The 41,313-nt window shown below is 43.3% G+C and carries 33 protein-coding genes and 1 pseudogene; 28 read left to right on the plus strand and 6 right to left on the minus strand.

Annotated elements, in window-relative coordinates; all coding sequences use genetic code 11:
* Positions 1 to 3: 3 nt before the first annotated feature.
* The 20 genes and pseudogenes from ACWNM1_RS23720 (at position 4) to ACWNM1_RS23815 (ending at position 23,447) form a co-directional block, all read left to right on the plus strand.
* The gene (locus ACWNM1_RS23720) at positions 4 to 1,731 is read left to right on the plus strand and encodes an ABC transporter substrate-binding protein (RefSeq protein ID WP_449602886.1); all 1,728 of its coding nucleotides are present in this window, start codon (positions 4 to 6) and stop codon (positions 1,729 to 1,731) included.
* A 55-nt stretch (positions 1,732 to 1,786) separates the two neighbouring features.
* Positions 1,787 to 2,740 (plus strand): ABC transporter permease, encoded by a 954-nt coding sequence (locus ACWNM1_RS23725; protein ID WP_449602865.1) that lies wholly within the window; start codon positions 1,787 to 1,789, stop codon positions 2,738 to 2,740.
* A gap of 16 nt (positions 2,741 to 2,756) precedes the next feature.
* Positions 2,757 to 3,680: an oligopeptide ABC transporter permease gene (gene opp4C, locus ACWNM1_RS23730; protein WP_339242614.1), complete on the plus strand. Its 924-nt coding sequence runs from the start codon at positions 2,757 to 2,759 to the stop codon at positions 3,678 to 3,680.
* 11 nt (positions 3,681 to 3,691) lie between these two features.
* On the plus strand, positions 3,692 to 4,675 hold the full coding sequence (locus tag ACWNM1_RS23735) for an ABC transporter ATP-binding protein (protein WP_449602866.1): 984 nt from the start codon (positions 3,692 to 3,694) through the stop codon (positions 4,673 to 4,675).
* Positions 4,668 to 5,633 (plus strand): ABC transporter ATP-binding protein, encoded by a 966-nt coding sequence (locus ACWNM1_RS23740; RefSeq protein ID WP_076284613.1) that lies wholly within the window; start codon positions 4,668 to 4,670, stop codon positions 5,631 to 5,633. Before ACWNM1_RS23735 ends, ACWNM1_RS23740 begins: the two co-directional genes overlap by 8 nt.
* 210 nt (positions 5,634 to 5,843) lie before the next feature.
* On the plus strand, positions 5,844 to 6,452 hold the full coding sequence (locus ACWNM1_RS23745; protein WP_449602867.1) for a 50S ribosomal protein L25: 609 nt from the start codon (positions 5,844 to 5,846) through the stop codon (positions 6,450 to 6,452).
* 325 nt (positions 6,453 to 6,777) lie between these two features.
* A complete protein-coding gene (locus ACWNM1_RS23750) occupies positions 6,778 to 8,625 on the plus strand; it encodes a fibronectin type III domain-containing protein (protein WP_449602868.1) in 1,848 nt (615 codons plus the stop codon).
* Between the two features lie 253 nt (positions 8,626 to 8,878).
* A pseudogene (locus ACWNM1_RS23755) lies at positions 8,879 to 9,269 on the plus strand (transposase); the annotation flags it as partial.
* A gap of 331 nt (positions 9,270 to 9,600) precedes the next feature.
* Positions 9,601 to 10,146 carry a hypothetical protein gene (locus ACWNM1_RS23760; RefSeq protein ID WP_449602869.1) on the plus strand — a complete coding sequence of 182 codons (546 nt, stop codon included), beginning with the start codon at positions 9,601 to 9,603 and terminating at the stop codon, positions 10,144 to 10,146.
* Between the two features lie 18 nt (positions 10,147 to 10,164).
* On the plus strand, positions 10,165 to 10,596 hold the full coding sequence (locus ACWNM1_RS23765; protein ID WP_449602870.1) for an HIT family protein: 432 nt from the start codon (positions 10,165 to 10,167) through the stop codon (positions 10,594 to 10,596).
* Positions 10,597 to 10,829: 233 nt separating this feature from the next.
* Positions 10,830 to 11,474 (plus strand): YhbD family protein, encoded by a 645-nt coding sequence (locus tag ACWNM1_RS23770; protein ID WP_449602871.1) that lies wholly within the window; start codon positions 10,830 to 10,832, stop codon positions 11,472 to 11,474.
* 11 nt (positions 11,475 to 11,485) lie between these two features.
* Entirely contained in the window at positions 11,486 to 12,169 is a 684-nt protein-coding gene (locus ACWNM1_RS23775; RefSeq protein ID WP_449602872.1) for a hypothetical protein, read from the plus strand.
* Positions 12,166 to 12,822, plus strand: coding sequence for a hypothetical protein (locus tag ACWNM1_RS23780; RefSeq protein ID WP_449602873.1), 657 nt, complete (start codon positions 12,166 to 12,168; stop codon positions 12,820 to 12,822). The genes ACWNM1_RS23775 and ACWNM1_RS23780 overlap by 4 nt, the downstream gene beginning before the upstream one ends.
* A 45-nt stretch (positions 12,823 to 12,867) precedes the next feature.
* Positions 12,868 to 14,406 (plus strand): MDR family MFS transporter, encoded by a 1,539-nt coding sequence (locus ACWNM1_RS23785; RefSeq protein ID WP_449602874.1) that lies wholly within the window; start codon positions 12,868 to 12,870, stop codon positions 14,404 to 14,406.
* Between the two features lie 291 nt (positions 14,407 to 14,697).
* Complete coding sequence (locus ACWNM1_RS23790) at positions 14,698 to 15,657, plus strand: ABC transporter permease (RefSeq protein WP_449602875.1); 960 nt, start codon at positions 14,698 to 14,700, stop codon at positions 15,655 to 15,657.
* A 17-nt stretch (positions 15,658 to 15,674) separates the two neighbouring features.
* Positions 15,675 to 16,571, plus strand: a complete 897-nt coding sequence (locus tag ACWNM1_RS23795; RefSeq protein ID WP_042190000.1) for a carbohydrate ABC transporter permease — start codon at positions 15,675 to 15,677, stop codon at positions 16,569 to 16,571.
* Between the two features lie 92 nt (positions 16,572 to 16,663).
* The gene (locus ACWNM1_RS23800) at positions 16,664 to 18,499 is read left to right on the plus strand and encodes an ABC transporter substrate-binding protein (protein WP_449602876.1); all 1,836 of its coding nucleotides are present in this window, start codon (positions 16,664 to 16,666) and stop codon (positions 18,497 to 18,499) included.
* A 139-nt stretch (positions 18,500 to 18,638) separates the two neighbouring features.
* On the plus strand, positions 18,639 to 20,384 hold the full coding sequence (locus ACWNM1_RS23805) for a sensor histidine kinase (protein ID WP_449602877.1): 1,746 nt from the start codon (positions 18,639 to 18,641) through the stop codon (positions 20,382 to 20,384).
* Positions 20,377 to 21,780 (plus strand): response regulator transcription factor, encoded by a 1,404-nt coding sequence (locus ACWNM1_RS23810; protein WP_449602878.1) that lies wholly within the window; start codon positions 20,377 to 20,379, stop codon positions 21,778 to 21,780. Before ACWNM1_RS23805 ends, ACWNM1_RS23810 begins: the two co-directional genes overlap by 8 nt.
* Entirely contained in the window at positions 21,777 to 23,447 is a 1,671-nt protein-coding gene (locus ACWNM1_RS23815; RefSeq protein WP_341128763.1) for an extracellular solute-binding protein, read from the plus strand. The genes ACWNM1_RS23810 and ACWNM1_RS23815 overlap by 4 nt, the downstream gene beginning before the upstream one ends.
* Positions 23,448 to 23,801: 354 nt before the next feature.
* On the opposite strand, the gene ACWNM1_RS23820 is transcribed toward ACWNM1_RS23815, so the two are convergent.
* On the minus strand, positions 23,802 to 24,221 hold the full coding sequence (locus tag ACWNM1_RS23820) for a MarR family winged helix-turn-helix transcriptional regulator (RefSeq protein ID WP_149646876.1): 420 nt from the start codon (positions 24,219 to 24,221) through the stop codon (positions 23,802 to 23,804).
* A gap of 164 nt (positions 24,222 to 24,385) precedes the next feature.
* On the opposite strand from ACWNM1_RS23820, the gene ACWNM1_RS23825 reads away from it, so the two are divergent.
* Positions 24,386 to 25,849, plus strand: a complete 1,464-nt coding sequence (locus tag ACWNM1_RS23825) for an MFS transporter (RefSeq protein ID WP_449602879.1) — start codon at positions 24,386 to 24,388, stop codon at positions 25,847 to 25,849.
* Positions 25,850 to 25,877: 28 nt separating this feature from the next.
* Here ACWNM1_RS23825 and ACWNM1_RS23830 read toward each other — a convergent pair whose 3' ends face one another.
* Both ACWNM1_RS23830 and ACWNM1_RS23835 read right to left on the minus strand, forming a co-directional pair.
* Positions 25,878 to 26,951 carry a glycosyltransferase WbsX family protein gene (locus tag ACWNM1_RS23830; protein ID WP_449602880.1) on the minus strand — a complete coding sequence of 358 codons (1,074 nt, stop codon included), beginning with the start codon at positions 26,949 to 26,951 and terminating at the stop codon, positions 25,878 to 25,880.
* 13 nt (positions 26,952 to 26,964) lie between these two features.
* Positions 26,965 to 28,002, minus strand: a complete 1,038-nt coding sequence (locus ACWNM1_RS23835) for a glycosyltransferase family protein (RefSeq protein ID WP_449602881.1) — start codon at positions 28,000 to 28,002, stop codon at positions 26,965 to 26,967.
* A 206-nt stretch (positions 28,003 to 28,208) separates the two neighbouring features.
* On the opposite strand from ACWNM1_RS23835, the gene ACWNM1_RS23840 reads away from it, so the two are divergent.
* The gene (locus ACWNM1_RS23840; protein ID WP_256721644.1) at positions 28,209 to 28,619 is read left to right on the plus strand and encodes a hypothetical protein; all 411 of its coding nucleotides are present in this window, start codon (positions 28,209 to 28,211) and stop codon (positions 28,617 to 28,619) included.
* A gap of 90 nt (positions 28,620 to 28,709) precedes the next feature.
* On the opposite strand, the gene ACWNM1_RS23845 is transcribed toward ACWNM1_RS23840, so the two are convergent.
* A complete protein-coding gene (locus tag ACWNM1_RS23845; protein ID WP_449602887.1) occupies positions 28,710 to 30,065 on the minus strand; it encodes a DUF711 family protein in 1,356 nt (451 codons plus the stop codon).
* A 13-nt stretch (positions 30,066 to 30,078) separates the two neighbouring features.
* Positions 30,079 to 30,348 (minus strand): ACT domain-containing protein, encoded by a 270-nt coding sequence (locus ACWNM1_RS23850; RefSeq protein WP_042189980.1) that lies wholly within the window; start codon positions 30,346 to 30,348, stop codon positions 30,079 to 30,081.
* A 217-nt stretch (positions 30,349 to 30,565) separates the two neighbouring features.
* Between ACWNM1_RS23850 and ACWNM1_RS23855 the strand changes: the two genes are divergently transcribed.
* From ACWNM1_RS23855 to map, 6 genes are all read left to right on the plus strand, one after another.
* Positions 30,566 to 32,197, plus strand: coding sequence for a GGDEF domain-containing response regulator (locus ACWNM1_RS23855; protein WP_449602882.1), 1,632 nt, complete (start codon positions 30,566 to 30,568; stop codon positions 32,195 to 32,197).
* Positions 32,198 to 32,218: 21 nt separating this feature from the next.
* On the plus strand, positions 32,219 to 32,593 hold the full coding sequence (locus ACWNM1_RS23860) for a response regulator transcription factor (protein ID WP_149646881.1): 375 nt from the start codon (positions 32,219 to 32,221) through the stop codon (positions 32,591 to 32,593).
* Positions 32,580 to 35,837, plus strand: a complete 3,258-nt coding sequence (locus ACWNM1_RS23865) for an ATP-binding protein (protein WP_449602883.1) — start codon at positions 32,580 to 32,582, stop codon at positions 35,835 to 35,837. The genes ACWNM1_RS23860 and ACWNM1_RS23865 overlap by 14 nt, the downstream gene beginning before the upstream one ends.
* 267 nt (positions 35,838 to 36,104) lie before the next feature.
* Positions 36,105 to 37,967, plus strand: a complete 1,863-nt coding sequence (locus ACWNM1_RS23870; protein ID WP_449602888.1) for an assimilatory sulfite reductase (NADPH) flavoprotein subunit — start codon at positions 36,105 to 36,107, stop codon at positions 37,965 to 37,967.
* A 45-nt stretch (positions 37,968 to 38,012) separates the two neighbouring features.
* A complete protein-coding gene (gene cysI / locus ACWNM1_RS23875; RefSeq protein WP_449602884.1) occupies positions 38,013 to 39,737 on the plus strand; it encodes an assimilatory sulfite reductase (NADPH) hemoprotein subunit in 1,725 nt (574 codons plus the stop codon).
* A gap of 386 nt (positions 39,738 to 40,123) precedes the next feature.
* Positions 40,124 to 40,870: a type I methionyl aminopeptidase gene (gene map, locus ACWNM1_RS23880; protein ID WP_042129378.1), complete on the plus strand. Its 747-nt coding sequence runs from the start codon at positions 40,124 to 40,126 to the stop codon at positions 40,868 to 40,870.
* A gap of 81 nt (positions 40,871 to 40,951) precedes the next feature.
* Here map and ACWNM1_RS23885 read toward each other — a convergent pair whose 3' ends face one another.
* Positions 40,952 to 41,311 carry a CBS domain-containing protein gene (locus ACWNM1_RS23885; protein ID WP_449602885.1) on the minus strand — a complete coding sequence of 120 codons (360 nt, stop codon included), beginning with the start codon at positions 41,309 to 41,311 and terminating at the stop codon, positions 40,952 to 40,954.
* Between the last annotated feature and the right edge of the window lie 2 nt (positions 41,312 to 41,313).

Consider the following 41,313-nt stretch of genomic DNA (forward strand, 5'->3'; position numbering starts at 1 on the left):
GTAATCACTTCATTACTGCTTACGGGTTCACTTTTACTTTCTGCTTGCGCTAACAACAGTAATAACGAATCCTCGTCTGGTAACAACGCGGCTGCAGGGTCCAATTCAACCCATGTGGAAGCAACAACTCCGGCAGAGACTGTTCATGCGGGTGCGCTAAGCGAGCCTTTTACCGCAACCGATTTGTCCAAACTTCCAGCAGTTGCAGAGAAACGTACAGACACCATTATCGTAGGGTTAACGGACCCAAGCGGAGCTTTTACTCCGTATTTTCAGCAAAGTGGTTATGATGGCAATGTATCTTCACTGCTATACGCTTCTCTCGTAACTGTAGACGATAAAGGCGTTCCAACACCGGAGCTTGCAGAGAGCTGGGATGTTTCGGATGATCAGCTTACATACACGTTCCACTTGAGAAAAGATCTAAAATTCAGCGACGGTTCACCATTGACAGCGGATGACGTGGCTTTTACTTGGACGATTCAATACGACAAATCGTATGACGGTAGCTCCCAGCTTCCATCACTAAATGTTAAAGGCGGCAAAGCCTATAAAGATGGTTCTTCTACAGCAATAGAAGGGATTAAAGTGACTGATCCACAGACGATCTCAGTGACGCTTGAGCAACCAAACGCAACAGCGCTGGTACAGCTCGGCTCGAATGTTCTGTCGAAAGCTTACTATGGCAAGGACTATAAATTTGGAGATCTTGAATACATCAAGAAGCTGCATGAGAAGCCACTTGGAGATGGACCTTACAAGCTGGAGAAATTTATTCCGGGGCAAGAAGTACGTTTTGTGGCGAATGAGAATTATTTCAAAGGTAAACCAAAAACGGAACATTTCATTTATAAAACTACGGAAGGCGATGTATGGCAGTTCGTAGAAACGGGTGAGGTAGACTACGCTTCTTTTAGTGCGACAGACGAGAATATCGAGAAGCTGAAAGCACTCGGTTTTGTGAATATTATTCCTTACACTCCAAGTACCTATGGTTATTTGCAAGTCAATCTGAAGCATGAACAGCTCAAGGATAAGCTTGTACGTCAAGCCATTGTGTACGGTCTGGATCGTCAGAGTATTTATGTAGATGCAGCGCAAGGTGCAGGCTCAATTGCCAACATCCCGGCATCCCCTATCTCTTGGTCTTACACGGAGGAAGGGATTAATCCTTACAAATATGATCCGGAAAAAGCAAAACAATTGCTGGATGAAGCAGGCTGGACAGTAGGCGCGGGTGGTATCCGTGAAAAAGATGGCAAACCGCTTACCATTCACTACCTCGGCTCTAAGAGCAAAAATACAGATATTTTTATTGCTGTAGCTAAAGAGAATTTTGAAGCACTGGGTATCGATTTCCAGCCTGAGGTATTCGCAGACTTTAACTCTCTGGTATCTAAGGTAGAAGGTGGGGATTACGACCTCGTATCCTTCTCCACTAGTATGTTGACTGATCCGGCTGACGGGTTCATGCAATTCTTCGATGGAGAAATCACGGATTATGACAATCCGAAATTCCTGGAGCTATACAATAAAGCCTTAGCTACTACTGATATTGAAGCACGCAAAGCGGTATACAAAGAGCTGTATCAGCTCTTCAATGATGAACTGCCTATTATTTTCACAAGTTACAAAAAGACTGTATACGCCTATAACGGACGTATTGAGAATCTATCGGTCAGCCCGTTCATCGGTCTTGCTGGCAGTCTGCCAACTTGGAGCCTGAAATAAATAAAACAGTGTCCCCTGCTCTGATGAGCAGGGGACAAATCATAAGGAGTCTGTCATGAGCGCTTATTTATCGAAAAGACTGTTGTACATGGTCATTATCTTATTTGCGGCATCATTATTGATCTTCTGCCTGTATGCTTCAACTCCCGGGGACTTCATAACCGGAAATATCAAATTGACTGCAGAACGTAAAGCTGAGCTGCGAGAGATTTACGGCTTAAACAAGCCGATGCTTGAGCGGTATGGAATCTGGATGAAGAATGCGCTGCATGGCGATTTCGGTTATTCCTTAGCCCAACAGAAGCCTGTGCTGCAGCTTTTTAATGATTATATGTGGAATTCCTTTCTACTGGCTGCCGTTTCCACGTTTCTGACGTGGGTGATTGCAGTTATTATTGGTGTGATTTCAGCCTATAAGCAATATTCATGGTTCGATACACTCGTGATGATCGCTATTTTCGCAGCAATGTCGCTGCCGTCATTTTTTATAGGCTTATTCCTGATCAAAATTCTGGCCGTCGATCTGAAGTGGCTCCCTCCGGGTGGAATAATCACGACAGGTAGTAATGCTACAGGTCTGGCGTATTTTAAGGAGATTGTAACGCATATGACCCTTCCGGTTGTTGTTATGACCCTCCTTGGATTGGGCTCACTCACCCGTTATTTCCGCAGTAATATGATCGATGTCTTAAAACAGGATTATATCCGCACCGCCCGTGCTAAAGGCCTAAGGGACCGTAAGGTGCTCTTTACACATGCCCTGCGAAATGCTTTATTGCCTGCGATTACCCTGGTTGGCTTCGAGCTTCCAGCACTATTCGGCGGGTCACTTATTATTGAAAAAATATTCAATTGGCCTGGGATTGGCCAGCTGTATATGCAGTCCTTTGGACTTAGGGATTATCCTTTGCTGATGGGCTTTACGATGTTTATTGCCATACTTACCGTCATAGGAACGTTGCTTTCGGATGTTTTGTACCGGATTGCCGATCCTAGAGTTCGGCTATAGAGAGGAGGAAGCTGACGTGGCAGTTCAAAGCAATGTAGCGGGGATCTCGAAACCCCAGACCACCAAAGGAAAATCCTCTTTATTCCGGCAATCCCTTCGGAGGTTGCTGAAGAACAAGCTGGCGGTATCCGGGTTTGTGGTAGTGATCTTTATGTTTGCGCTTTGTTTTCTTGGTCCTCTGTTCTCACCCTATACGGATAACAAAATTAATATGGCACTGATGAACAAGGCACCTAATATGAAGCATTGGCTTGGCACTGACGCGCTGGGCAGAGATATTTTGACCCGGGTGATGCAGGCAGGACGCATTTCACTAACAGTAGGACTGGCATCAATGGTTCTTTCGGTGTTTATCGGGGCTCTTTTGGGAGCCATAGCTGGGTATTACCGCGGAATCGCCGATCAAATCATAATGCGGATTGCGGATCTTCTATTGACGGTTCCGAGTTTGCCACTGCTCTTTATTTTTGGAGCGTTATTATCGGAGTGGAAGATTCCAACGGACTACCGGATGTATATCGTTATGCTTATGCTCAGCATTGTGAGCTGGCCAGGTATGGCGCGTATGGTACGGGGGCAAATGCTTAGTCTGCGAGAACGTGAGTTTATGCAAGCAGCTGTAGTATTAGGCCTTCGGGATCGGCGTAAATTATTTAACCATTTGCTGCCGAACATTATCCCGCTGCTGATCGTTATGGCAACGCTCAACATCGGTGGCGCTATTCTGAGTGAATCGGTTCTTAGCTTTTTTGGACTAGGTGTTATGCCGCCAACGCCAACCTGGGGCAATATGATTGACGCAGCGAATAATATGATCGACTTCAAGGATCGGCCGTGGCTGTGGATTCCGCCTGGGCTATCCATCTTCGCGACAGTAATCGCGATCAATATTTTTGGTGACGGACTCCGGGACGTACTTGATCCTAAACAGAAGAGGTAGGTGATCCTCACATGAGTGATTTAATGAATATAGACGGTCTAAGTACATACTTCTTCACGGAAGAAGGAAAAGTGAAAGCCGTTGATGATGTAAGCTTCCGTGTCCGTGAAGGAGAGACGGTCTGTATCGTCGGAGAATCGGGCTGCGGCAAAAGTGTAACTGCGATGTCCATCATGGGTCTTGTTGAAGAGCCAGGGGGCAAGGTTGCCCATGGCAAAATTGATTTTCAGGGTGAAGATTTGTTGCAAATGGACAAAAACACACTGCGAGCCATCCGTGGCAACGAGATCGCGATGATCTTCCAGGAACCCATGTCCTCTCTTAATCCTGTAATCAAGATCGGTGAACAAATTATGGAGCCGTTGATCGTGCATTTGAAGATGAATAAGAAGCAGGCGCGTATCCGGGCGATTGAACTAATAAAACAGGTAGGCATATCACGACCTGAGCAAATTGCTGATAGTTATCCACATGAATTAAGTGGAGGGATGCTGCAGCGGATTATGATCGCTATTGCTATCGCCTGCAGTCCAAAACTATTGATTGCAGATGAACCCACAACGGCGCTGGATGTAACGATTCAAGCACAAATTCTGGATATGCTTCGTGAAATTAAAGACAGCTCCGGCATGTCTATTCTATTAATCACCCATGACCTGGGTGTAGTCGCGGAGATGGCTGATTACGTGATTGTTATGTACTCCGGAAATATTGTGGAGGAGGGGGAGGTTGTTGAATTGTTCAACAATCCCAAACACCCTTATACGAAAGGGCTGCTCAAATCGAAGCCAGTTATCAATCAGCGGCAGGATGAGCTGTATTCCATACCAGGCCAAGTGCCAAATCCGCTTGAGCTGGTACCTTCTTGCTATTTTCATGACCGCTGTGAGCATTGCATGCCTGTTTGTGTCAGCCAGCAGCCCCAGCTTAAAGAAGTGGCCAGCAGACAAAAGGTAGCTTGCTGGTTGTATGAGGAGGCGGTTGTTCATGCCTGAGGCATTGCTTGAGGTCAATCATCTGAAGAAATATTTCCCTGTCACTAAGGGATTGCTTAACCGAACGGTTGGGCATGTAAAGGCTGTTGATGATATTAGCATCACGCTTCAGCCAGGGGAGACGTTTGGGCTTGTAGGAGAATCCGGGAGCGGAAAGAGTACGGTCGGACGGACGATTTTACGGCTAACGGATAAAACGGCAGGCGAGATCAAATTCAAAGGAATAGACATTCATTCTTTGTCCCCCGCTGAATTGCGAAATATCAGACCCCAAATGCAGCTAATCTTTCAAGACCCGTATAGCTCACTTAACCCTCGGGTCCGCATAGGTGATGCTATCGGAGAAGCTTTACTGGATCATGGGTTATGCTCAAAATCAGAGGTTCGTGATCGGGTACTTGAGGCGCTTGAGGCATGTGGTTTATCCTCTTATCATATTGATCGCTTTCCGCATGAATTCTCAGGAGGACAGCGACAACGGATCGGAATCGCGCGTGCGCTTGTGCTGAATCCTGAGCTAATCATTGCAGACGAGCCAGTCTCGGCCTTGGATGTGTCCATCCAAGCACAGATTATTAATTTATTCAGTAAGCTGCAGCAGAGCCGTGGGCTAACCTATTTGTTTATCTCCCATGATTTGAGTGTGGTTGAGCATTTATGTTCAAGAATTGGTGTCATGTATCTGGGATCTATGATGGAGACGGCTTCTAGAGATGAATTATTTAAGAATCCGCTCCATCCTTATACCAAGGCATTGCTATCAGCTGTTCCAATACCTATTCCTAAGCTGAAAAGGGAAAGAATTGTCCTTAAGGGGGATATTCCGAGCCCAGTGAACCCGCCTTCCGGTTGTAAATTTCATACCCGGTGTCCCTATGCACAAGAGGTTTGCAGGTCTGAAATCCCGGTATTCCGTGATGCCGGCAATAACCATTTTGTAGCTTGTCATTTAGTCTAATAGCTGTCAAAGATATAATGACGATTCGCTCCTAAGTCTTGAATAATTAATGTTGAATTGTATAATAATACAATTTGACCTTATTTTTGCCTGAGCACAAAAAGTCTTAAAGGGTTTCGAAGCCAGGTTAATGGGGTAATAGAGAGTGGTTAGGTTAGACGTACATATCTAATCGGTCTAGTATAAAATCCCTACTTAGGAGGAATCATCGTGAATACAACAGTACGTTTGACAGAAAGATCCGGCTCGACTTCTTCACAGCGCAGAAAAGGCTTTGTACCGGTAGTCGTGTACGGTGCAGGTTCAGATAGCCAGTCCTTTACAGCGGATGCTAAGACAATTATCGGGATTTTGGCTAATAACCCTCGGGCAGTATTAACCTTGGAATTACCAGACTCGGGTAAAAAGAACGTTGTCATCCAAGAAATCCAGCGCCAGCCAGTATCCAAACAACTGCTGCATATTGATTTTCAACAAATTGATATGAAGGCTAAATTGGATACAAAAGTGGCATTTCACTTTACAGGTGATCCAGTAGGTGTGAAGAGTGGCGGCGTGCAGCAAATTGAATTGCATGAGCTGGATATTCGCACACTTCCAGATAAATTAACGGCATCCTTTGAGGTGGATATCAGTGGACTAGATATTGGTGACCAATTGCTGGTATCTGATCTGCCGAAGCATGAAGGCTGGGAAGTATTGACGCCTGAGGACACTTTAATTGTCCGGATCGCACCTCCAGCAGCTCAAGAGCCAACCGATGAAGATGCTGCTGAACCAGCTGCAGTTGAAGCTTCTGGTGAAGATAAAGTAGAATAGAATAGTGTGATTAAATCATAAGAGCAGATAGAATCCTTCCCAAGGAGCTGTCTGCTCTTTTTGTTTTGTCTTCGTGAACACGAACTAATAAAATAATTGCGGTCTTTCGTATAGTTTCTAAAATGGGCTTTATGGTTGTTTCGCCTCATTTAGTTAAAATTTTACAGAAAACCGTTGACGAATAGACCCCAAAGGCTGAAAATGAGGACAATTACCATGGTAAAGAATTCAAAAGTTCCTGTTGTCGCTGTTTGAAAACGCTTTAGTTATTATGCTTCAAAGAACTCTCATTGCCCAGTTCATCATGAATATGAGGAGGAAAGTTATGAAGATGAGGAAGCTGTTTTCGATCTTAATGACAAGTCTGCTGGTTATTGGAGTAGCTCTACCTATGGGTGGAAAAGTGAGTGCAGATGCTGCAAGTGACGCTTCAAATCGTGCTTTAATCTGGTTGAAGGCCCAGCAGGATGCAACAGCGGGGTATGCTTTTGAGGGATTGGTAGATAGCTTTGAGGATTTCTGGGGTCCAAACAACCCCAAACAGATTGTATACACGTATGATCAAGCTGTTGCAGCCATTGCCTTTATTGTAAAAGGTGAGCGGACACGGGCAGAGCAGGTGTTGAACAAAATGCGGGACATTCAGGACCCTTCGGGCTTCTGGCTGAACTCTTATTGGTATAACAATGGCTACGGAGAAGAAATTCGTAAACATGTGGGGCCGGTTGTATGGATGGCAATGGCAGCTATGGCTTATGAAAAGCAATATAATGACACGCGATATCGTCCGATGGCGCTCAAAGCACTCGATTGGAGCTTACAGTATAAAAAAGCAAATGGCAGTATCGCAGGAGGATGGAGTGCTTGGAGTAACTCTGATGAGCCTTGGAGCTCTACCGAGCACAATATCGATATTTACCGGGTGCTGCAGTATTATGCTTCGGTGGATTCCTCAAAGGCTGCCACATACAATAGCGCAGCTACTGGAGTCAAAACCTTCCTGGATAATTACGTGTGGGATGACAGTGTCAAACGCTTCAAGGGAGGCTGGAAAAACGATACGAATCTGATCGACCCTAAAATTCCATTGGACGTGAATCCATGGGGAGTACTGGCTTTAGGAGTATCCGGAACGCATAACTATGGAGCAAGCTTAACTTATGTGGAAAATGCCTCCGGCACCCCGGGGACCCTTGCAAATCCGCGTTACAAGCAGACGCTTACTTACAATGATGCTGGGAATACGCTGACCGGATATGATTTTGACTGGACGGATGAAGTTTTACCCGCATATGACGATAACGGGAATCAAATCGGTAATACGGGTGCTGATGTATGGTTTGAAGGAAGCGCATTTATGTCGCTCGCCTACTTTATGCAAGGCAATGTATCCAAAGCGGATGCCATTAACACTGAAATTATTAAAAAGCAAGGCACAAGCGGCGCTTCGCTTGGGGGAATCCCGTACTCACTGAAAGGGACCAGCAACAGCTATTGGGTGATGGCACAGCAAAACTGCGTGTCCAGCACGGGTTGGTTAATTCTATCCCTGCATCGATTTAACCCATTCACCGGGCAATTCTTGACGGGTGGTGGTAATACTGGAGACACGACAGCACCTACTGCACCTGCTAATCTGACAGTAACCAGCAAGACGGACACAGCAGTTAACCTGAGCTGGTCTGCTTCAACAGATAATGTTGGCGTTACAGGATATCTCGTTTATCGCGGAACACAGCAGGTAGCCTCGGTGGCGGGAACTACAGCAACTGTTAGTGGACTTACTCCGAGCACAGCCTATACGTTTACAGTAAAAGCTACGGATGCAGCGGGTAATCTATCATCCGCCAGTAATGCCGCAACGGTTAGTACTAATCCATCTGGAGGCAGCGGAGGCGGTGATCATGTGACGGCTGACTTTACAGCAGGCGTAACGAGACTTTCTTCAACAGAAGCGAGCATTTATATTACACCTGTGACCAGTGCTCTTTATGTAGATGTGCATTATAAGGTTAACGGGGGATCACAGCTTAATTACCGGATGACCAACAGCTCAGGGACATGGAAGCAGACAGTAAGTGGGTTAAGTGCTGGCAGCAGTATTGAGTACTGGTTCACTTATGAGAAATCAGGTCCACAATATGATTCAGCGCATTATACCTATGTGCAGTAAGGTTAATGAAAGACTTAAACGATAAAATAGATTTGTAGATAGAGCAAGTGAAATAAAGAAGGCTGTCCCAGATGCCATAGTATTGGCTTGGGAGGGCTTTCTTTTCTTTGTTTTAGGCTATGTTAAATCACATTGTTGATATTTATGTTTTACGAACGTTTGTTCTGTAATTAAGATGACACTAGTGGCAAGCGAGAGCTCATTCACTTTTTTACAGTCCAGAACCAAGGGAATGTCAGCTCCTATACGTGCGATTGATGAAATCCAGGAGCAAAAGCATAAACATGGGCTTGTCTGCCCCCATTGCAACAATTGTTGTGCTGTTCCATTTGGTAAATACATTGTTAAAACACGCGCTAGAGAAGTTAAACGGCAAAGGTACCATTGTAAATTCTGCCGTCAAACATTCAACGACTTGACGAATACTCCTCTTCAGCGAACACGAAGACATCATATTTGGGCTCGGTTTATCGAATTCATGATTGAGGGTTATTCACTATAGACAATGTGCCAAGGAACTGTATGGTGAGGTAACCCATGTGACCTTGTTTTATTGGAGACATAAAATTCTTGCTGTTCTGAAGCAGATTCCAACGGGATCATTCCAAGGTATCGTCGAAATGGACGAGACTTATTTCATGTATCCTTTCGTATTTGCGTAAGGACTGAATGCTCTCCATGAATCGGTGTAAACACGTTTGAGCAAGAAATATGAGAACACAGCATCGAACAAGAAACAGATGGTGGTTAGCTCTTGCCTGTTCTCTGTGACGGGCACGAACACCAAACTTCGTTGTTAAGCATTTTCTCATTAAACTAAGAGGGGGTTAGTGCAACAAATTTACTTTTACAACGTATATATAGTGCTTCCATATTTAGGGATATTAAAGAGATTAAGAGGAATGTAACTGAAGTATATCTACGAACTACTAAGGTTTTCCATTATTATTAATTCAAATAATTAGAGGTGATTTCATGAATAAATCTGGATTTATATTTTTTATTGCTGCAATTATATTTTTAATATCAGGATGTCAAAAGGCTGGTTCCAACGATGAATTAGCTAAAGCGCAGGTGCAGGTTAGTGCATTAGGATCATCATTTAGTATTCCTACATTGGATGGATATGAAGTTAGTTATGTACAACATAAATTCCCTCCAAAGGACAAACAAGGTAACTTTATTGGAGACAATCAAGAAGTTTTAGTCACATATACTAAAAACAAAGGGAAACTGGAGAAGTTAACAAAGGAACAAAAAGCGTCCGATGAAAGAAAAATCATCTACGGACCTTATCAAGGAGAAACACTCATTGAAATAACCTATAGCAATACTCAAATTGATTTGAACGATGCTGATATTATTGATATTAGCGGCAATCAGGCGCAAAAAATAAAAAAAAGTGATTATACGTTTTTAGCATTCAATGCTTCAAAAGGTTCAATCACTTTAAAGTTCAACAGTTTGGATGAGGATACAATTCTAAGCATTGCTCAACAAGTAGTAAATGAAAATAAATAGGATGGAGTGCTGCTGTACATGGAATGCTTAGGATGTAGAATCGCTAACGGTATTGAACCTGACTTGAATATTGTTTATGAAAATGAATTTATTACTTGTGTGCTTGATATTGCTCCTTTTAATGAAGGACATACTCTAATCCTCCCCAAAAAGCATTACTGTGATGTCGAAGAGATGGAGTCAGAGACTGCTTATGCTATCATGGATGCTTCGAAAAAACTTTCAATTGCTTTGAAGAGCTTGTTTAAACCTGACGGTATAAGAATTTGTCAAGATGGAGGGAAGTTTAACGACCTTACCCATTACCATATGCATATCATTCCGAGGTACGAAGGTGATGGATTTATCTGGGGTGAACCATTACACCCACATGGTGCTGAAAAACGATTAATCCAAACCAAAAAAAAGATTCTGAAGACATTAAGTGAGGAAAAGAGAAGGAGTCGATAAAGACTCCTTCTCTTTTTGTCATAAATTAATATGCCTAGCTTAAACCAAAGAATACAGTGCGGGTAAAAGAGTGAAGATCCTCCTCTAGACGGAGGTTCACTTTTTTCTTGTGTCGTAAAATCTTGGAGGGAAACTTTAATGTAATGATTTGTTTCAGTAGGAGATTTAAGGGGGAGTGTTTTATTTACAACGTAACAGTGTTATGTTACGATGTTTTCGAGGAGTGATCGCATATGGAAGATGATTTGATTTCGAAGAAGCAACTGCTGGATTTAACCGGTATTTCATATGGGCAATTGTATCGCTGGAAAAGGAAGCAGTTAATCCCCGAGGAATGGTTTATCCGCAAATCTACCTTTACTGGACAAGAGACTTTTTTTCCTAAAGAGATGATCTTGTCGCGAATTCACAACATTGTGAATATGAAAGATGGACTTTCTTTGGATGAAATGGCTGATAAGCTATCGGATAAGGCATCCTTTGAGAAGGTGAGTGTAACTGCTAAGGAAATTATGGAACGTAACATTGTTTCGACAACAACACTGAGGAAGTTTGGAGAAAGTCTCGGTGATGAAAGTAAATATACTTTTGAGGAGCTCGTTCATTTATTCGCCGTAGACCGCCTGCTTAGTGCTGGGGAAATGAGTATGGAGGAGGCGGAGCTTCTGTTTCGCACTTTGCAGGTGAATGTTTCAAGGCTCGAGAGTGGAAGCTGGGAGTTGTTTTTTGTCCGGAAAATGGGGGTGTCATCCTTCATTCTTGCACAAGCGCCCGCGGAGTTATGGTTTGATGAAGGGGTTAGATTAGTCAGTAAAATGACATATGCAGATTTGATCGAACAATTGAAAGGTAAGCTTGCCTACAAGCTTGTTGAATAGGAGGAAGAGTAATGGACAAACATCAGCTGCCTGATTTGATAATAAACGGGGTTAGTGGTGGGGCCGGAGGTACTTACAACAACGTAAACATGGATGGTGTAGGTAAAGTAGTCGGACCGATTGTGGCGCGAATGTTTAAAGGAAATGGGCATATGAATTTGAATGATGATCTCGCAGCAGAAGAAGCAGAATGTAACGGGGTCATCAAAGTGATGGGTAATATGCGTTTTGGTACCCTAAAGGTGGATGGGGTTCTTAATGTAGGTAAGAGTTTTCGAGGTGAAAGCTGTACCCTTAACGGAATGGTGAGTGTCAAAGGGGATTGTGAACTTGAGGATTTTATAGGTGAAGGTAGCTTTAGTGTTGGTGGTTTACTAAGTGCCGGTCATGTGGATTTCAAACTGCAGAGTCAAGGGAAGGCTAATGAAATCGGTGTGGAAAGCCTCGTGATACGGCAAGTGAATAATGGGTTTTGGAGTAAGATGTTTAGCGGAATCATCCCTAAGCTTCGGCCTGAGCTATGTGCTCGAACGATCGAGGGAGATTTTATAGATGTAGAATATACAATTGCGGATATCATCAGAGGAAATATTGTCATTATTGGCCCAGGCTGTACACTCGGACGGGTAGAGTATCGCGAACAAATTACAGTGCATCCAGAGGCTAAGGTTGGAAAGGTGGAGAAGGCCCTGTGAATGATAATCTTAAAATAATTGGAACGACATCTTCAGCCGGTGGTTCTTTCAAAGATGTTAAGATCACTGGAGAATGCAAATTCGCTGGAGATGTGAATTGCGAAAAGATGAATCTGACTGGAAATGCTAATATAGCTGGAAATCTGAATATGAAGCAAATGAAAATCACTGGCGAAATTGCACTCGAGGGTAATCTTGAAGGGGATTACTTACGTGGACAGGGTGAAATAAAAGCAGCCTCCGTAAAAATCGATGAGCTTCATCTCTACGGAAATTTGGATGTGAAGGGTGATTGCGAAGGGGAAAAATTACAAATTTCCGGTGCCTTAAGCGTAGCTGGATTACTTAGTGCTGAGCATTTGGAGATTAAATTGTTTGGTCCAAGTAGTGCGAAGGAGGTTGGGGGCAGTATCTTAACCATTAAGAAGAGTAAAACTGGAAGACTGCTGCATATGATGAAGCCAACTTCGAAAATACTGTTTGAAGCGGGGCTAATCGAAGGCGATGCTATTGATCTGGTCAATACAAAGGCTAGTATGGTAAGGGGAGAACGTGTAATCATTGGTCCGGATTGTGAAATAGAAACGGTGGAATTCCGCGATACACTAGAAGTTCATAAGCACGCAACAGTGAAGCATCAAGTGAAGATATAAAGACAATTGTATAGTTATTTTTTGAGAAAAAGAGGAGTGGAACATATGAGTGCTGCCAAATCGCCCAATTTGGGTATTGTTATCGCAGGTCTCCTATTAGGAATTCTTATGGCCTCCATGGACAGCACCATCGTTGCTACTGCAATGGGTAATATTGTTGGGGAGCTTGGCGGAATGGACAAATTTGTCTGGGTCACATCAGCTTATCTCGTAGCTGAGATGGCGGGTATGCCCATATTCGGCAAGCTGTCTGATATGTATGGTCGTAAGAAGTTTTTTATTTTTGGAATTATCGTATTCATGGCGGGTTCGGCTCTCTGTGGAACGGCTGATACAATAACTCAGTTAGCTGCGTACCGGGCTATTCAGGGCATAGGTGGTGGGGCGCTGGTGCCAATCGCTTTTGCCATCATGTTCGATGCTGTTCCGCTGGAGACGCGGGGCAAGCTCGGCGGGGCATTCGGAGCAGTATTTGGATTGTCGAGTATATTTGGTCCATTACTGGGTGCGTATATTACTGATCATATTGCTTGGCAGTGGATATTTTATATTAACTTACCCCTTGGACTGTTGGCTTTTGCGATGGTCGTATTCTTTTATAAAGAATCACATGAGCATTCTAAACAGCCTATTGACTGGTTGGGAGCGGGTACGCTGCTTGGTTCAGTCATTTGCTTAATGTTTGCGCTGGAACTAGGCGGGAAAGAGTATGCTTGGAATTCGTCCATGATTCTTGGTTTATTTGCAGCCTTTGCCATCCTTGCAGCTCTGTTTCTTGTTGTAGAAACTAAAGCGAAAGAACCGATTATTTCCTTTGCTTTGTTTAAAAAAAGATTATATGCGGTGAGCATTATCTGTGCACTATTTAGCGGTGCAGCCTTTATTGTGGCTTCTGTGTATATTCCGATCTTTATTCAAGGGGTATTGGGCGGATCAGCTACAAATTCAGGACTTGTATTGCTGCCAATGATGGTTGGCTCAGTGGTTACAGCTACGATGGGTGGATTTCTGATGTCAAAAACGAGTTACCGCAGCCTGCTGATTCCTACATTCGCACTTTTGGTGATCGGTACTGGACTTGTAGCGACACTCACGCCGGATGCTTCGCGACTGCTTGTTACTTTGTATATGATTTTAATTGGGCTAGGAATAGGCGCTTCATTCTCAGTGCTAAGTACGGCATCCATTCACGGACTGACCGCACAGCAACGCGGCTCTGCCAGCGCAACGCTGAATTTCATTCGTTCACTGGGCATGACCATAGGCATTACCACCTTCGGTATCATTCAAAGTCACTATTTCTCAGGCAGTATTACCAAGTTACTATCGGCTAATGGTGGAGGAGCGGCTCCGGCGGGAGCTATGGATTTTAAAGACCCACATGCCTTGCTCTCACCGGAGACTAGGGCGCTTATTCCACCTGAAATTCTGAGTAAGATTACAGCTGGGTTATCTTCTTCCATTGTAAACACCTTTGCTTGGGCGGTAATTCCCGCAGCTTTAGCGTTATTGGCTTCGTTCTATATGGGACGTCAGAAGATGGATGCCTCTGCGGAGGGGGATGTTCAAGCGTCTGGGCATTAGCATGTAGTCTAGATAATATTCGTTTGTTTATGTTTCAATGAAAATAGACATATAAAAAAACGACCACCACTTCGGGTACTTCCTAAGTGGTGGTCGTTTTTTGTCTAAAGTCATATATGCCCTCCATCTCTAGTCCCACAAACAGGTAGAAAATGGTCGATTGTACTGCGAATTTGGTTCACAAGTATCTGACGGTTTCCCTGATAAGGCGTTCTGCTCTCTATCTCGCCAGAAGCACAGATTCTGATACTCTGAAAACGTAATCAAAATCTGGGTATAGGAGATTCCGATATGGGGGTACCTGCTGGCGAACTGCTTCCCAGCGTCGATCCGATTCATCGATCCCGCTGGAAGATGAAGAACAAACATAAGTTGTTTTTCATGGCTTTTCCGTTTCTTGTTGTCACCTTTATTTTCTATTATCTGCCGATCAGCGGATGGATTTATGCCTTTTATGATTTCATTCCCGGAATACCGTTGTCAGACACGCCTTACGTTGGTTTGAAATGGTTCAAGACGATTGTATCTAATCCGACGCAGACCGCAGAGGTTCTGCGGGTGCTGAAGAACACGCTTGCCATGAGTTCACTCGGATTAATTACATCCATCTTTCCAGTGATCTTTGCCATTATGTTGACTGAGATTAAGTCAGGCTGGTATCGCAAGTTGGTGCAGACACTAACCACGATTCCAAACTTTATCAGCTGGATTCTGGTATATGCATTGGCATTCTCGTTGTTCTCTGTAGATAACGGTGTCATCACTCACATTTTAGTGCAGCTTGGAGTGGTAGATGAAGGGTATAACTTCTTAGCCTCCAGCTCAAATATTTGGGTCACGATGATCGTTTGGTACTGGTGGAAATCGTTAGGCTGGGGTGCCATTCTCTATCTTGCTGCAATCGCAGGCATTGATCAGGAATTGTACGAAGCTGTTGAGGTGGATGGTGCAAGTCGGTTCCGCAAAATTTGGCATATCACCATTCCAGGTTTGATTCCAACCTTTTTTGTACTGCTGCTGCTCTCCATAGGTAATCTAGTCAATAACGGGATGGAGCAGTACTTTGCCTTTCAAAATGCGATGAATAAGGATTCTATTGAGGTGCTGGATCTTTATGTATACAACATCGCTTTCGCAAACAACTTTCCTTTTGCCACGGCCGTCAGCATGTTGAAATCGGTTGTCAGTGTAATTCTACTATTCGCAGCGAACACGTTGTCTAAGATGGTGCGTGACGAATCTATCATTTAAGTCAGGGGTGATCCCACTTGAGAAAGAAAAAACTAACGGCTGGAGAACTTATCTTCCAGATTATGATCTATACGCTCTTTGGATTGTTCACCCTGTCATGCATCTACCCATTCTATTATTTATTCATCAATACGATCAGCTCGAATGATCTTAGTGCAGCGGGGGATATCAAATTTTATCCAAGGCAGATCCATTTTGATAACTATAGTAAGGTGCTAAGAATCAGCGGTTTAGGACATGCGGCAACAGTCTCCGTGTATAGAACGGTTGTCGGGACGTTGCTTACTGTGGGGTCTTCAGCTTTTTTAGGATATTTGTTCACCAAAAAGGAAATGTGGGGCCGGAGTATTTGGTACCGGAGTGTCGTGGTTACGATGTATTTTAGCGCAGGTCTGATCCCTTGGTATATTACAATGCACAATTTGCATCTGACCAATAATTATCTGGCTTATATTTTGCCTACGATTATTACACCATTCAACATCATTTTGGTCAAAACCTTCGTTGAGGCCATCCCTCCATCCCTTGAGGAGTCAGCGTCTATGGATGGTGCTGGTTACATGCGGGTGTTCTGGAGCATTATTGTACCGCTTACTACGCCCATTCTGGCTACGATTACGATTTTTTCCGCAGTGAATCAGTGGAACTCATTTATTGATACGGCGTTTCTGATGACAGATACGAAGTACTTTACGCTCCAATTCTTGTTATGGCGTTATTTGAACGAGTCCAGCTCGCTCGCAGCTTTAATTCGTAATTCACCAGATATGGCCGCTAGTGTAGCAAATATGCAGACTCCAACCTCTGTACGGATGACAGTAACGATGATCGTTGTATTGCCGATTCTAATCGTGTACCCATTCTTCCAGCGCTTTTTCGTCAAAGGGATTATGATCGGTGCAGTTAAGGGCTAATGAGCTACCAGATCGGTAACGGAATGGGGTTTTCCTCTGCTAAGCGCAGAGTTGAACTATAAGTGAAGATACGAAAGGGAGGGTATAAAGCAATGAGACTAAGAAGAGCATCGCTTGTCATGCTATTCGTAATCCTGGTCTTTGTTCTGGCAGCATGTGGCGGGGGGAATAATACGGCTAACTCGGGTAAAAACACGAGCACAGAGAAGCCTACGTCCGCTGCAACGAATGCGCCGGCGGAAGAAACAGCAGCACCGGATGACGGAGCACTTGATCATTCCAAGCCGCTGAAGCTGACCGTATTCTCTACAACCGCTAACTATGCGGGTCCACAAACCGGATGGTTTGCCAAAATCATCAAAGATAAGTTCAATATTGAGATGGACATTGTAGCTTCAAACCTTACAGGTGGAGATACCAAAATCTCTGCAATGATGGCATCGGGTGATCTTGGAGATATCATTATTTTCGGTGATGATAAGAACCATTATCCAAATGCGATCAAAGGAAAGCTTCTCTTAGACTGGACTCAAGATGGGCTTCTTGATAAATACGGAAAAGACATTGCTAGTACGTTCCCAAAAGCTATTGAGAAAGCAAAGGTTGCTTTTGGTGGTGGATCATCTGTTTTTGGCATCGGAAACAGCGTAGCTTCTAATCCTTCTGGACCTTCTGAAGGGAAAGATATGACTTGGGGGCCAGACCTGCGATGGGATCTTTATCAGCAAATCGGCGCACCTGAAATTTCTAAGATTGAAGATTATCTGCCCGTGCTGAAAAAAATGCAAGAGCTTGAACCAAAAAATGAGCAAGGAAAGAAAACCTATGCCTTCTCGATGTGGTCTGACTGGGATGGCAACTATAAAATGACACTGGCTAAACAGTTCGCAAACATGATGGGCTATGACGAAATTCCTGATACAGCTGTATATGTTAAAGCAGACGAAGAGAAATATTATGACTTCTTATCCGATGACAGCTGGTATATGAAGTCGCTCAAACTATATTTTGAAGCTAACCAAATGGGCTTGGTTGATCCAGATTCTATGACTCAAAAATTCGATGATGTTGTAGCGAAATACAAGGATGGCCGTCTGTTGTTCTCTTGGTTCCCGTGGCTAGGAGCAGCAAACTACAATACACCGGAAAGAACAGCAGAAGGTAAAGGCTTTGCATTAGTTCCATTCAAAGATGAGCTGATGTATTCCACTGGCTTCAATATATACGGAGGTAACGGTATTATAGCAATCGGTGCAAAAGCTAAAGAACCTGCTAGAATTATGGAATTGATTAACTGGATGTATACTCCGGAAGGTGCAATGATCTCTGCAGGAAGCGGAACAGCGGTGCCTAACGGACCTAAAGGTCTGACTTGGGATATGGATGCAAGCGGTAAACCTGTCGTGACTGACTTTGGGTGGAAGGCTTATGCTGATCAACAGAATACGCAAGTGCCTGCAGAATATGGTGGTGGTGATTACTACTACGGCTCTAATCAAATGAACTTCTCTTTTGTAGTTCCGGCGATGGTGAATCCAGACAACAAAGAGCCATACGATCACAATCTATGGACGACAACCCTAGAGCGTAATCCGTCTAAGCTTGATAGTGACTGGAGAGCGAAGATGGGCGTTCTTACGCCTAAGGAGTATTTTGAGAAAAATAATTTATTGGCCGTAGCACCACAAGGCTTCACTGGAAAAGAACCATTGATGATGGACAAAACACTGGAGCAAAAGAACAAACAAATTGGTACGGTCATTCAACAAATTTCTTGGAAAATGGTTTTTGCTAAAGATCAAGCCGAATATGACAAATTGAATAAAGAAATGCATGATAAGGTGAATGGTCTCGGCTATGCCGAAGTTATGGATTTCTCGATTAAAAAGGCAGAGGAATTGTTCGAGGCTCGTAAAAGTGTGAAATAAGGTGTGATTAGAAAAATACAAATAGGGCGGGGCGGCGTGGAGGCTGTCCTGCCCTATTCTATTCAATTAAGGATAAATGTGGTATTCTCACATTGATATATATAGAACGCTTACAGGAAGAAGGAAGAGGATCATTCGGATGGTAAGAGTACTCAAGCGTAATCATACCCCAGTTGTCAAATCCTTACGGAATACCTTATTCATCTATCTAGTTATCGGAACACTTCTTCCGCTTCTTTTAGTAGGATTCGTAACCTACACCTCTATTTACTCTATTCTTTCAGGGAAAATTGGTAATGGTATAAGTGCAAGCCTGAAACAGGAAGCCTCTAGCTTGGAGAATGCCATCGACAATATGGATTTTGCCTCTAAACAGTTTGCGCTGGATGGTCAGATTGTGGAAGAAATGTCCTCATTTATTCAGGAAAAGCAAATTTATCGCAAATCGCAAATGATGAACTCCATCAACCAGAAGATCAACCTCGTTAATTTCACTAATCCCTACATTGGACTTACAGCCTACATTATGCCAAGCAGTGATGATCCGGTTCTGTTCACGAATATGAGTGCGCGCAGAAATTTCGATATCAGTACGTTACCTTCTTTTATGCGATATAACGGAGCTGATTATTATGGACCTCATTCTACGATGTATGCCGTTGGCGATAATCTCGTGTTCTCAGAGCAGCGCATTGTACGCGTACCAGGTGAGCATAAGCTATATATTTATTTAGAGACAAATTATAGCCTGCTTCGCAAAATATTTAATCAGGAATCTTACGGGATGAAGGTTAACCACCTACTTGTGAATCAACAGGGCTCTAGCACTTATGTCATTGATGGTAAATTGCCTCAAGGAATTATCAAAGCAGCAGGAAGCAACTCCAATCTCACACATGAAACACTTACCGGATATCATCTGTTTCGATACGCTAGTCCACAGGGCTGGAAGCTTATTGCTGTAGTTAAAAAGTCGGAATTCAACAGTGAAATTTATGCTTGGTTCTTTAAAATGATCCTACTCGCGTTCTCGACATTACTCTTTGCCGGAGTTCTGGCTTGGATGATATGGAAAAAGATTTATGGTCCTTTACGCAAGGTTAACCTTGAAATTAATCGAATGGCGGAAAATGTTACCTCTCCAGTAGCTTACACAAATGTGGAAGAGTTTGATTTTGTACTTAGTAACTTCCAGCAGATGAAGAAACAGGTGAATGAGCTGATTGTTGCGGTAGCCCATAATGAGAAGCAGAAAAGCCAATTCGAGATTGAAAAGCTACTTAGCCAGATTAACCCTCACTTTTTGCATAATACATTGAATACGGTGCAGTGGATGGCAAGGCTTAACGGTCAGAAGGAGATCGACAAGCTGGTTACCCTTCTTGTAAAGGTGCTGCATTATAATCTGGGCAAGCAAAGCATCATTGTTACCCTTGGAGAGGAAATTGAAGCGATCCGAAATTATATGGAACTGCAGCGCATCCGTTATGACTATGAATTCGAATTTAACGTGGAGGCTGATGAGGATGTATTGTCTGTGGCTGTCCCCAGATTCTTACTTCAACCTCTTGTTGAGAACTCGATTTATCATGGACTAAGCGATAATGGCAGGGTGGATGTCTTGATTACAGAGCATGGTGAAGGAGAAGTTCAGCTGTGTGTAAGAGACAATGGGGCTGGAATGGATGCGGATACGTTAGATCAACTGCTGTCAGAGGATGGCGCCAAGAAACGGGGGCTCGGAATCGGCTTCTCGTACGTGAACCGGATGCTCAGAACCTACTATGGAGAACAAATGAAGCTAGAGATGTACAGCAAGCTAGGGGAAGGTACGGTTGTATCTATCGTGATACCGAGGAAAGGTAAGGAGGACTTCGATGATTAAGGCTGTAGTGGTTGATGACGAGAGACTTGTGCGGAAAGGCTTCATATCTCTAATTGATTGGTCATCCTTAGGGGTTGTGATTGTCGGTGAGGCGGGAGATGGCAAATCGGCCTTGGAGCTACTTCAACAACAGGAAGTGGATCTGTTATTTGTAGATTTGACTATGCCCGGCATTTCTGGGTTCGAGCTAATTAAACTAGTAAGGCAGCGTTTCGCAGGGATTCGCTGTGTTGTGCTTACTTGCCATCATGAGTTTGACTATGTGCAGGAGGCCATGCGTTTAGGAGCCGTTGATTATATTGTCAAAACTCTATTGGAGATGGAAAATGCGGACGAGACTATACGTCGCCTGGTCGATCGCATCAAATGGGAGGACAATACAAGGGATGCACTGGTTCATGGTGAAGGTAAAAGGATAGCTGCAGACAAGGCACTGCTCTATTTACCATTAAGCAGCCACTGTAATGAAGAAGAGTTATTTCACCTATCCTTCGTGAAGAATAATCCGCTAATTACCTTTCATGAGATGTGGATGTCGCCCTTGCTTCACCGGTTCTCGGAAGAGGAGGGGAAGCGTGAGCTTAAGAACCAGCTTTCTGGGAGATGGCAGACCGCGCTCATCAGTGGGTTAAGAGATCAGTCACTACAGGAATTGGAGGAGCAGCTCACCACGAAGCTTCGGCATATGCTATTTTATCATTCTAGTGCTGAAGAACTGACCCTTCTGAATTATGAGGAACTAAAGAAGGAAATAGCGGCTCCCCATTTAAAACCGGATGAAGCTGATCTATTCGTGCAAGCTCAAAATCTCAAGTGGACGATTGATGGAAACGAATGGGAGAATTTTGTAACGAACATACTCCTGCAGAAGCCAAAGCAGGATAGATTTCTAACGTTTGCCCATGCCCTTTTGCAAAGCTGGAGTTCTTTACTTTTGAAGTCAGAGGATGCCGTTCAACTGGAACGGGATATTTCTTTTAATTTGAACTGGTGTCATTGGAAGACCTGGCTGCGCCGATTTTCTGATCATGTGGGAAGGAGAATGCTCGAGCTAGGATTGACTAAAGAGGTGATGTCTTGCCTTATTCGCGCAGTTCGTTATATGCAAAGCCATGCAGGTGACAAAATCAATCAGAGCGACGTAGCGGCGGAAATTAATATGAGCCGTGGTTATTTCAGTCAATGTTTCGCTCGTTTTGCCGGGGAGACATTCGGTGAATGTTTACGGGGAATGCGTCTTGAGTTGGCTAAATCATTATTGCGGGAGACTTCATTACCCGTCTGTGAGATTGCTTCAAGGTCTGGCTTTGAAGATGACCGTTACTTCAGTAGACTGTTCAAAGAACGTATTGGTCAACTCCCGAGTGAATATCGTGCGGAGGGGAAGGACCGATGATGAGATTGTGTAGATCTATCCTCTTACTTGTAATGATGATCGGACTTACATCATGCCGTGACCAGAACAAAACAGTAGATTCTACTCGAAGTCCTCAGGGTGAGGTCGAAGATGCTTCTATAGCGTATAGCAAATACGAAGATCCGATCGTGATTCGTGTAGGATTTAAGGTTCCCGACTCCAGGCTAAATACAGGTGACAGCAACGACAACAATCCTATCACCCGTTATTTGGAGAGCATTACGAATATCAAGGTAGTTCACTCTTGGGAAGCGAAGGGTGAAGATGCTTTTAATCAAAAAGCTCAGCTTGCGATCGATAGCAATGATTTGCCGGATGCGATGGTTGTTGATCGAGATCAATTGAAGAAACTCATTGATAATGACATGATAGAGGACCTTACAGAGACCTACAATGTATATGGCTCTGATTTAATTAAGGATATGTACAATTCTACTCAGGGTGAGGCACTATCCGATGCTTCTCGATACGGCAAATTATACGGATTGCCTAATGTAGCCATTGATGCGGATTCGCCTGTTCTGCTCTGGGTGCGTCAGGATTGGCTGGATAAACTGGAGCTGCAGGCACCGCAAACCTTCGAAGATATTGAGAACATAGCGAAGGCTTTTATTGAGAAAGACCCCGATGGCAATGGCAAAAGAGATACGGTCGGACTTAGCGGCTACAAGAATATCATCTATGGGACAAAGCCATTAGTAAATGGTCTGGATGCTGTGTTTAGTGCATTACATGCTTTTCCCACCAATTGGATCAAGGATAACGCTGGGAATATTGTATATGGATCCATTACACCTGAGACCAAACAAGCGCTTGCCAAACTGGCTGATTGGTATAAAAGAGGGCTCTTGGACCCTAATTTTGCACTTTATAAAGAAACGCAAGAGCCTATTATTACAGGGAAATCAGGCATGTTCTTTGGCCCGTGGTGGATGCCGTATTATCCTTTGTCAGAGGCGGTTGCTCTCGATACGAAGGCAGAATGGAGAGCGTATGCTGCTCCACTTGATGAGTCTGGTAAGTTTGTTGCTCATTTGGCTCCGGTAACAGACCGTTACCTTGTTGTGCGTAAAGGTTTCGAGCATCCAGAGGCGATTATGAAGCAGTTGAACGTGTTTACAAGACTTGAGAGAAGGCAAGACCCTAATTCGGAGGAAGTTAAGAAGCTGGATGATTTTTCTGCGCAAACAGGAATTCAGCTGCGTGCTTATTATCCGTTTGACCTTTTAATTGATTATTCGGATGCGATAGAGAAACATTATGCAGATATCCAGCAAGCTTTGCATGGCAAAATAGACCCGGACACATTAAATCCAGATACCCGTCTCATTTATGATCAATGGGTGGAGGACACTGAACAACCAAAGAAAGATCTGGAAGGCTGGAAAGCAGCGAATGCATATAAATATGGAGTTGCCGTCTTAACCTCAACTGCTATTGAGGGAGTGCGGGGAGTGTTTTACGGAAACACCCAACTAATGAAGAGTAAGTGGACGGAGCTGCAAAATCTGGAGAGCGAGACATTTTTGAATATCATTGTGGGCGATTCACCGCTTAGTGACTTTGATGTTTTTGTAGCGAAATGGAAGAGCCTCGGCGGGGAGGCGATTACGAAAGAAGTTGCTGAGACTGTAAAGGTGAAGTGAGCACGGGATGATATAGATTTTTTCGCTAAAGTAGCGGAGTGAATGGACTGATTGTGGAAAAGTGGAGTGTCCTCACCAAGGAAACGGGAGCACTGATCGATAATTAGGCAATTCCTCCCTGTAATTCTGAGATTTCTGCTCATCTGACTAATAATTAGGGAATTTCTACCTATAATTTCGCTGATTCGTTGGCAAATACAGATATTACTCTGATTTTTAGGGAGGATTTCCCTCTTTCTATTCATTTAAACATTTACCAGCTATTATCAGGTCGCTTTTCCCTAATAATTCTCAAAAAAAGAAGCTGTCCCTTAGGTAGCCTTTACTACTTTTGAGACAGTTTCTTTTTTTGTGCTATTCTTCGTCAGTGCTGATTTTTTGAAGTAAGTTGCGAAGCTGCTCTACTTCCTCGCTGGTTAATTTACCAACTAGGCTCTTGTTGTAATCATCTAAAATAGACTGAAGAATTGGCGAGAAATCGATTGCTTTAGGCGTTGGATACAGTAGTTGAGAGCGTCGATCATTAGGATCTGGTTTACGTTCAATATAACCCGAATTCTCTAATTGCTTCACGGAGCGTGCGGTGGTGGCTTTATCGAATTTTAGTTCAGAAGTTAGTTGATCTTGTGTAATCCCTGGTCTGGAAGTAATCAGTTTTAGAAAACTATGTTGCCCGCCACTTCCTATTCCATAGGGCATGAATTTTTTTACCAATTGCTTTTGATTTTGACGATGAAAATAGGAAATCAACTTTCCTATAGGCTCTTTTTCCAAGATATAGACACCTCTTTGAGTTTATAGTTCGCGTATTTGCTACTCTGAGACAAAGTGTACAATAAAGTCGTTGCGTGCGCAACTAAATTGATGTACACTGGGTAAGTGAGTTTAGTTGCGTACGCAACTAAACGTTGATTATATATTCAATGAGGTGTTAGTTTATGAGTTCTATTAGCGCAACCTATCAGGAAGACAAGGAAATTCAGAAGAAACGCTGGATGATTTTAATTGTTCTGAATATTTTCACCTTCATGTCCACACTTGATGGTAGTATTGTCAACATCGCTCTGCCAGAATTATCGAAACAATTGAAGCTGCCTATGGCACAAATCGAATGGGTAACCACAGGATATTTGATGGCGATTTGTGCTGCGATTCTTTTCTTCGGGAAGCTTGGAGATATTGTCGGGAAGATTCGAATCTTTAAGATGGGTACGATAGTTTTTGTTATTGGTTCTATGCTTTGTGGATTTAGTTTAAGTTTACCTGCATTACTTGCTTCGCGTGTCATTCAGGCTATCGGAGCTTCGATGACAATGGCGAACAGCCAGGGAATCGTTACGGATATCTTTCCTGCCAATGAGCGGGGTAAAGCGCTTGGTTTCATAGGTACATTCGTGTCTCTGGGAAGTATAGCTGGCCCTAGCTTAGGTGGGATTATGGTTTCGACATTAGGCTGGGAGTATATCTTTTGGGTGAACATTCCTATTGGAGTGATCGCTATCCTGTTAGGCTGGAAGGTACTGCCTAAGGATTTAACTAGGACGAAATCTACAATAGACGTTCCAGGTAGTTTACTCTTCGCTATTTTTATCATAAGTTTGTTCGCAGGGCTTTTATTGGGACAGCAGCTCGGTTATGGCGATAGCTTAATTGTGACATCTATAATCGTAGCTATAGTCAGCTTCATTGCTTTCTTATGGACGGAGCTTCGCCGGAAAGAACCGCTACTGCAATTGTCATTATTTAAGAATCCGTTGTTTTCATTAAGTATTTTATGTGGGTTTCTCGTGTTTACAGCGAACTTCTGCTTTAATATCATCGCGCCGTTTTATGCACAGAATATGCTGAATCTATCGCCCTTTGAAGCGGGATTCCTGTTGATGCTGTTACCGATATGTATGGTAGTCGTAGCACCAATAAGCGGTGCTTTATCGGATAAAATCGGGTCTGAATTCCTAACTTTTGCAGGGCTGGTAGTCATGGTTATTGCTCAGTTTGGATTAGCTGAGCTTCATGAAGGAAGCTCTGTTGTGCTGGTAGGCGTGTGGATCGCTATGTTAGGAATAGGGAGTGGTCTGTTTCAGTCGCCAAATAATTCGCTTGTGATGTCTAAGGTGCCTAGAACTCAGCTTGGTTCTGCGGGCAGCGTCAACTCGCTTGTTCGTAATGTGGGGATGGTCGTTGGTATTACGATAGCTACAACGATTCTCTTTCATGTGATGAGCAGTGAAGCTGGTTATCGGGTAACAGGTCTAGTTCCAGGTCGACCGGAGTTATTTATCAGTGGGATGCATGTAGTGTTCATGACTTCGGCATCCATATGCTTTGTAGCTGCACTGCTAACGGGTTGGAGAATGATAAGTGCAAGAAGCGCCAGAGTGCAGACCTCGGAAAAATCATAAGGAATAAAAGAAGAAGATCCTTCTGACGCTACGGCGTGGAAGGATCTTCTGTGTGATGATATTGAAGGGCTTTCTTAATGGCTTGCAAGTATTGATACCGATAATGATCATCCGGTTCTAAATAGGCACCCTCAGCCCACTCGTTCCAAGCGTTAATATAAATAAAATCACTTTTGAACATCTTCTTGGTCCTCTCAATTTGTCGTGATAGGTATTGACCGAATTTGTGAGGATTTGCACCTAAAGTACTTTGTCCGGCAGCACCTTTGCGTGGTGTATTATCCCAGTTAACAAATGCTCCCGGATATATAATTTCCCCATCCCTATGAGGTGTCCGTTCTAACATAGATTCCCATAATTCGTCGTAATCAATGACAATATGCTTTTGATCCTCCACCTGCTTGGAACTCCATAAGTGCTTTACACCACCATGTGCGAATGTGTAGTGAGGTTCGAATTCTAGACTGGCGTCGAACCCGTGCTCTGTCTTTAGGGGGAATCCGCCCAGTGTCCGGACAAGATGAAGCCCCTTAAGTCCGTTTTGCTGAGCTAAACCACGCCAACATTGAAGCATTTCATCACACCGAGGGATGCTGGAGGATCTATAGATAATAAATACTGGTTTACCGTCTACGCAAATATATCGTTCATCTTTGAAGGCATCTAACAAAGCATGAAAATGCATTCGCCAATCCCGTTCTTCTCCATATTCTTGTGGCATCAAGACATCTTCTTCAGTGCCATCCCAGCTTCGTGTCCAAGGTTCGTTAGCCCAAGACAGACAAAAGGGGAAGTCTGGCTCTTTGCTAGCAAGAATCTGCTGAACCGGTTGCTCCAGAAGTCGCCTGCCATTGAACCAATAGTGATAATAACAAAAACCGTAAATGCCATGAGCTTTTGCAGTTTCTGCCTGCCATTGTTTCACATTAGGGTCCGTTAAATCGTAGTAGTTATTATTTAATGGTTTTTTCGGTTGATCATGTTCAGGATAAAGGGCTGTAGCCTTCCTGACATTTGTCCATTCTGTAAATCCCTCTCCCCACCAGGAATCGTTCTCTGCTATCTGATGAAACTGAGGCAATACAAAAGCGATGCATTTCAAGTCAAGTCACCCCCTATGGTTCCGTGAATATTTTTTTGAGAAGCAGCTTTCCCTGCTGAAGATAAGAATGATTGTACTTCACTTCCTTTAGAGCACGAGAGGCCGAACTTCTCCTTGCATCACTATGAACAATATAGTACTTGAAGCTCTCAGAGAGCTCTTTAAAGTTCTGGAAACGAATAAGACCTTCTTCTGCGATGGGGTAACTTTGAAAATGCGGATGATCTTCCACGAACTGAAATACGCCGCAAGCAGCGACCTCCATAATTTGCTGCACAGATCCTGTGCAATTGATGATGATCCTTGCTCCATTATAATAGTTAGATATTTCTGCTTTATCGTAGGTGATGTCTATGAAATTTTTGGTGGGCTCCCACCCGCTATCAATGGTCATTATCTTGAGACCATGAAGTAGTTCCGAATGAGCTAGGGTGCCAAGAACACTATTCATTTGAAAATGGCCGAGAATGAGTACGTCACTGTGGTAACGTTCCTCCACACGTCTTGGATAATATAGTTCTGTATCTGGAGCATAAGGGAGGTAGCACGAATGTTTCTCACGTAAACCTTGATAATAGATTAGATTAGCTATGTTCTGTGTGAAAATATAATCGAATAACAGCGCTAGATTACGTTCTGTTCGCGTAAGGCAGGTCGCATCTGCCATCCATACGGCCTTAGGAGCGTTATAAGCTTTGAGGGCAGGAACATTCTCCTCAGGGAACAGGGATTCTGATCCCAAGGCTAGTATCAGATCAGGTTGATACTGGGCTAAATATTCTTCTAGATTATGATGTAACTTTATGGCAAGCACTTCTTTGACCAGATGCCTTAGCTGATCTTTAAAAAGTCGTACATTAGGCATTTTATCACTTATCTCTGAGGGGACCAGAAGCAATACTCTTAATTGCTTTAGTTCCCGTGTTATGGTTTCCGCTTTATAAGAGTTCTCGAGAATGAGATTATGGTGTTGCGATTGATGAACTTGGCTGATGGAGACTTCGTGAGTTGAGGGCCTTTGAGGAGTGAGCCTAGTAGCTGTCTTCTTCATAATTCCTCCTGTATTCATTGGAGCCAGTCGTTCGCTCTAGCACCTAGTCTTGCTAATCATTATATGTGTAGGGGGTTCATTTGACTTTAGGTATAAGACCATTAATCTGAATCTTGAAGGAAAAAGCGGATTTAGTAAAAGATGTATATCTATCTATGACCTGATTGTCTTGTCTAACATAAGATATACTATAAAACCTGAAAGGGATGATCGTCTTGCCAACCTTCGATAATATTCTTGTTACAGGAAGTCAGACCATTCAAAATGATCTGCATGTCAACGGGAATGAGACTATCGATTCAAACTTACAATTAAATGGTAGTCAGACCATTATGGGAAGCCTTCAGGTGAACGGCAGTCAGTCCCTGCTCGGTCATTTGGGGGTTACCGGTGAGATTAGCGGTGCAGGCACCATCAAAACTGCGACCCGTTTGATCGCGGTGAATCAGGCTTTGTCACCAGTTTCAGCACCTACGAGCCTTCAACAAGTCAGATATTTCGCTGTGGGAGTTGCAAGTCAGACAGGACTCGTGCTGAAGGGCACGGATGGAAATGACTATGTATTATTTATCGATTTGACCGGGGGAACACCTAATATTGGGATCCAGCGGGCTTAAATCTGATAACATTAACATCTTCAAGCTCTGAACAATAAAAAACAGCAAGTCGCCTAGGTACGAATAGGGACTTGCTGTTTGAGGTTTCTATTAGTTCTTAAAGCTGTGAATTGGAGCAGGAATTCGTCCGCCTCGGTTGATAAAGTTGGTACAATTGAAGCCGTTAACAGCCATGACAGGCGCATATCCAAGTAGGCCGCCAAATTCTACGATTTCGCCTACATCCTTGCCAATGACAGGAATGACGCGAACGGCGGTTGTTTTGTTGTTGACCATTCCGATAGCAGCTTCATCGGCGATGATGCCAGAGATCGTCTCTTTGGTGGTACTTCCCGGAATAGCAATCATGTCCAGTCCCACAGAACATACACAGGTCATGGCTTCTAGCTTCTCAAGCGTAAGAGCACCACGCTGTACGGCTTGAATCATTCCGTGATCTTCACTAACTGGAATAAAGGCTCCACTGAGTCCGCCAACATAGGAGGAGGCCATCACGCCACCTTTTTTAACATTGTCATTTAGAATCGCCAGAGCGGCTGTTGTTCCTGGTGCGCCAGCTTCTTCCAGACCCATGACTTGAAAGATCTCCGCAATGGAATCGCCAATTTCTGGTGTTGGAGCCAGAGATAAATCGATAATCCCAAAAGGCACGTTCATCCGTTTCGATGCTTCCTGCGCAACAAGTTGTCCCACACGCGTAACTTTAAACGCAGTTCGTTTGATCGTTTCACACAGGGTTTCGAAGTCCTGACCTTTTACTTCCTCTAATGCACGCTTGATTACACCTGGGCCACTGACGCCAACGTTGATGACACATTCTCGTTCACCGACCCCATGAAAGGCTCCAGCCATAAAAGGATTGTCCTCGACAGCATTACAGAAGACAACCAGCTTAGCACAGCCGATGGAATCCCGATCCTTGGTGCGTTCCGCAGTTTGAATAATGATATCACCCATTAATTTCACAGCATCCATATTGATTCCACTTCTGGAGGAGCCGACGTTGACGGACGAACAGACTCTTTCAGTGACTGCGAGTGCTTCTGGGATACTGTCGATTAGAATACGATCACCTTTGGTGCACCCTTTTTGCACAAGTGCAGAGAAGCCGCCAATAAAGTTAACGCCAACTTCTTTGGCAGCCTTGTCCAAAATTTCCGCTACAGGCACATACGTATCCGTCTTCACGGCGCCAGCAGCAATAGCAATAGGAGTCACAGAAATTCGTTTATTAACAATGGGTACACCGAATTGTCTTTCCAGATCTTCACCTGTTTTGACGAGCTTCTCGGCGGATCTAGTGATTTTGTCGTATACGTTTTGGTTAAAAGTTCTCATATCTGTATGTGCACAATCCATGAGGCTGATCCCCATCGTTATAGTACGTACATCCAGATTCATTTCACGGATCATCTTATTCGTTTCTTGTACTTCCACCAGTGATATCATGGTCATCCTCCTAAATGCGGTGCATAATATTAAAAATATCCTCATGCTGAAGCTTGATTTCCACGCCGATCGCTTCTCCGATCAAATGTAAATCTTCAACTATATCCTCAAATGCTTTAGTCGCGCCAGAAATGTCTACAATCATCATCATGTTAAAATAATCTTGTACAATCGTCTGAGAAATATCCAGAATGTTCAAATTGTGCTCGGCAAGATATGTACATACCTTGGCAATAATCCCTACTTTGTCTTTTCCTAATACAGTAATAATCCCCTTCATAAATACAGCCTCCCTTTGTATATGGTGATTACGCCGTGTAAACGGAATGAACCATTCCAATCATTATTACAAATGCTGAAGCAAGCTTCAACCAAAGGTTTTTTGTCCGTTTGATCATTTTTATATAAAGTCCTATGAATTTAAAGAAAATTCGATTGACAGTATATGAAAAATATGATGAAGTGAGAGATTGATACGATACTCTGAAGGAGTAAATATGACTACACAAAAATATAAAAATATGGTTGAAGAGCGGACCAAACAAACCCTCCAGGAATGGTCGGAACTGTCGGAAGTTAACGAGAAGGACATTTATCGTTTTTTGCATAATTTAAAAGGTACGGCAGGAACAGTGGGGTTACAAGAAGTTGAACAGTATGCCGATGCAACGTTGCCTTATTTCATGGAAAGTAGCCTTAAGAGCTGGTCTATTGAAGAGTGGGGCGATTATTTGTATCCGCTTATTCCACTGTTTAATCAAGATTCATCGGTTTCTCTAGGTTCAGTTAAGACGTTAGACAAAAAAGGAAATGATGATGCACTCCCACATAATGATATTTTGCTTATTGATGATGATGTAGAATTAGTGGCTTATTTAAAAGAATCCTTGGAGAAGCAGAACTATTATGTAAGCATTGCCTTGTCCGCTGAACGAGGTCTCAAGATTTTTTATGAAACCAAACCGGATCTAATTCTTCTGGATATTCTTTTACCTGATATCAGCGGTATTGAGGTCTTAAATCAAATTATCGGCAAAGCCAAAAAAGAACGTATTCCAATCATCATTATAAGTGGGGAGTACTCCAAAGCGACTCAACTGCATGCGTATAGGCTGGGCGTGATGGATTTTTTATCGAAGCCTGTAGATATAGATTTATTTCTGGCTTTGATTAAAAACCGCTTTGAGTTAAAGCGGGAGTGGCAGGAATCCATCATTGTGGATGAATTGACGGGTGCGTTTAATCGAAAACACTTTAATCAAGTGATGAAGCAGCTGATTTGCGATTTTAAGCGCACGGAACGGGTGTTTTCTTTAGCACTGATTGATCTGGACTATTTCAAAAAGATTAATGATACATATGGTCATCTAATCGGAGATGAGGTATTACAGTCCTTGTCTGAGCTTGTAAAGGGTTCGATTCGCATGGAAGATACATTTTGCCGCTTCGGTGGAGAAGAGTTTGCTGTGTTCCTGCCAAATACGGATGCGAGTTCTGCATTGACAGTAATAAACCGTATTCAGGAGCAATTTGCTGCCACCGACTTTTTTGCGAAGAATGAAGTCTTTCATGTGACCTTCTCGAGTGGGATATCAGAGGTAACAGAAGCTGAGAATATTGCCGATAAAATTGTAGAAGAAGCAGACCAAGCTCTCTATGCCAGCAAAGATGCCGGAAGGAATCAGACTACACTCTACACGGACCACTTATCGTCGACTAAAAAGCATTCGATTCTAAATGTAATTGTTGTGGATGATGATGCGTTGATTCGAAAAATAGTGACTCATCAGATTGATACTTGGGAGCCGGAGAATATTGCTGAGGTGAATATCAGCAGTTATGCGAACGGGCTGGATTTCTTGCAATCGGATTGGTATTCCATAGATGAGAAATATATTATTCTACTGGACGGTGTGATGCCGGATCTTGATGGCGTTGAAGTCCTGGAAAGAATTCGCAAGACGTATCCGGAAGTGAATATATTAGTGATCATGCTGACAGGGAGAAATAATCAGGCGGATATTGTACATGCCCTGCAGATGGGTGCCGATGACTATGTAGTAAAACCTGTCCATATGCCTGAGCTGTTGTCCCGAATGGAACGGTTGGCTCATAGATTCTTGTTCTAACACGAAGGGAATTGTGCGAATATGCAAAAAATAATGGTAGTGGATGATGAAGAAGTATTACGGATGTTAATCGAGGATACATTGGAAGATTTGGAGAATGTTGAGATTCACACAGCGGAGAATGGGTTGGAGGCTCTAACTAAGCTGTCTACGGATCCTTATGATTTGGTAATTCTGGATTATATGATGCCGGAAATGACAGGGATTGAAGTGCTTCAGCAGCTGGATGAGGAGAAGAAGAAAACTACAGCTATATTAATGTTAACGGCCAAGGCTCAAGATGTAGATCGAATTCGAGCAGTTGAAGCAGGTGCGCGTTACTTCATGCCGAAACCATTTAGTCCGATGGAACTCTTGCAGATTGTGGAGGGGATCCTAAGTGGTGAAGGAAAGTAACGCTAATCACAGTATCAAAAATAGATATTTTCGTATCATTGCGCTTGTTTTCGCTTTAATCATCCTTATGGGCTCGGTATTTTTCTTTTTCATTAACGATGAACAGAACAAATTAAGTAGAGACCGAGAAATTCTGCAAAATAAGGCGGATACGATTACCGATTTGGCGAGTGCTTTAAATGAGGTGTTTTTCCGTGCCAGGGGATTCAGCGCTCTTAAAAGTGATAACGAATTAAAGCTCCTAAATGTAGGACTAATTAACTTTGATAAAATTCTGGATACCTATTCCAATCTCAGTCTATCTCCCGAAGAAGCTTTGTTCAGAGATGGTCTAAAGGCCTTTTATATCCAGTATAAAAATAAAACGTTACCTGAAGCGATTCGGCTAGTTGAGGCAGATGACTATGTGGCTTTGCGTGCTCTGTCCGCAGATGGTACCACTAAATCAGTGAATGATTTTCTTGGCTATACGGAAGAGTACAAAAAACGCTCGGATGAAGCCTTAAATACTATGGCTATGGATTATATTAAACAAGCAAATGAATTTACCTTTATCGCATTTTTTATAAGCGCAATTATTCTACTGTTCTTTACCTTTATGATCTGGCGGATTCTTAAAAACTTAATTAATCCTATTTTGAAGCTGGAAGGGGCAACGCATTCACTGGCTGCCGGTGAGGAAATTCTTCTGGGCAAGCTTAAGCATCAAGATGAGATTGGTCGGCTTTATAATGCATTTCTAAATATGGCCAGAAGTATTCAGGACAAAGAAGAAGAATTGATGATGCAGAATGAAGAGCTGCACGCGCAGCAAGATGAACTTCAGGATCAGCAGTACAGACTGCAACGTTCGCTTAGTGAAATAGAGAGTATGATGAAGGCACTCGATCAATCCTCAGCGGTGGGGATCCTTACAGATAAAGGCGTATTTACCTACGCGAATGATAATTTAAGCAAATATACTGGCTATAAAAATTCTGAAATTATCGGTTTTACCTATAAGTTATTTGAACTCTATAATATATCTAGAGAACAAATGCAGAAGATCTTCAACAAATTATATACGGGCGGGGTATGGAGCAATGAACTCCAGATTCTGACTAAAGACGGATTGCCAATCTGGATGCATCTGACTGTCGTGCCGTATCTGAACAATGAGGGTGTGATTTATCAGTACATTTTTATTGCGTATGATGTCACCTCTATGAAAAGTGTACAGCTGGAGCTAGCGGAGACGCTGAAGAATACAGAACAGACCAAAAAAATGCTTGAACTTAATAATCAGCTGAATCATGACATTACGTACACCTTAGATAAACAAGAATTTGCAGATAAGTTTATTCAGTTCATGCATCACCTGTATTCATTTGATTCGAGTTTCTTCCTTCTTGTAAAAGATAAGATCGCGGCTGTTAAAGGGATTCCTCACGAAAATGTAGCGCGTTATCTCGATAATGAGAACAATGAAATGTTATATCGTTTGAAGACGGAAAAAACCTATCTGATTAAGCGTCTGGCTACGCAATCGGAACAGGGAATTTCTGCGAATGAGGTCTACTGTTATGATTTCTATACTACTGTTGTAAATGCAGAAGATGAAATTCTAGCTGTATTTTGCGGAACCCGGATTGGACATTCTTTCAGTAAAGAAGAGATTAATGAGGTTCAAGGAATGATGAACCGCGTAGCTCTGGCGATTGAACGTTTATTCATGTACGAAGAGATTGAACATGGGCGAAAGCTGAACCGCGATATCGTGAATAACGTAAACGAAGGTATTCAGTTCGTGAGTACAGAAGGCGTGATGCTTCAGATGAATAAGGCGCTGTGCAACATCGTTAACTATGACTGGATTGAAGGTACACTGACTCCTAGAAAAGAATGGATGGATTATTTCATCGAACGCTCGAATGAGAACCATGAACTTCGGTCGTTTTTTGAACAGGCAATCTCTGAGGATGCTCTGGAGTCCAGCAGTATGCAATACTCCATTGGAACGGAATCCAAGAAGCATATTGATGTTTATGCGATTCCTGTTTTCCGCCGGGAGCTTAGAATTGGTACATTGTTTGTATATAGAGATATCACTAGGGAGTACGAGCTGGATCTTATGAAATCTGATCTTGTCAGTACGGTAAGTCATGAGCTGAGAACGCCATTGTCGAGTGTATTAGGATTCACGGAACTGCTATTGTCCAAAACCATGAAGCCTGAGAAGCAGCTGAAGTATTTGGAGACGATTCATAAGGAAGCGAAGCGGTTGACTGAGCTTATTAATGATTTTCTGGATCTGCAGAGAATGGAGTCAGGGAAGCAGCAGTATATCACGGAGCATGTAAATCTTAGTGAAATTGTCCTTGGGGTTATCGATCAATATAAACTTAGTAGCACGCATCATGTGCTATTGGTGGATGAGGCTCTGAATGCGGAGGTAGATGTGGACAAGGATAAGATCGTTCAAGTTCTAACGAATTTGTTAAGTAATGCGATCAAGTTCTCACCGTCTAACAATGAAGTGAAGGTACTGCTGCATAATGAGCCGGATCATATTATTGTGCGTATCCAGGATAATGGTCTGGGCATTCCAAAGGATCAAATCGGACAGCTATTCCAAAAATTCAGACGAGTGGACAACAGTGCCTCCAAAAGAATTGGTGGAACAGGTCTCGGTCTTGCCATCTGCAAAGAAATTATTGAGAAACAAAAGGGAACCATCGGTATTGATTCGGTAGAGGGTGAAGGGACAACCGTTTGGTTTAGCCTCCCAATCCTTAATGCAGAAGCAAGCCGGCAGCAAGATGAGCTGAATAAATGGAATGCCGATAAAGAGCTCAAACCGAATGTAATGATTGTTGAAGATGATTATAGTCTTTCGTTGCTTTTATCAGAAGAGCTTAAAGGGAAGGGGTTCCGTGTTACCCATCACTATCATCCACAGCAAGCTTTTGATCAGGCCTTGAAAACACCATTTGTTGCGATCGTGGTTGATTTGATGCTTGGTGAAGAATTGGACGGCTGGGATTTGATCCGAATGCTAAAAGAGGATTCCAGAACAGAGAATATTCCGATTGTTATCTCTTCTGCTCTGGATCCATCAGATAAGAACCAATTGAATGATGTGATACAGAAGTATTTGACGAAGCCTTATCCGCCAGGTGAGTTATCAAATACGCTTGAAGAGATTGTGAAGATAAAGACAGGGGTAGGAGAGGTATTATTTCCCGAAAGTAAGAAGGATTTATAGTTTTTATTTATCACAATATTTTATAAATAGTATCACTTTTTATAATGAAACCGATCAAAACAGGGCAAATCATACTGTTTTGATCGGTTTTTACGTACTTTATTGATACTTTTTCAATAATTAACAATTTTTAGGTGAAAATGACTTCATTGATCGTTTACAAATATTGTGATAGCCTGATTTTATAAGGTTCTAAAAAAGGCTCAGATAAATTCAATTGAGGCACGGATCATAACCAGATTTCATGTTTAGGAGAGGTGGATATTGTTGCAACTACAGGTAACGAACAGTCCTTTTAATGAGAACCAAGTCGAGCTTCTCAATCGTCTTCTACCAACCTTAACGGAGACGCAGCAAATATGGCTCAGTGGATATTTGTCCGCGATTGGACGTACTACGGCGGCAGCGCTAGCAGGTGCTGAACTTCAAGTGCCATCGAATACGATTGGAAACACAGAGGTTGGCGCTGCCGTAACGAGCCAACCAGCAGCCTCACGGGAAGTGACCATATTATTTGGTTCGCAAACGGGTAATTGCCAGCGACTTGCGGGGAGCTTGTCCCGCAAGCTGGAAGAGCAAGGATTTCAGGTCACACTCTCCGCGATGAACAATTTCAAACCTACAGCGCTTAAAAAGGTTGAGAATCTACTTCTATTGGTGAGTACTCATGGAGAAGGTGAACCACCTGATAATGCAAGGATTTTTCATGAATTTCTTTACAGTAAAAGAGCCCCTCAATTGGAGAACCTGCGGTTTTCAGTTCTGGCTCTGGGAGACACCTCTTATGAATTTTTCTGTCAGACGGGAAAAGAGTTCGATCAGAGGTTAGAGGAACTTGGTGGTAAGCGCCTAAGTCCACGTGTAGATTGTGATCTCGATTATGACGATTCCGTTGCCGAATGGTTTGAAGGTGTAATTGGTGCATTAAATGCAAATTTAAATGCTCCAGCCATTGCTGCAAAAGCGGTTCAAGCCGCGGAGGACGCAGAGTCACAAGAACCTCTATATACTCGTAATAATCCTTTTAAGGCAGAGGTACTGGAAAATCTGAATTTGAACGGACGCGGCTCGGATCGGGAGACTCGCCATTTGGAACTATCGCTTGAAGGCTCTAATATTCAGTTTGAACCTGGGGATGCACTGGGAGTATACCCAGAGAATCATCCTGAACTGGTCGACGCTATTATTCATTCTATGGGCTGGAATCCTAATGATAAGGTTCCGTTTAATAAGAAAGGTGATGAAGGAGCCTTACGTGAGGCACTTCTGCATCATTATGAAATCACTGTATTGACCAAACCTTTGCTGGAGCAAGCGGCAAAGCTGTCTGCTTCAAACAAGCTGAGTGAGTTATTAGCTCCAGACCGTGCTTCGGAGCTTAAAGCGTATATTCAAGGACGCGATCTACTCGATTTGATCCAGGACTTCTCACCGTGGGAAGGTCCAGCCAGCAATTTTGTGACGATTTTGCGGAAGCTTCCTGCACGCCTATATTCTATCGCTAGCAGTTATAAAGCTAACCCGGATGAGGTTCATCTAACCGTCAGAGCTGTACGTTATGAGGCTCACGGTAGGGAACGTTACGGTGTCTGCTCAGTGCATTGCGCAGAAAGAGTAGAGCCGGGAGATACATTGCCTATTTACATTCAGCATAATCCTAACTTTAAGCTGCCGACTAAACCGGATGCACCGATCATCATGATCGGACCAGGCACAGGTGTTGCACCATTCCGCTCTTTCCTAGAGGAACGTGGAGAGCTGGGAGCGGAAGGGAAATCTTGGCTGTTCTATGGGGATCGGCATTTTGTAACAGATTTTCTGTATCAGACTGATTGGCAGAGAATGCTAAAGGATGGCGTTCTAAGTAAGCTGGATGTCGCCTTCTCACGTGATACCGAAGAGAAAGTATATGTACAACATCGCATTTTACAAAAGAGTCGTGAGGTTTATGAATGGCTGCAAGAAGGTGCTCATATCTACGTTTGCGGTGACGAGAAGTACATGGCGCATGATGTTCATTCTGCACTGCTTACGGTGATTCAGAGTGAGGGTGGACTGAGCCCTGAAGCGGCAGCGGCTTATCTGGAAGATATGCAACAGACGCAGCGTTACCAGCGTGATGTCTATTAATGGATAGATGGAGTTATCGAATGACTTCGGGGGGAGATAACAACAATGGCAAACAATGAGAAGGTTAAGCCGATCGGCGGGCCTCCAAGTGATGTTGAGCATATTAAATCGGAGAGTAACTATCTGCGGGGTGCATTGGTTGAGACACTAAGCAATCCGATTACGGGTGGTCTACCTGAAGATGATAATCGGCTGCTTAAATTTCACGGAAGCTATATGCAGGATGACAGAGATTTGCGCAATGAACGGGAACGTCAGAAGCTGGAGCCAGCATTCCAGTTTATGCTTCGCGTAGTTGCCCCAGGTGGTGTAGCTACACCGGAACAATGGCTGGTGATGGATGATCTGGCACAGAAGTATGGTAACGGAACCTTACGTCTGACTACAAGACAGGCATTTCAAATGCATGGCGTTCTCAAATGGAACTTAAAGAAGACCATTCGAAGCATCAATGATACGCTAATGACAACCCTTGCAGCTTGTGGGGATGTCAACCGTAACGTAATGAGCAATCCGAATCCTTATCAATCTGAGGTGCATGCAGAAGTCTATGAATGGGCGCGCAAAGTTAGTGATCATCTATCCCCACGTACTCCCGCTTACCATGAAATTTGGCTAGACGGTGAAAAGGTAGTGGATAGTTTAGGAGATCGGGCAGAAGTTGAACCGATCTATGGTCCGGTATATTTACCGCGTAAATTCAAGATTGGTCTTGCGGTGCCCCCCTCAAATGACGTAGATGTGTTCTCGCAGGATCTAGGCTTCATCGCTATTCTTGAGAATGATAAGCTGGTAGGGTTCAACGTTTCTGTAGGCGGCGGTATGGGAATGACGCATGGCGATACCAGCACGTATCCTCAGCTTGGCCGTATCATTGGTTTTTGCCGTCCTGATCAATTGATCGATGTAGCGGAGAAGACGGTAACGATTCAGCGGGATTATGGAAATCGTTCTGTCCGCAAAAATGCACGGTTCAAGTATACGATTGACCGCCACGGTCTGGAATGGTTTGTCGATGAGTTGCATGAAAGACTCGGATGGCAGCTTGAAGCAGCACGTGAGCACCATTTCGACCATAATGGAGACCGCTACGGCTGGGTGAAGGGTACCAATGGAAAATGGAATTTGACGCTTTATATCCAAAGCGGACGGATTCATGACCAAGAAGGGTACACATTGATGACTGGACTGCGGGAAATTGCCAAGATTCATACCGGGGATTTCCGGCTTACGCCGAATCAGAATTTAACGATTGCTAACGTAACCACTGCCAAAAAGCGAAAAGTGGCTGAGCTGGCTAAACAGCATGGACTTACGGACGGAACTCATCTGTCTGCTTTACGACGCAGTTCGATGTCTTGTGTGGCGCTACCAACCTGCGGACTTGCAATGGCTGAAGCAGAACGTTATTTGCCTTCGTTGATTGATAAGCTAGAGCTTGTCCTTGATGAAGCTGGTCTACGTGATGAGGAAATCGTGATCCGGATGACAGGTTGTCCTAATGGGTGTGCAAGACCGGCACTAGGCGAAATCTCGTTTATTGGTAAAGGTCCAGGCAGATATAATATGTACTTGGGAGCAGGGTTTACGGGAGATCGCTTGAACAAAATGTATAAAGAAAACATAGATGAAAAAGAAATTCTAGAGACGCTGGAGCCAATTCTTCATCGTTATTCGAAAGAACGTCTGCATAGCGAGCATTTTGGAGATTTCGTGATCCGTGCGGGTTATGTCAAAGCGGTTTCGTCAGGTCTTAATTTTCATGACTAATCTAATTTAGACTGAAATGGGTGTCCCAGAGCCTGCATTATGGCTACTGGGACACCTCTTTGTTGGTTGGCCTTACCCTAACCATTATTCGCTGTCGAGCTGAACAGGACTGAGTTAGCCGAATGAGAAGACTCAGGTGATCATATTGGTTGGTTGAAATCTCTCCAATTTAGAAGTGTTCGGACCACAGCGCAGTTAACAGCCTAAAAAGAGGTGAAAACATGCCATTATAAGGGGAGTTTTTTAGTTTCAGACAGGAATAAATATTTTTTTTGCTTAATGATTTGGATTTCTCGTGTTTTTCTTTCATAATATAAAGGGGAAACTAAATACAAAAGAAGAGCCATTGCCCAGAGTGATGTGTTCTGTACAGAAGAGGCGATATTATGATTATCATGAAAACGATGGAAGAGATCGAAAAAATGCGTGCGGCGGGAAAAATTCTCGCTGAATGTCATCGTCAAATTGCGCAAATTCTACAGCCGGGAATTACTACCTGGGAGATTGATGAATTTGCAGAAAAATTTATACTGTCTCAAGGAGCAACTCCTGAGCAAAAGGGATATAACGGATATCCGTACGCAACCTGTGCCTCTGTAAATGATGTAATCTGCCACGGATTTCCGAAAAAGGAACCACTCAAAGATGGAGATATAGTTACCATAGACATGGTAGTTAACTTAGATGGCTGGTTGGCAGATTCCGCTTGGTCATATGGGATTGGCAACATTAGTGAGCAAGCGACTAAATTGCTAGACACCACAAAGGAATCTTTATTCCGTGGTATCGAGCAAGCAGTTGCAGGCAACCGTATCGGGGATGTCGCTCATGCTATTCAAGTTTACGCAGAGTCTAATGGTTTTTCAGTTGTGCGTGATTTTATTGGCCATGGGATTGGTTCAGAAATGCATGAAGCACCAGAGGTACCTCACTATGGTCCAGCTGGCAGAGGACCTCGTCTTAAAGAGGGGATGGTATTTACCATTGAACCGATGCTGAACACAGGCAGCTACAGAACAAAAATTGATGCGGATGGTTGGACTGCACGTACCATTGACGGCGGTCTGTCAGCACAGTATGAACATACATTAGCTATCACCCCTCAAGGAACCATTATCCTGACTGAACTATAATTTAGGGTAGAAAATAGACCTGATTAGCTTCATCTTCTCATGATGTTGCTGATCAGGTCTATTTGTTGTTCAATTAATCAGTTAATCAGTAATGTTTCGAGTATAATATTCAATGATATCTTTTCGACGAATAATTCCGACAAACACGCCTTCTTTATCAATCACAGGAACAAAATTCTGATCTGCGGCGAGCGTCAGCATATCCTCCATTTCGGCATTTATGAGAACGCTCTCGTTATGAACATGCTTCTGGATATCGCTTACTGGAACTTCTCCTATATTGTCAAAAGTTAGACCTGCTGTGTTTTTCAGCTTCCACAATAGATCACCTTCCGAAAGTGTTCCTACATATTTTCCTTCATTATCAATAATAGGGATAGCCGTATAATGGTGCTGCTCTAATTGTTCTAAGGCTTCCAGCATGGATAGTGAGTTAGTGATAT

The sequence above is a fragment of the Paenibacillus sp. Marseille-Q9583 genome, from assembly GCF_976954365.1.

Excerpts from the sequence above, each read along its gene's own strand:
- ACWNM1_RS23725 (WP_449602865.1), top strand. The coding sequence starts at position 1,787 with ATGAGCGCTTATTTATCGAAAAGACTGTTGTACATGGTCATTATCTTA.
- ACWNM1_RS23735 (WP_449602866.1), top strand. The coding sequence starts at position 3,692 with ATGAGTGATTTAATGAATATAGACGGTCTAAGTACATACTTCTTCACG.
- ACWNM1_RS23740 (WP_076284613.1), top strand. The coding sequence starts at position 4,668 with ATGCCTGAGGCATTGCTTGAGGTCAATCATCTGAAGAAATATTTCCCT.
- ACWNM1_RS23750 (WP_449602868.1), top strand. The coding sequence starts at position 6,778 with ATGAAGATGAGGAAGCTGTTTTCGATCTTAATGACAAGTCTGCTGGTT.
- ACWNM1_RS23760 (WP_449602869.1), top strand. The coding sequence starts at position 9,601 with ATGAATAAATCTGGATTTATATTTTTTATTGCTGCAATTATATTTTTA.
- ACWNM1_RS23765 (WP_449602870.1), top strand. The coding sequence starts at position 10,165 with ATGGAATGCTTAGGATGTAGAATCGCTAACGGTATTGAACCTGACTTG.
- ACWNM1_RS23770 (WP_449602871.1), top strand. The coding sequence starts at position 10,830 with ATGGAAGATGATTTGATTTCGAAGAAGCAACTGCTGGATTTAACCGGT.
- ACWNM1_RS23775 (WP_449602872.1), top strand. The coding sequence starts at position 11,486 with ATGGACAAACATCAGCTGCCTGATTTGATAATAAACGGGGTTAGTGGT.
- ACWNM1_RS23785 (WP_449602874.1), top strand. The coding sequence starts at position 12,868 with ATGAGTGCTGCCAAATCGCCCAATTTGGGTATTGTTATCGCAGGTCTC.
- ACWNM1_RS23790 (WP_449602875.1), top strand. The coding sequence starts at position 14,698 with ATGGGGGTACCTGCTGGCGAACTGCTTCCCAGCGTCGATCCGATTCAT.
- ACWNM1_RS23800 (WP_449602876.1), top strand. The coding sequence starts at position 16,664 with ATGAGACTAAGAAGAGCATCGCTTGTCATGCTATTCGTAATCCTGGTC.
- ACWNM1_RS23805 (WP_449602877.1), top strand. The coding sequence starts at position 18,639 with ATGGTAAGAGTACTCAAGCGTAATCATACCCCAGTTGTCAAATCCTTA.
- ACWNM1_RS23810 (WP_449602878.1), top strand. The coding sequence starts at position 20,377 with ATGATTAAGGCTGTAGTGGTTGATGACGAGAGACTTGTGCGGAAAGGC.
- ACWNM1_RS23815 (WP_341128763.1), top strand. The coding sequence starts at position 21,777 with ATGATGAGATTGTGTAGATCTATCCTCTTACTTGTAATGATGATCGGA.
- ACWNM1_RS23825 (WP_449602879.1), top strand. The coding sequence starts at position 24,386 with ATGAGTTCTATTAGCGCAACCTATCAGGAAGACAAGGAAATTCAGAAG.
- ACWNM1_RS23835 (WP_449602881.1), bottom strand. The coding sequence starts at position 28,002 with ATGAAGAAGACAGCTACTAGGCTCACTCCTCAAAGGCCCTCAACTCAC.
- ACWNM1_RS23840 (WP_256721644.1), top strand. The coding sequence starts at position 28,209 with ATGATCGTCTTGCCAACCTTCGATAATATTCTTGTTACAGGAAGTCAG.
- ACWNM1_RS23850 (WP_042189980.1), bottom strand. The coding sequence starts at position 30,348 with ATGAAGGGGATTATTACTGTATTAGGAAAAGACAAAGTAGGGATTATT.
- ACWNM1_RS23855 (WP_449602882.1), top strand. The coding sequence starts at position 30,566 with ATGACTACACAAAAATATAAAAATATGGTTGAAGAGCGGACCAAACAA.
- ACWNM1_RS23860 (WP_149646881.1), top strand. The coding sequence starts at position 32,219 with ATGCAAAAAATAATGGTAGTGGATGATGAAGAAGTATTACGGATGTTA.
- cysI (WP_449602884.1), top strand. The coding sequence starts at position 38,013 with ATGGCAAACAATGAGAAGGTTAAGCCGATCGGCGGGCCTCCAAGTGAT.
- map (WP_042129378.1), top strand. The coding sequence starts at position 40,124 with ATGATTATCATGAAAACGATGGAAGAGATCGAAAAAATGCGTGCGGCG.